Annotated in this window: 48 protein-coding genes and 1 CRISPR repeat array (1 of these 49 running past the window's edge); of the genes, 19 read left to right on the top strand and 29 right to left on the bottom strand. The window is 42.2% G+C overall.

Annotated elements, in window-relative coordinates:
- From RMX98_RS26340 to RMX98_RS26320, 5 genes are all read right to left on the bottom strand, one after another.
- Positions 1–1,022 carry the beginning of a tetratricopeptide repeat protein gene (locus RMX98_RS26340; RefSeq protein WP_322678537.1) on the bottom strand. Its footprint begins 1,186 nt before the window's first position, so only the first 1,022 of its 2,208 coding nucleotides appear in the window; the start codon lies at positions 1,020–1,022; its stop codon lies off the left edge, out of view.
- 307 nt (positions 1,023–1,329) lie between these two features.
- Complete coding sequence (psb34, locus tag RMX98_RS26335; RefSeq protein WP_322678536.1) at positions 1,330–1,509, bottom strand: photosystem II assembly protein Psb34; 180 nt, start codon at positions 1,507–1,509, stop codon at positions 1,330–1,332.
- Between the two features lie 162 nt (positions 1,510–1,671).
- Positions 1,672–3,699, bottom strand: a complete 2,028-nt coding sequence (thiO, locus tag RMX98_RS26330) for a glycine oxidase ThiO (protein ID WP_322678535.1) — start codon at positions 3,697–3,699, stop codon at positions 1,672–1,674.
- Positions 3,700–4,104: 405 nt separating this feature from the next.
- A complete protein-coding gene (locus RMX98_RS26325) occupies positions 4,105–4,500 on the bottom strand; it encodes a hypothetical protein (RefSeq protein ID WP_322678534.1) in 396 nt (131 codons plus the stop codon).
- Positions 4,501–4,517: 17 nt separating this feature from the next.
- A complete protein-coding gene (locus RMX98_RS26320; RefSeq protein WP_322678533.1) occupies positions 4,518–4,856 on the bottom strand; it encodes a 2Fe-2S iron-sulfur cluster-binding protein in 339 nt (112 codons plus the stop codon).
- Between the two features lie 75 nt (positions 4,857–4,931).
- Between RMX98_RS26320 and cimA the strand changes: the two genes are divergently transcribed.
- Complete coding sequence (gene cimA, locus RMX98_RS26315) at positions 4,932–6,593, top strand: citramalate synthase (protein ID WP_322678532.1); 1,662 nt, start codon at positions 4,932–4,934, stop codon at positions 6,591–6,593.
- Between the two features lie 334 nt (positions 6,594–6,927).
- Here cimA and RMX98_RS26310 read toward each other — a convergent pair whose 3' ends face one another.
- Entirely contained in the window at positions 6,928–7,161 is a 234-nt protein-coding gene (locus tag RMX98_RS26310) for a hypothetical protein (protein WP_322678531.1), read from the bottom strand.
- Between the two features lie 160 nt (positions 7,162–7,321).
- On the opposite strand from RMX98_RS26310, the gene RMX98_RS26305 reads away from it, so the two are divergent.
- Positions 7,322–9,445 carry a flavin-dependent dehydrogenase gene (locus RMX98_RS26305; RefSeq protein WP_322678530.1) on the top strand — a complete coding sequence of 708 codons (2,124 nt, stop codon included), beginning with the start codon at positions 7,322–7,324 and terminating at the stop codon, positions 9,443–9,445.
- A gap of 151 nt (positions 9,446–9,596) precedes the next feature.
- Here the strand turns inward: RMX98_RS26305 and RMX98_RS26300 are convergent, their stop codons facing one another.
- Positions 9,597–11,135, bottom strand: a complete 1,539-nt coding sequence (locus RMX98_RS26300; protein ID WP_322678529.1) for a hypothetical protein — start codon at positions 11,133–11,135, stop codon at positions 9,597–9,599.
- Between the two features lie 1,119 nt (positions 11,136–12,254).
- On the opposite strand from RMX98_RS26300, the gene RMX98_RS26295 reads away from it, so the two are divergent.
- On the top strand, positions 12,255–13,040 hold the full coding sequence (locus RMX98_RS26295) for a cupin domain-containing protein (protein ID WP_322678528.1): 786 nt from the start codon (positions 12,255–12,257) through the stop codon (positions 13,038–13,040).
- Between the two features lie 280 nt (positions 13,041–13,320).
- Complete coding sequence (locus RMX98_RS26290; protein ID WP_322678527.1) at positions 13,321–14,379, top strand: threonine aldolase family protein; 1,059 nt, start codon at positions 13,321–13,323, stop codon at positions 14,377–14,379.
- Positions 14,380–14,705: 326 nt separating this feature from the next.
- Here RMX98_RS26290 and RMX98_RS26285 read toward each other — a convergent pair whose 3' ends face one another.
- The 6 genes from RMX98_RS26285 to RMX98_RS26260 form a co-directional block, all read right to left on the bottom strand.
- Positions 14,706–16,202 carry an Ig-like domain-containing protein gene (locus RMX98_RS26285; RefSeq protein ID WP_322678526.1) on the bottom strand — a complete coding sequence of 499 codons (1,497 nt, stop codon included), beginning with the start codon at positions 16,200–16,202 and terminating at the stop codon, positions 14,706–14,708.
- 176 nt (positions 16,203–16,378) lie between these two features.
- Positions 16,379–17,152, bottom strand: coding sequence for a TIGR03943 family putative permease subunit (locus tag RMX98_RS26280; protein ID WP_322678525.1), 774 nt, complete (start codon positions 17,150–17,152; stop codon positions 16,379–16,381).
- Between the two features lie 392 nt (positions 17,153–17,544).
- Positions 17,545–18,597: a permease gene (locus RMX98_RS26275; RefSeq protein WP_322678524.1), complete on the bottom strand. Its 1,053-nt coding sequence runs from the start codon at positions 18,595–18,597 to the stop codon at positions 17,545–17,547.
- Between the two features lie 603 nt (positions 18,598–19,200).
- The gene (locus tag RMX98_RS26270; RefSeq protein ID WP_322678523.1) at positions 19,201–20,265 is read right to left on the bottom strand and encodes a WD40 repeat domain-containing protein; all 1,065 of its coding nucleotides are present in this window, start codon (positions 20,263–20,265) and stop codon (positions 19,201–19,203) included.
- A 77-nt stretch (positions 20,266–20,342) separates the two neighbouring features.
- Positions 20,343–20,636 (bottom strand): hypothetical protein, encoded by a 294-nt coding sequence (locus RMX98_RS26265; RefSeq protein ID WP_322678522.1) that lies wholly within the window; start codon positions 20,634–20,636, stop codon positions 20,343–20,345.
- A 463-nt stretch (positions 20,637–21,099) separates the two neighbouring features.
- Positions 21,100–21,270 (bottom strand): chlorophyll a/b-binding protein, encoded by a 171-nt coding sequence (locus RMX98_RS26260; RefSeq protein WP_322678521.1) that lies wholly within the window; start codon positions 21,268–21,270, stop codon positions 21,100–21,102.
- A gap of 419 nt (positions 21,271–21,689) precedes the next feature.
- Here RMX98_RS26260 and ald point away from each other — a divergent pair, with 419 nt between their 5' ends.
- The gene (gene ald, locus RMX98_RS26255; RefSeq protein ID WP_322678520.1) at positions 21,690–22,781 is read left to right on the top strand and encodes an alanine dehydrogenase; all 1,092 of its coding nucleotides are present in this window, start codon (positions 21,690–21,692) and stop codon (positions 22,779–22,781) included.
- 301 nt (positions 22,782–23,082) lie between these two features.
- A CRISPR array of direct repeats spans positions 23,083–25,295; the repeat unit is 37 nt; unit sequence ATTGCAATTCAATAAAATCCCTATTAGGGATTGAAAC.
- 64 nt (positions 25,296–25,359) lie between these two features.
- Here the strand turns inward: ald and dusB are convergent.
- The 3 genes from dusB to RMX98_RS26240 all read right to left on the bottom strand — a co-directional run bounded on the left by dusB (position 25,360) and on the right by RMX98_RS26240 (position 28,389).
- Positions 25,360–26,415 carry a tRNA dihydrouridine synthase DusB gene (dusB, locus tag RMX98_RS26250; RefSeq protein ID WP_322676865.1) on the bottom strand — a complete coding sequence of 352 codons (1,056 nt, stop codon included), beginning with the start codon at positions 26,413–26,415 and terminating at the stop codon, positions 25,360–25,362.
- Positions 26,416–26,588: 173 nt separating this feature from the next.
- Complete coding sequence (locus RMX98_RS26245; protein ID WP_322676866.1) at positions 26,589–27,410, bottom strand: Rpn family recombination-promoting nuclease/putative transposase; 822 nt, start codon at positions 27,408–27,410, stop codon at positions 26,589–26,591.
- Between the two features lie 121 nt (positions 27,411–27,531).
- Positions 27,532–28,389, bottom strand: coding sequence for an acyl-CoA desaturase (locus RMX98_RS26240; protein WP_322676867.1), 858 nt, complete (start codon positions 28,387–28,389; stop codon positions 27,532–27,534).
- Positions 28,390–28,560: 171 nt separating this feature from the next.
- On the opposite strand from RMX98_RS26240, the gene RMX98_RS26235 reads away from it, so the two are divergent.
- Positions 28,561–29,790, top strand: a complete 1,230-nt coding sequence (locus RMX98_RS26235) for a TetR family transcriptional regulator (RefSeq protein ID WP_322676868.1) — start codon at positions 28,561–28,563, stop codon at positions 29,788–29,790.
- 149 nt (positions 29,791–29,939) lie between these two features.
- On the opposite strand, the gene RMX98_RS26230 is transcribed toward RMX98_RS26235, so the two are convergent.
- The 4 genes from RMX98_RS26230 to RMX98_RS26215 all read right to left on the bottom strand — a co-directional run bounded on the left by RMX98_RS26230 (position 29,940) and on the right by RMX98_RS26215 (position 33,988).
- Positions 29,940–30,353 (bottom strand): hypothetical protein, encoded by a 414-nt coding sequence (locus RMX98_RS26230; RefSeq protein ID WP_322676869.1) that lies wholly within the window; start codon positions 30,351–30,353, stop codon positions 29,940–29,942.
- 918 nt (positions 30,354–31,271) lie between these two features.
- On the bottom strand, positions 31,272–31,622 hold the full coding sequence (locus RMX98_RS26225) for a DUF5615 family PIN-like protein (protein WP_322676870.1): 351 nt from the start codon (positions 31,620–31,622) through the stop codon (positions 31,272–31,274).
- A 3-nt stretch (positions 31,623–31,625) separates the two neighbouring features.
- Entirely contained in the window at positions 31,626–31,970 is a 345-nt protein-coding gene (locus RMX98_RS26220; protein WP_322676871.1) for a DUF433 domain-containing protein, read from the bottom strand.
- 149 nt (positions 31,971–32,119) lie between these two features.
- Positions 32,120–33,988 carry a DUF1565 domain-containing protein gene (locus RMX98_RS26215; protein WP_409881562.1) on the bottom strand — a complete coding sequence of 623 codons (1,869 nt, stop codon included), beginning with the start codon at positions 33,986–33,988 and terminating at the stop codon, positions 32,120–32,122.
- Positions 33,989–34,625: 637 nt separating this feature from the next.
- Here RMX98_RS26215 and RMX98_RS26210 point away from each other — a divergent pair.
- Positions 34,626–35,741: a thiamine phosphate synthase gene (locus RMX98_RS26210; RefSeq protein WP_322676873.1), complete on the top strand. Its 1,116-nt coding sequence runs from the start codon at positions 34,626–34,628 to the stop codon at positions 35,739–35,741.
- An 86-nt stretch (positions 35,742–35,827) separates the two neighbouring features.
- On the top strand, positions 35,828–36,040 hold the full coding sequence (thiS, locus tag RMX98_RS26205; protein WP_322676874.1) for a sulfur carrier protein ThiS: 213 nt from the start codon (positions 35,828–35,830) through the stop codon (positions 36,038–36,040).
- On the opposite strand, the gene blaOXA is transcribed toward thiS, so the two are convergent.
- Positions 36,037–37,053, bottom strand: a complete 1,017-nt coding sequence (gene blaOXA, locus RMX98_RS26200; protein WP_322676875.1) for a class D beta-lactamase — start codon at positions 37,051–37,053, stop codon at positions 36,037–36,039. The two genes, thiS and blaOXA, sit on opposite strands and share 4 nt — an antisense overlap.
- Positions 37,054–37,109: 56 nt before the next feature.
- Positions 37,110–38,342, bottom strand: a complete 1,233-nt coding sequence (locus tag RMX98_RS26195) for a glycosyltransferase family 4 protein (protein ID WP_322676876.1) — start codon at positions 38,340–38,342, stop codon at positions 37,110–37,112.
- A 563-nt stretch (positions 38,343–38,905) separates the two neighbouring features.
- Here RMX98_RS26195 and RMX98_RS26190 point away from each other — a divergent pair.
- On the top strand, positions 38,906–39,910 hold the full coding sequence (locus tag RMX98_RS26190) for a DUF1517 domain-containing protein (RefSeq protein WP_322676877.1): 1,005 nt from the start codon (positions 38,906–38,908) through the stop codon (positions 39,908–39,910).
- Between the two features lie 208 nt (positions 39,911–40,118).
- Entirely contained in the window at positions 40,119–40,499 is a 381-nt protein-coding gene (locus RMX98_RS26185; protein WP_322676878.1) for a calcium-binding protein, read from the top strand.
- A 3-nt stretch (positions 40,500–40,502) separates the two neighbouring features.
- On the opposite strand, the gene RMX98_RS26180 is transcribed toward RMX98_RS26185, so the two are convergent.
- From RMX98_RS26180 to folB, 3 genes are all read right to left on the bottom strand, one after another.
- Complete coding sequence (locus tag RMX98_RS26180; RefSeq protein WP_322676879.1) at positions 40,503–41,063, bottom strand: sugar O-acetyltransferase; 561 nt, start codon at positions 41,061–41,063, stop codon at positions 40,503–40,505.
- Between the two features lie 69 nt (positions 41,064–41,132).
- Positions 41,133–42,416 carry a diguanylate cyclase domain-containing protein gene (locus RMX98_RS26175; protein WP_322676880.1) on the bottom strand — a complete coding sequence of 428 codons (1,284 nt, stop codon included), beginning with the start codon at positions 42,414–42,416 and terminating at the stop codon, positions 41,133–41,135.
- An 856-nt stretch (positions 42,417–43,272) separates the two neighbouring features.
- Complete coding sequence (gene folB / locus RMX98_RS26170) at positions 43,273–43,641, bottom strand: dihydroneopterin aldolase (protein WP_322676881.1); 369 nt, start codon at positions 43,639–43,641, stop codon at positions 43,273–43,275.
- A 167-nt stretch (positions 43,642–43,808) separates the two neighbouring features.
- Between folB and menD the strand changes: the two genes are divergently transcribed.
- The 3 genes from menD (at position 43,809) to RMX98_RS26155 (ending at position 47,277) form a co-directional block, all read left to right on the top strand.
- Positions 43,809–45,563 carry a 2-succinyl-5-enolpyruvyl-6-hydroxy-3-cyclohexene-1-carboxylic-acid synthase gene (gene menD, locus RMX98_RS26165; protein WP_322676882.1) on the top strand — a complete coding sequence of 585 codons (1,755 nt, stop codon included), beginning with the start codon at positions 43,809–43,811 and terminating at the stop codon, positions 45,561–45,563.
- 159 nt (positions 45,564–45,722) lie between these two features.
- A complete protein-coding gene (locus RMX98_RS26160) occupies positions 45,723–45,941 on the top strand; it encodes a helix-turn-helix domain-containing protein (protein ID WP_322676883.1) in 219 nt (72 codons plus the stop codon).
- Positions 45,907–47,277 carry a site-specific DNA-methyltransferase gene (locus RMX98_RS26155; RefSeq protein WP_322676884.1) on the top strand — a complete coding sequence of 457 codons (1,371 nt, stop codon included), beginning with the start codon at positions 45,907–45,909 and terminating at the stop codon, positions 47,275–47,277. Before RMX98_RS26160 ends, RMX98_RS26155 begins: the two co-directional genes overlap by 35 nt.
- On the opposite strand, the gene RMX98_RS26150 is transcribed toward RMX98_RS26155, so the two are convergent.
- Positions 47,252–48,112 (bottom strand): hypothetical protein, encoded by an 861-nt coding sequence (locus tag RMX98_RS26150; protein WP_322676885.1) that lies wholly within the window; start codon positions 48,110–48,112, stop codon positions 47,252–47,254. The genes RMX98_RS26155 and RMX98_RS26150 overlap by 26 nt on opposite strands.
- A 288-nt stretch (positions 48,113–48,400) precedes the next feature.
- Positions 48,401–49,237 (bottom strand): Rpn family recombination-promoting nuclease/putative transposase, encoded by an 837-nt coding sequence (locus RMX98_RS26145; RefSeq protein ID WP_322676886.1) that lies wholly within the window; start codon positions 49,235–49,237, stop codon positions 48,401–48,403.
- 206 nt (positions 49,238–49,443) lie between these two features.
- Here RMX98_RS26145 and menB point away from each other — a divergent pair, with 206 nt between their 5' ends.
- Complete coding sequence (gene menB / locus RMX98_RS26140) at positions 49,444–50,277, top strand: 1,4-dihydroxy-2-naphthoyl-CoA synthase (RefSeq protein ID WP_322663420.1); 834 nt, start codon at positions 49,444–49,446, stop codon at positions 50,275–50,277.
- A 127-nt stretch (positions 50,278–50,404) separates the two neighbouring features.
- Here the strand turns inward: menB and RMX98_RS26135 are convergent, their stop codons facing one another.
- Complete coding sequence (locus RMX98_RS26135) at positions 50,405–50,716, bottom strand: hypothetical protein (RefSeq protein WP_322676887.1); 312 nt, start codon at positions 50,714–50,716, stop codon at positions 50,405–50,407.
- Between the two features lie 429 nt (positions 50,717–51,145).
- Positions 51,146–51,700 (bottom strand): DUF721 domain-containing protein, encoded by a 555-nt coding sequence (locus tag RMX98_RS26130; RefSeq protein ID WP_322676892.1) that lies wholly within the window; start codon positions 51,698–51,700, stop codon positions 51,146–51,148.
- A gap of 245 nt (positions 51,701–51,945) precedes the next feature.
- On the opposite strand from RMX98_RS26130, the gene RMX98_RS26125 reads away from it, so the two are divergent.
- The 5 genes from RMX98_RS26125 (at position 51,946) to RMX98_RS26105 (ending at position 57,497) form a co-directional block, all read left to right on the top strand.
- Positions 51,946–53,310, top strand: a complete 1,365-nt coding sequence (locus RMX98_RS26125) for a hypothetical protein (protein WP_322676888.1) — start codon at positions 51,946–51,948, stop codon at positions 53,308–53,310.
- A 289-nt stretch (positions 53,311–53,599) separates the two neighbouring features.
- On the top strand, positions 53,600–54,352 hold the full coding sequence (locus RMX98_RS26120; protein ID WP_322676889.1) for a PspA/IM30 family protein: 753 nt from the start codon (positions 53,600–53,602) through the stop codon (positions 54,350–54,352).
- A 430-nt stretch (positions 54,353–54,782) separates the two neighbouring features.
- Positions 54,783–55,559 (top strand): PspA/IM30 family protein, encoded by a 777-nt coding sequence (locus RMX98_RS26115; protein ID WP_322676890.1) that lies wholly within the window; start codon positions 54,783–54,785, stop codon positions 55,557–55,559.
- 174 nt (positions 55,560–55,733) lie between these two features.
- Entirely contained in the window at positions 55,734–56,069 is a 336-nt protein-coding gene (locus tag RMX98_RS26110; protein WP_322676893.1) for a thioredoxin family protein, read from the top strand.
- Between the two features lie 189 nt (positions 56,070–56,258).
- Positions 56,259–57,497, top strand: coding sequence for an LL-diaminopimelate aminotransferase (locus tag RMX98_RS26105; protein ID WP_322676891.1), 1,239 nt, complete (start codon positions 56,259–56,261; stop codon positions 57,495–57,497).
- Positions 57,498–57,671 lie beyond the last annotated feature (174 nt).

Genomic DNA, 57,671 nt, shown 5'->3' with positions numbered 1-57,671 from the left:
TCGTGTAATTCTTCAATCTCTAACAAAATCTGCTGTGGTTGTAAGGAACCCTCAGGATTTTGAGCAATATTTGTGTTGATTGTTGCTATTACTAGCTCCGTTAACTCGCTGCTAATATAAGATAAAGACGACAAAGATTGATTATTACTACCAGACCTATTAGTGGATTCCTGATGTTGTGGCGCAGCCTTCAATAAATCCGCAGTTAACGGCAAACCTTCCTGGATTTTATCTACGCCTTTCCCTTGTATCTCTGGTGGAAAATCGGAATTATTCTCAAACTTTAACTCGGTGGCTGCGGTTCTGAGTTCTACTTGGTTAACTGATTCATCTAGAATCGACTGCTCAATATTCCCTAATTCCAAGCTTCTAGAACGTGAAAAACTTTCTGGATAGCCTGAATTCTGAATTGCTGGTGTGGGTTCTCCAGCAAACACAAATACGCCAGTACGGGAATGCCAAAACTGTGGTGCTGATTGCTTGATAGCAGATAACCAAGGACGGGGTATCCACAATAGCAAGTTAGATTCGAGGAATCGGCTGGATTCTTTTGTAGAGAAATATTGTTCACTTAAGCGGAGATAGTGCAAAAATAAGCGTTGTGTTGCCACTGGTTGCTTAGTGAGATGCTCCACACCGACAATCTGAAATGCTGGTACTGGAAAAGGTCTTCCAGGGGTATCTTTTGATGCTCCAACAATTGGCGGTGGATAATTAGCCAACCATTGATTAATTTGGATTATGGGATTGGGATCGTTTAAATTCAAACGTAACGTTACCAATCGCGGATAAGCTGGAGTGCTATTTTCCTGAGCATTTGATGACTGGTATAGCACTTGTCCAACAGGATAAGCCAATGTAGAATGCAAACGGGCTGCTACCTGATTTCTCAAGTGTAAATCATCACATACCGCTAAAAAGAGTTGTCGTCGTAAGCCAAGACTTAGGGCAAGTTTTAGGCGGTGGTATACTTGCCGATTCCAAGTAGAATTATTGTTGTGTGCAGTATCATTCACGCTCATAGCGGCTAAAGAGCCAAAACGCAGTATGTATCACCTTTCTGGATGCATCTAAGTTGGCTAAACTCATAATAAAAATGATTTTTAAGTAGATGTTGCACAGATCAGGATAACTAGAGCTTTTAGGTTTAGTACAATGTCCAAGCTAGTTTTGAACAAAATCCTGTCCAGAATAAAAAGTATATAATTATACATTAAATTGCTAATTCAATTTTAACAAAAAATAAAAAAGCAGGCTCCTCTTAAAATCGGAACCTGAAAAACTATAAAGATGAAATTTTATTAAAATGTATTATGCCCAACAGAAAGATCAGCTGGCAGTAGAAACAAAGAAGGCTACTAAAATCAAGCCACCAATCAAAGCTGTAGCACCGATTCCCAAGAAAATATAGGTTCGCTTTTGCCCTTCTGTGGGAGGTTCTGCTTGATAAATCTTTGGTTCGCGGGCAAAATTATTTAGAAGACCGCCTTCTTCATTTGTATAGGGCATGAATTAATTCCTTTATCTTTATCGTTCATTTAATGTTACATAAATGCTAAATCCGCTCTTAAACTGCTAGACAAATCGTTACATTGGGGATTGGGAATTGGTTATTTTGCTTGTCTGCCTTGTCTGTCTATTCTCCATGCCCCATTCCCCATGCCCCATTCCCTAACTAGTAATCGTCCCAGTTAGAGGAGAACTGGGACTGGCGTAATCTTTGATAGGCATCCTGCCAGCAAGGTATGCGAGACGACCGGCAACTGCTGCTAAATTCATGGCACGAGCCATTGCTGCTGGGTTTGGAGAAAGAGCGATCGCACTATTAATTAACAAAGCATCTGCTCCCAATTCCATTGCTTGGGCGGCTTCTGAGGGTGAACCAATCCCGGCATCTACCACGACTGGCACACCCGCATTTTCGATGATAATTTGGATGTTGGCGGTTGTTTTTAGCCCTTGTCCAGAACCAATCGGCGATGCTAAAGGCATTACCGTTGCACAGCCTACTTCTTCTAAACGCTTGGCTAACATGGGGTCAGCGTTAATATAAGGCAATACTGCAAAGCCTTCTTTAACTAATTGTTCTGCGGCTTGCAACGTCCCAATCGGATCTGGGAGTAAATACTTAAGATCAGGTATTACTTCTAACTTTACAAAATTGTTATCTTCCTGCCCTAACAACTTTGCCATTTCTCGCCCCAAACGCGCCACCCGAATCGCTTCTTCAGCAGTTTGGCAACCTGCGGTATTGGGCAACATCCAGATTTTTGTCCAATCCAAGGCTTCAGCTAAACCTTCATGTCCGGGAGCCTTGGTTTGTACCCGTCGTACTGCCACAGTAACAATCTGGCAATCACTAGCGGCGATGCTTTGCTGCATTTCCTCAATGCTGCGATACTTCCCGGTTCCTGTCATCAAACGGGATTGAAAAGTTTTGCCAGCAATAATTAGTGGTGAGTCTTGAATGGGAAGTGGTGGCTGCTGTGGCGATATGGCAGGGCGATGCCCGTTGGAGAAATTGGCAGAGTGAGTCAGCATTGGGGTGGAGGTAGATGGCTGGGACTGGAAGCGCGAATAATGGAAATCAGCAAGTAGCGGGTCAGATTTTTGTTCCAAGATTAAATCGGCAATTAAGGCGGCGGTTACGGGCGCAAGTAAAATCCCGTTACGGTAATGACCAGTAGCAAAGGTTAAATTTTGACAGTGGCTAGTGCCAAGGATGGGCAACTCATCAGGGGTAGCTGGGCGAAATCCCCACCAAAACTCCTGGATGGGATAATGCTTTAGTTGGGGATACAAGCGGATGGCAGCTTGTAGTAATTTTTGAATCCCTTCTGGGGTGTTGTTGGGGATAAAACCAACGTCTTCGCTTGTTGCCCCAATAACGAGGCGATCGCGTCTCGGTACGATGTAAATATCCTGCCCAAACAAAACCCGTTTTAAAGGCAATTCTGGCGCAAATTCCGGTATCCGCACACTCAGCATTTGTCCTTTTCTGGGTAGCACGGGTAGTGGTAACAATTCATTTGACCAAGCACCTGAAGCTAAAACATAGTGCGCGGCGCGAATTATTCCTGCATTGGTTTGCACGCCAATCACTTGCCCTTGTTGCTGTAAAAATGCTTCTACTGTAATACCATCTTTGAGTTCAACACCAATAGACTCAGCCGCCGTCCACAATACGCGAGCTAGAGCCTTATTATCAACTTGTGCGTCTTCAGGATACCACCAACCACCAACTACCTCTGCTCCCAATCCTGGCTGATATTGATGAATTGCCTCTTTGTTTAACCAGTAAGACGGGGAAGAGGCAGAGGGGCAGAGGGGCAGAGGGGCAGAGGAGGAAAAATCCTCTTTTTTGCCTGCTCCCTTGCTCCCTTGCTCCCCTGTTCCCCTGCCTTCTTCAAACACTGGTGCAAGGATGCCACAGGGACGGTAGCCAGTATTTAAGCTGGTCAGTTCTTCTAATTTGCGCGTCCAGTCGGGATATAAAGCACGCGATCGCCAACATAAGGAACGCATTGCCCCATTAGCGATGTTTTCCGCATCTGGTGCCAGCATTCCGGCGGCGGCATGGGTAGCGGCAGCTTGGAAGTCACGACAAAGCACGGTGACGTTTGTCCCGCGCAGTTTTAGTTCAATAGCGATCGCTAAACCAATAACGCCGCCACCAATAATTACAGTCTCACTAGTCATTAGTCATTAGTTATTAGTCATCTATCATTAGCCATTTATCATTAGTACATAACTAATAACTTATAACTAATAACTCATAACTTATAACTTATAACTCGTAACTAAAGACGAATCTATCTTTAGGAGTGCTGTTAGCGGAAGCGGGGCGTTTAGCCCGTGTTGTTAGCGGTAGCGCCGCGTTGAGCCAGTGCTGAGTTACTCAGAGAGCGAAATGAGGGAATTGAAGTAAGGACGCATTATTTCTTGTCTGCTTAAGACTCGAAATAAATATGTATTTCTTTTTCCATGTCGCCGATGCTCTTAATTCTCTTCGAGACACCCAAGGGACAAACTAATTTTATGCCTAGTCGGTCTAATTTTACTTTTTACTCAGCACTGGTTACTCAAAACTTAGCAATGTTTGAGTTACCACAAAGCGCGAATCGGTTCGCTGCTTTGATTTGTATCGCTGGATGGTGTGTTTTGGGAAGAATCTGTATTGCCGTCTGTTGTAGTGTCAGAAGGTGATGTTGAGTCATCAGCAGAATTCTGGGCAACGTTACTCCTGTTGTCAGGTCTTGGGGCTACAATGCCGCGCCTGTTTTCGTTTGTTTGAGTTGTTTCATTTCCTTCAGTTGCAGTCTCATCATTCTTACTGCCTGCACTGCTATTAACATTGATATTAGCTGGGAGGACTTTTGCTGCTTTGCCACCGGGAGCGTTAGCGGTTTGCACGCCCATAGGAAAGTTGATGCCTAGTAATGTACCAAGCAGAATGGCTAAACCTCCAGCCATCAAAATTAAGGGTGTCCATCTACCCATTTTGTCTTACTCCTTTTTTAACCTTTTGGTGTCCACACTATTCGAGAACCCTGTCCCCAAAATCCATCAAACTTTGTCACTTTCACATCGCCTAAAACCTGAGTTTGACAGGCTAAACGCAAGTCTGTTGTAGGAGAATGGGGAGGAAGCGAACGCCGCGCAGGGTCGCGCCAATTCGCTGCTGATACTTTGCCCTCTACCTTAACCGCGCAGGTACCACAACTGCCAATGCCCCGACAGTTTATTACCTTAGCACCGTCATTGTAGAGGTTAATACCATTTTGCAGCAAAATCTTGCGGAGATTGCTTCCTTGCTCGCAATCAATTGTTTTACCTTCAGCTAGTACTTTAGGCATTTTTAAATTGCCAAACTGGCTTTTTGTTGTATATTGACACATTGCCTTGAAAGTTGTCTCGTCGGTCCCAGTTTTATGACCACAAATTCTTCACCTCAACTTTGGCTCTATGACACTACATTACGCGATGGCACTCAGCGCGAGGGGCTATCAGTATCGATAGAAGATAAGTTACGCATTGCCCGTAGACTCGATCAACTGGGAATTCCCTTTATTGAAGGCGGCTGGCCTGGTGCCAATCCCAAGGATGTCCAATTTTTCTGGCAACTCCAAGAAGATCCGCTCAAACAAGCTGAAATTGTCGCTTTTTGTTCGACTCGCCGCCCTAATTCCACAGCCGCAACCGAACCGATGCTACAGGATATTTTGGCTGCGGGAACTCGCTGGGTAACGATTTTTGGCAAGTCTTGGGATTTACATGTGACAACCGGACTCAAGACGACATTAGAAGAAAATTTGGCGATGATTCGCGACACCATTGAGTACCTCCGTTCTCAAGGTCGTCGCATTATCTACGATGCCGAACATTGGTTTGATGGCTATAAGCACAATCGAGATTATGCTTTACAGACATTAGAGGTTGCGATCGCCTCTGGTGCGGAATGGCTAGTCCTCTGTGATACCAATGGCGGCACTTTACCCCACGAAATTAGCCAAATTGTTCAAGATGTCATTAGTCATTTGTCATTGGTCATTTGTCAAAATCCAATGACGAAGGACAAAGGACAAAGGACAATTCCTCAAATTGGAATTCATACTCATAACGATTCGGAAATGGCGGTTGCTAACGCAATAGCCGCCGTGATGGCAGGGGCAAAGATGGTACAGGGCACAATTAATGGTTATGGTGAACGTTGCGGTAATGCTAACCTTTGTTCTTTAATTCCCAATTTACAACTGAAGGCAGGTTACAGTTGTATCACAGAAGACCAGCTCACAGAACTTACAGAAGCGAGTCGTTTTGTGAGTGAGGTCGTCAACCTTGCGCCAGATGAACACGCTCCCTTTGTGGGACGTTCGGCTTTTGCACACAAGGGTGGTATTCATGTATCAGCTGTAGAACGTAATCCCCTAACTTACGAACACGTTCAACCGGAACAAGTCGGAAATCGTCGCCGCATTGTAATTTCTGAACAGTCGGGACTGAGCAATGTTTTAGCCAAAGCCCGCAGTTTTGGTATTGAACTCGATCAGCAAAAGGCAGAGGCGAGAGAAATTCTCCAGCGTCTCAAAGATTTGGAGAGCGAAGGATTTCAATTTGAAGCAGCAGAAGCCAGTTTCGTGTTGCTGATGCACGAAGCTTTGGGAGACCGTCAGAAATTTTTTGAAGTCAAAGGTTTTCAAGTCCACTGCGACTTGATTGAAGGGAAAGAAACTAGTAATGCCCTAGCTACAGTCAAAGTTGCTGTTGACGGCAAAAATATTTTGGAGGCGGCGGAAGGTAACGGCCCCGTGGCAGCTTTGGATGCAGCTTTACGCAAGGCTTTGGTGAACTTTTATCCCCAAATTGCAACTTTTGATTTGACAGATTACAAAGTGCGGATTCTCAACGGACATACGGGCACTGCGGCAAAAACCCGTGTGTTGGTAGAATCAGGCAATGGTCGTCAACGCTGGACGACGGTAGGCGTTTCCACCAATATTTTGGCGGCTTCCTATCAAGCCGTGGTGGAGGGCTTAGAATATGGTTTGTTATTGCACTCCCAAGCGGAAAAGGCTTTGAAAGCTTCTGGTTGACGAAAGTCGCTATGTAGTGTGAGCAGATTTTGAGTTTTTTGATGAGGGCCCTGATCGTTGATCCACAAAAAAGACCTCTGGTGCAAACCAGAGGTCTTTCCGTTGGAGAACGTTATAAAATTCATTAGCAACGTAAAACGCTGATATGGTTAATTTAGTGGCTTCTGTGCCATGAATGCAAAAACACCAACCCAATTGCAATTCCATCCTGACAATTATTGTTACTCCTATACCTAAAATGCGTAGGCGCAGCCCGCCGCAGGCATCGCCAATATTTAGGTACAGACCAAAAAATCTAATGCTGCGACCAAAACTTCATCATACTTACAAGGTTTTAGGAGAACTTTTCCCAACATTGGGCAACTAATTGGCTCAACCAGCGACGCTGTTGCTGATCCAGCAGTGGGTCATCTGCTAGCAATTGAGCGGTTAATTCTTCCAAAGATTGACCCTGAGCGCGGACAATTTTAATTACTCCAGCGATCGCACTGGCAACTAGTTCTTCATCAATCGGCTGTTGTCGCAGGGCAACAATTTCTTGGGTACTGTCTGGAATGGGATAATTCATGGGGTGGGTTTACACTTTTACAAAATGAACAATAAATTTGACAAAATCTTAAAATTTCTTCACTGAATCTTTACGAAACTAATAGGGCGGAGTTTACCTTACTTTGTGCCTTCATAAAATCTGTCTTAGTGAATAGATTGAACGGAGATGTCAGGAAACGATGAAAGAAATCCTTTATTTAGAAGTTCCAACTGCGGATATAGCAACTGTGCGTAACTGGTTACAAACAGACTTTGAACCAGGAAATGGAGAAAAAGTGCTTACATCGGAAGGCTTTCGCCTCAAAATACCCACTGCAACTACAAATGCTGGGATGGCTATTTCCGAAAACTTGCCTGCGGAACTTTCGGTATTTGTCTGGTCAGTGCAACGAACTACTTATCTGAAAGTGTTTCGTTGGGCAGAAAACCCCTTTCCCAGTGAGAAAGATATCCTGCAACACTTGACCAAGGAAATCAGAAGCCGTTTTCCGCATCATTACCCAGAACCGCCAGCAATTGATTTATCCCAGCAATCGATTTTTGCCGCGCTAGGCTCTGATTACCCCCTCACCGTCAAGTATTTTCAGAAAATGCCCAACGGTGAATATGACCTCACGCGTGCCTACTGGTGGGAACAACGATGGCGCGAAGGAGTACGAAATCCGCAGCAACCCCGGCAGGTGGTGTTTTCCAGTCAAGGGAACTGGGGAAAAGGTAATCCCAATACCCAATCCCTAATCCCTAATCCCCAGTACGACATCATCTACATCGGTGGCGCATTAGGCGCTATTCATGCAGCACTGATGGCAAAACTAGGATATAAAGTCCTGGTGGTGGAACGAATGCCCTTTGGGCGGATGAACCGAGAATGGAATATTTCGCGCGATGAGATTCAAAGCTTGGTTAACCTGGGTTTAGTCACCCCCACTGAGTTAGAAACCATCATTGCCAGGGAATACAAAGACGGATTCAATAAGTTTTTTGATGCTAATAATCCATCCAAACTGCGATCGCCTGTCCTCCACACACCCACAGTCCTAAATTTAGGCTTAGATTCCGAAAAATGGCTCCAAATGTGTGGGCAAAAACTGCAAGCGGCAGGCGGTGATATCTGGGATGAAACAGAGTTTATCCGTGCAGATATTGATATATCACAAGTCATTTTGAAAGTCAAGCACTTACCTAGTCAGATTGAAAAAGAAGTAAGTGGACGACTGCTAATCGATGCAATGGGAACTGCATCCCCCATCGCTTGGCAATTGAATGGTGGTCGTGCTTTCGATAGTGTATGTCCGACAGTGGGAGCGGCAATTGAGAGCGGATTTGAACCGGGCGTGTGGGATTCCCAGTATGGAGACGTTCTTTACAGTCATGGGGATATTTCGCGGGGAAGGCAGTTAATTTGGGAACTGTTTCCGGGAGCAGGTGATGAACTAACGATTTATTTATTTCATTACCACGAAGTCAACGCTGAAAATCCTGGTTCCTTGCTAGAGATGTACGAGGACTTTTTCACGATTTTGCCAGAGTATCGCAGGTGCGATATGGACAAATTGGTGTGGAAGAAGCCGACATTTGGGTATATACCAGGGCATTTTAGTGTCGGAAGTAGCGATCGCACAGTTGCCTTTGATCGATTGATTGCGATTGGTGATGCGGCATCACTCCAGTCTCCCCTCGTCTTCACCGGTTTTGGTTCTCTAGTTCGCAACTTAGAACGCTTAACAACACTGTTGGATACTGCCCTCAAACATGACTTGTTGAGTTTCCGACACTTGAACCAAATTCGCGCCTACCAAAGCAACGTTTCTGTGACTTGGCTATTTTCCAAGGGCATGATGGTGCCCACAGGAAAATTTTTACCACCAGAACGGATTAACGCCATGCTTAATACCTTTTTTGGGCTGTTAGCAGACGAACCTCTAGAGGTAGCAGATAACTTCATCAAAGATAAGTGTGATTGGTTAACCTTTAACCGCCTAGCACTGAAAGCAGCTAGGAAAAATCCTGCCTTACTTTTATGGATTTGGGAACTTGCTGGCCCTAGAGATTTAATGCGATGGCTTGGTAGTTATTTAAACTTCGGTCGTCATGCCCTAGTTAGCGCTTTACTAAGTTCGTGGTTCGGGCGCTTCTTGAATCGGGTGAATTTTTGGCTAGAACCCCGGAATCCGGGACTGTGGCTATGGCTGTTAGCGATTAATTATGCGATCGCCACAGGCAAACCGCGATCGCGCGCTCAAGTAGCAAAAGCCAGTTCAGAAGCCATAATTCCCAAGTCAGAAGCAAGAATTCTGAATTAGTTCATCGGGCATGGGGCAATACGCTTGGGTTAAGCAAATTTATCTGTTAAGGCAGGCAGGGGGAGCAGGGGGAGAGAAAAAAGCTTAACTGAACTGTATTGGGGCATGGGGCACTAATCACTTGTACAGACGCGATTAATCTACGTCTCTCCTAACTCTTGGGACGAAAATTCGGCAATTCTACAGATGCCAATGACTTACGCCCCTTGGGTGGACGCTGGGGATAAACCACTGGTGAAGGTGAACTGGCATCATTAGTGTTATCACCTGACAACTCTGGAGATAAATCAGTTGCTGACAATTCCAACTGCGTCAATTGTGAAACTTCTGACCAGTAGTCTTCAGTTTCTCCAACAGGCGTTTCGGTATGAGGTTGAGTAGAGGAAACCATGAAATTATTGGCTGGTGAAACCACAGAATCCGTCGTCCAAGAAATGGAGGTAGTTGCAGGAGGATTAATTTCTGCTTCCAATTGCTCCTCCTGTGGATTTTCTAGTTCCTCATCCTCTTCTAAGATTGTTGCCAAAGTTTCCCAAATAGGCGCATCACTTTCATCCGTTTTCGCAGCAGATGGTGGTGATGTAGATGCTGGCTGGGAGGTGAAAAACATTTGGATTAGACTATCTAATTGCTGATCTAAATTTGATGAACCCGAAGGTAAAACCGCTTCAGTTGTATCTGGGGAATCGTCAACTTGTGCAGATGGTGCTGGTTGCGTTGGTATTGGCGTGTCTTTCTTAACTGTCCAGTTCCAAGGAGATGATGGCGTGGGAGGGGCTTCATTTCTTTGGAATGGGATTGGTGCTGAAGGTTCGCCCCAAGAATTATCTACATCGTCACTCAAGGATTCTGGTTCACCTGACCAAGGTTTAATTGGCTGTGCATTAGGAAACAAAGACCGAGCTTTTCTAGAGAATCTTCCTTGGCTACTAGTTATGTCTTTAGGGTGTTTTGCAGCATCGTCTAAGGAGTCATAGCTAGGAACAGATGTATCTAGACATTTTTCCAAAGCTGCTTTGAATTGCAGTGTCTGGCGTTGTTGTCGCATAAGTCTAGTACGTAACTCCCGACAAGCATTTTCTGATTGCAATAACTGCTGAGACTGTTCGTTATTGTTAGTGTGTAGCAACGTACATTCTCGTTCTAACTGGGCAAGACGTTGTTGGCTAATTTGGAGTTGTGCTTTATAAGTATCAATGAAAAGTTCTTGGCGTTGAACAGTTTGGACAGCAGTTTCTAATTTTTGAAATAGGGATTTTATCTGTTCTTGAGCAGCAGCGAGTTCCTGAGTATGTTGGTTAAGCATCGACTCACTAACACTAGAACGCGTTTTCTGCCACTGCAAAACCTTTTCTGACTCAGCTAGGTTGTCTTTTAGCTGCTCCACTTGCTCGTACAAGTTATTATTAGCCGCACGTAATTCTTGGTTCAATGCCAGCAGGTTCTGAAATTCCGAGTCAATAAGTGCCTGTTTGCCGCTTTCAGGCTCTGCAACCCAGTCTTGCTGGGTGGTATCTTGTGAAAATTGTGTATCTTCAGCTGGCATCAGGAGTGGCAGTTTTTTAACTGTCATACTGTCATTAGGCACAACTGAGTAAAAGGGACAACTCGCCTGTTCTGATTGTGGCGAATTAGCAGAATTTAGGGATTCCATCACAGCCCCCTTGTTTGAGGTGTCAGCTTCATTCATCACTCTTGACTCACCTGCTTAAAAATATTTAGCAGTGCTGGCATTAGCATTGCTTATCAACCTTGTCTGATCAGGGTTTGCTCTAGAAGCTAAGTTTAACTCTCTCTAAGCACCAGCAATTAATTATCAATTGGTGTTCCCCATTTGTATCTAGACTGATGCCGTTATAACACTACGATGATGTTGCCCGTCAAGAAGAGACGGAAGGGGAATTCAAGCCGCCTTTGGGGATAGGCGGCAGAGAAGAGGAACCCGATGCTTAAAAACTAAACTGTATTGGCTGATGAAGTTTTTCTACATCGAAAAACTGCTTCACTACATAAATTATTGTCTATAATCGCATCCCCCTTAATATCTAAATTAAAAATGTATTCCTCAATACTTTTTCCGCTAACTTTTTTATTACTTAGGATAGATGTCAGTACAAGTATTTATTATAAAAGACTAATTTTATAGTCCTTACGCATTGGCAAAGACAATTAACCGTTAGTTACCTTTAGTTAAAAGGCAGAGCTTTGTAATCTCTTGTAAGAGTTAGAGCCTCCCGGTCAACTAGGAGGTAACGCCTGTAAACGAGGCAGAGTAAGACTTTTAACTTAAAAAACTTATATTTCAGATGATGGTCAATATGTAAAGTACTTAAGTATTCTTCTATTATTTTGGGCGATCGCTACTCTATCTCAGCAAACAACTAAGAGCTTCTGCTAGAACTAAAATATCAGGAAACCATGATAATTAAGTATTAATACGTATAAAACTATCTTGAAGAGGTAGTAATTTACTTAAGTAATATAATTAAATTTTTTTAAAGAATAATCTTAACTTGATAAAGGGTTTTTCTGAGTAGATACAGTCCTAGCAAGCAATTTCAAGCTTAGTTAGCGAGAGTCTTTCTTTAACAACTTACCTTCAATGTATCAAGCTTGTTTAATAACTACAAGAAAATTGTTTAAAGTATACTTTACTACTTATATTAGAAAATACATTGTATCTTATTTTAGTGTTACTAAAAAATACTTAAGTAATAAAACGGATACAGTTTTTAATTCATTTAATAAATAATAATTGCAATAACCGAGTTTTCCACTAGGCAAATAACATAAATAACACATATAAATTATGCAACACTTAGCCAAAACGCTATTACAAAAACAAGCCCAAAATATTTGTCTTGAATCTGAACTATTTAGCATTCCTATGGAAGACCGCCAGAAGTTCTACTGTCAGCGATTCCTAGAGGTGACAAAACTTGACTACACGATGACGGGTCATCCATCGAGTGCTTGTTGGGTTATCAATTCTATCAAAGTTAATGAGAGTGAAAAAGATACACACTTTATATTTGTTTCAGAGGGCGAAGTTACCCTCAATAGCAGTAACGGAGAGTTCTTATTGCGAAAAAACTGCTTTGCCGCAGTTCCAGGGAACTTTTCTTTGGATGGTATAGGAAAAGTGTTAGTTGCAACACGACTCAACTACACTGGACTTTTCACAATTGGGGGGCCTATTGAACCATTAGGGCGATTGAATTATATTGATGGCTGCTCTTCAACAGTTCTGATTAATCCTTTAAGACGTGGAGAACCCTGCTTGAATTTCCTCTACGTTCCTCCAGGTGTATCGCAAACTCCCCATACTCATCCCTCATTGCGGATCGGGCTTGTCGCTGCGGGTAGTGGAACTTGCCAGGTGGACGAAGGAACGTTCAAAATGGAGCCGGGAACGGTCTTCTGTCTTCCAGAAAACAAGTTACATAGCTTCAGTGCGATTGATGATTCCTTAAGAATTATTATCTATCATCCAGATTCTGATGTAGGCCCAACTGATGATTCCCATACGATGCTGAATAATACTTTTGTTGGAGAAAAGTCAGCCAAAGTTCTGGATGCGATTAGAACCAAATAACCACGCTCATCAGGTTTGCCTTTTCATTCGAGGATTGTAAAGGCAATCTTGTGTTAAGCTGCTACGCATTTAATTTGTATATTTAAACGCATAATTAATTTCTTTTGCAAGGCTGCTAGATCCCCGACAACTTCCGCGAAGTCGGGAATCTGAACAGTACAAAACTATTAAAACTTTTGCGATAGACCGCTAGTAGAGAAGGGGCTGTTCTTGTTAGGTCTGATTGCACTCAACCCAGAAGTACTATATAAACCACTACATACGTATTCTAGGAGTGCTGATGATTCTGCTGACAAGCGATACTGAAACAAAGCCGACACTGGCGATGCGACAAGCGATCGCCACGGCTGAAGTTGGAGATGAGCAAAAAGGAGAAGATCCGACCGTTAATCAATTGCAAGAACGGGTTGCAGATTTACTAGGCAAAGAAGCCGCTCTTTTCTTTGCCTGTGGAACCATTTGCAACTTTGTAGCAATCAAGACCCATACTCGCCCTGCTGATGTAGTGCTAGTAGAGCAGATGGCACATATTATTCGAGCTGAATCGGGCGGTGCGGCGATGACTTCTGGTGTGCTGATGGAACCGATCGCCAGCGATCGAGGAATTTTTACAATCAATGCTCTGGCTCAATCACTTGAAAGAGTTGCGACTGCCCCTTACCTTTACTCTGCAATTCCCCGCTTATTGTGTGTAGAGCAAACTCACAATTTTGGAGGGGGTTCGGTTTGGCGGCTCAATGAATTACGTGAGGTTTGCGAGTTCTCCCGTCAAAAAGGTTTAGCTACCCACATGGACGGGGCACGGCTTTTAAATGCAGTTGTTGCATCTCAAATTCCAGCCAAGGATTTTGCTGCCTGTGTTGATTCTGTGTGGATTGACTTTACTAAAGGATTGGGTGCACCAATCGGTGCTGTTCTTGCAGGTACACGGGAGTTCATCGCAGAATCACGTCGATATAAACACATTTTTGGTGGCGCAATGCGTCAAGCTGGCATTGTTGCAGCAGGTTGTCTCTATGCGCTTGACCATCATGTTGAACGTCTACAAGAAGACCACGATAACGCAACTTATCTGGCTCAACGACTGAGTGAAATCGAAGGAATTACAGTTCAAGATCCAAAACCTGAGACAAACATTGTATTTTTTGATGTTTCAAGATTAGGACTCGACAAAGCCATATTTCTCACTCTGTTACAGGAGCATAATGTGAAAATGGGAGCGGTTGGTCATTCTATTCGAGCAGTCACTCATTTAGATGTTTCGCGGGCTGATATCGATTTGGCGGTTGATGCTATTTCCAAAGTTGCGAAATCCTCGTGGCACAAGATAAGGGAGTAGGATTCCCCTACTAAAAATTCGGCGTTGCTGATTCCATGTATGAAAACGATTTTGCATAATACCAAAATCCTTGTAGAGACGTAGCACTGCTACGTCTCTACATCTAGATTCATACTTCAATTCAGCAACGCCAAAAATTCTTAACCATTCTGTTTTATCTCCCTTGCTCCTGTTCGACTATGCTACCTCGGCTTTGGCTCCATCGAGCGACTTGAACTGAGTTTCGACTACGCGGTAATCGAGCGAAGTCGAGATTCAACTACCGCGTAGTCGAAGTAAGTCGAGATGCTCGGCACAAGTCACGGCTCTGCTTCCTTGCCGCTTTTTCAAGGTAGCCACCGGGGACGAAATCCGGCTAAGGGGAGTTGTTCTGGTCTAATTTCAACTGTCGCAGCATCAGCGATGGGTAACAAAGGCATTAACCACAGGCTACTGGTAGCGATCGTATCTCCATCATCCGTTTTCAAAGTGTTTGTGGGTAACGATCCTGTCGTGTTTGTCTGCGGTACTACTTGGTCAAATAACAAACCCAAACCGTCGGCAGATAAACTCATTTGCACATTCCTTTGAGCGGGAGGCAGTACTAGCAGTGGTTTCTGTTGCCCGGTTTTCAGATCAATTGCCACCACATAAGGCTGTTCTATGTATTGTTCCTTGGATACTAGCTGTGTCAACAAGCAGTAGAGGGTGGGTGAAGCGATGTCAAATTGGCAACTGAGAATTGAGCCTGTTGTTTTTAATAGTTGTTTCTGCACACCTTGATTTGTCACTAAAAATAAATCTCGTGTGTAATCTGTATTAAACTTTACCATCGCGGCTTGAGAGCCATCTTTGGAGAAAGCTTGTACCAAACCAAACTGTGGCAGAAAATCTAGGGGTTTACTGGCATCACCTTGCAGTGGTAAAATTGCTGCTCCTTGTCCTTGGGCAACTGCAACGGCTTTACTATCTGGCGTGATCATAAAGTCTCCCCCCGGTTGGCTTTTTAGACGTTTCGGGGCGGGTTTTTCTGCTGAACCGTCACTGGTTGCTGGCATAAACCATAGTCCAAAGTCGCCGGGATTAGTTTTGTTTCCGCGCTGGATGACAATAGTTTGCCCATCGGGTGATAAATCAAATTTTAGGTTTTGATAATCTTTACTATCTAAAGTTAGGTCAACTTTGCCTTCTGGTTCTGCTTTTTGTCCAGATTTAGCAGAAACGCCTGTTGTCACTGTATACAGTTGGGCGGAAAGTAAGTCTTGGTTGTTGGCGGCGCGAGCAGAAAATAAAATTTTCTCTCCATCAGGAAATGACTCAAAGTCCAATACTATCAGGTCTTTGGGGGTCAGTACTCTTTTTTGCTCTTGGGTCAAGTTGTAAAGAACTAACCGTCCCAGTTCTTCTCGATCGGTGCCGATGTAAAGGATGACGCGATCGCGGGTGCGGAAGCTACCAACAAAGGGCTGGATCAGCCGATTTTTACCTTCTTGCTCGGCAAACTTATCTTTGGCTCCCTCTAAATGCACTTTATAATTTGTGCCATAAGGTGCTGGTGTTAGCAGTGTATAAACCATCCGCCGCCCAGCCCAACTGAATTTACCTGCTAGGGGTGGCTCGATTTTTAAGTTATCTTCTACACTTTTTACTTCCATTGGGCGGCTGAAGGTGAGGGTGAAAGAGTTATCTTCTGCCCCAATTTGTTGATTTTGCCAGGTAAAATCGCGGACACGAGCAGTTACCACATCACCTTGCAATATAATTAACCCAATCAGCACACTCAGCAGTAACATTAGTGCGATCGCTATCCGATCTAGTGGTTGGAATGTTTTAGATTTAGTCATTGGTTATAGGGCATTGGGCATGGGGTACTTGTACTGAGTTTCGACACTTCGGCTACGCTCAGTGCATCGCTACGCGGTAATCGAGCGACTTGCACTGAGCGGCGTCGAAGTGAGTCGAGATTTAACTACCGCGTAGTCGAAGTATTGGGCATTGGTCGTTAGTTATCTACAAATGACTAATAACTATAAGGATTTTGGGGTTGAGGAATCTTTTTGAGAGAGGTAGCGGCAATGGTAAGTTGGCGTTTACCTGCCAAATTTTCTGTCACCATTTGTCCTTCTACTTCCAGCCATGTGTCAGGGGAATAAGCTTCTTGATTATTTGGGAGTTTTACGGGCAATCCCACGGGATAAGCATCTGCTGCACAGCAAGTTAAGACAAATCGTGCTAAAAACAAATATTCTTTTCCTATATCTGGCGGGTGAATGACAAATCCCTGTACTTTGACTTTTTGCCCTGTATATGTATCTGGTTCTGGATAGACATTGACGGTACGCACCCAATCTACAAGCGATCGCTCCTCTGGACGAACAGTAGCCCGAAAGGCTTGGGGCTTAACACGTGTGCTTCCCAATAAATCAGCCGTCACTCCCCTTTGGAGTGCTTTATCACTAGCAAAAACTTGCGGTGTAATGATAAAACCTAGAATCGCTGTAGTCAACAACAAAGCACTGCCCCAACCAGGGGGAAATAAACTAATATGCTCGGTGTTTGGCGTAACATCACTGCGACGCCGTTGCCAAAGTTCCTGCATCTTGAAGAAACCAATAATGATGAAGCTGATACCAGTCACAACTACGAACCAAATGTAATTTGGGTGAATCAACAGGTTCAGCTTGTTAGTTAACCAATATCTCAACATCAAAATGCCCCAAGCTGTAATTGCTAGAGCATCCAGCCAAGGGATTAACAGATTTGGGATTTTAGATTTGCGATTTTTGTTAGTCATTGATCATTAATCATTGGTCATTAGTCATTGGTCATTTGTACTGAGTTTCGACACTTCGGCTCCCTTCGGCTTCGCTCAGGGCAAGCCGCTCAGGGCAAGCCGCTCAGTGCATCGCTGCGCGGTAATCGAGCTACTTGCACTGAGTTTCGACACTTCGACTACGCAGTAGTTGAGCGTAGTCGAAACTCAGTGCATCGCTTGGCGGTAATCGAGCGACTTGCAGTGAGCGCAGTCGTTGTGAGTCGAGATTCAACTATCGCAGCGTCGAAGTGAGTCGAGATTTAACTACCGCTTTGTCGTAAAGCCTTCGGCATAGCTACGCTTCGGTGCAGACTTTCCAAGAGTTGTATTAATCATTAACAAAGGACAAATGACAAATGACAAATATTTTTTTAAAAGACGTGCAAGTTAAGGAAAAGGGTGAATACAAATGTCAATTGTGCTGCTAAAGCAAATAAGTAAAAGATAGTTTTGGGTTTAAAAATAGATAACATCAAACCAACACTTTTGATGTCAATCATTGGCCCAAATACTAGAAATGCCAACAATGAACCACTGCTAAAGGTTGAGGCAAAAGATAGAGCGAAGAATGAATCGACTGTAGAACAAATTGATACCACTACTGCTAATATCAGCATGACCACAATTGAGGTAATGGGGCCAGCGCCTAAACTGAGAATCAATTCACGCGGAGCTAGGACTTGAATAGCAGCAGCGATCGCACTTCCTACAATCATCACTCCGCCCAATTCTCGCAATTCTTGGATACTATTATCCATAACTAGGCGTAGTTTAGCTGCAAGCGGTTTATCGGCAGTAGATATTGAGGTAGGCGGTACTAAATTAGCATCTATCCGCAGAGGTATACCTGCTTTTCCTCCTAAAATATAAGTCCCGGATTGCAACAGATTCGGTACTGTTTCTTGCTCTTCTACTTGGTAACGTTTTCCACGGCGTTTGGTTTGAGTCCGTGCGGGTGGATTAAATTTCATATAACGAGCGATCGCAGGTTGGATTATGGGATTTAAGTCCTTTTGAAAACTGAAAACAAAACCGATAATCGTGGCAATTGCTAGAGAAAATACGACTCTTAAGACTACTATTTCTGGCTGATCTCGAAATGCTGTCCAAGTTGACCAAATTACAACTGGGTTAATTGTTGGTGCTGCTAGCAAAAAACCAATTGCGACTGGTGTGGGTACTCCTTGAATCAGGAATCGCCGCGCTACCGGTACATTCCCGCACTCACACACCGGAAATAAAAACCCGATCATGCTGCCAACTAAAGCACCTAGCAGTGGATTTTTGGGCATTTTTTCTACTAGTTTGCGCTCATCAACAAAAAATAGCAGCAAACTGGAGAATAAAACCCCAAGAAGCAAAAAAGGCATCGCCTCGACTAGCAGACTTAGAAATAGCGTAAAACCATTATTCAGTTGATTCATGGGCGTCGCAGTCAAAAGCGGTTTTTAGTTTTAGGGTTCTGCTTAGTCATTCTATCGAAATGGGGATCAAAAGCAGTTCGGAAAAATTAAACATCATTTAAGTAGCAAGTTATCCTACGTTTTAAATAGCGCTTAAACGCTACAAACCTTTGCTTCAGCCAAGATAGTGATTTTTACCTGAGTGCATTTACTGACAATGACCATTTCTAAGATTGTCTAAGTTCAGAAATTGTTCCGTTATAGAGGGCAAGTAGCTGCATAGGTGATTTGAAATTACCTATGTTTATACTTACAGTAATTTGCTGGATAAGATATTAGCTCGGCTGTATTTTCATCAAGTATTCACAGTTCTTCAATATTTCGGGATTGCTCTTGGTTGCTGGCATCATTAATTTTGGCTAGTTATAGCAAAATTTGATCTGAGCTTTAGTTGACTTTTTACTATAACAACTCTAAAAAGGCAAGATCAAATTTTAGCAAATGTGGTAAATGCTGAAGTTTCCATTCCCCTTTCGGTCAAAATCTAAGAAAATTTAGATCCCCAACTTCTTAAAGCTTAAAGAAGTCGGGGATCTAGTTCACGATTATTTTGTAACATCGCTGTTAATTACGTTTTGGTGGAGTTCCCCAAATCTTGATTTGTCGGTCGAATCCACCACTGGCAAGAATTTTACCATTTGGACTAAAAGCGATCGCGCTGACCCAATCTTTATGTCCACTCAGTGTATTTATTAACTCACCTGTAGTTAAATTCCACAATTTAATTCCATCTCTGCCGGCACTTGCAAGGGTTTGTCCATCGGGATTAATGGCGATCGCATTCACCCAGTTATTATGTCCTGTGAGGGTGCGGACTAGTTCTCCAGTATTAATATTCCATAGTTTTATGGTGCGATCGTGGCTAGCACTAACTAATGTTTCTCCATCTGGTGTAAAGATGACAGCGCTAACAGCATTAGAATGAGCTGCCAATTCACTGATTAATTTACCAGTACTCAAATTCCACAGCTTGATTACACCTTTATTATCACCACTAGCCAAGGTCTGTCCATCAGGACTAATGGCTAAAGTATAAATCAAGTTATCAAAGCGGACTAAAGTACCTAGAGGGCGCTGCTGTAACAAATCCCAGAGACGAATCCCATCCAAAGCTCCACTAATTAGAACTTTACTATCAGGAGAGACCGCTAAAGATAATACGTTACTGGTATGTCCGACAAAAGAGCGGCTAAATTTAAAATTTTTCAGGCTCCAAAGGTTAATTGTATTGTCATCACTACAACTAGCGAGGGTTTGGCCATCTGGCGAAATCACTAAAGATTCTATAGCTGCTTTGTGTGCTTTATTAATATTCCCTAGCTTTTTGCCGTTTGTTGCATTCCACAGGCGAATTATCCCCTCGTTTTCTGCACCTCCACTCACCAAAATCCTGCTATCTGGACTGAAAGCGAGGGATTTAACGGTTCCGTTATGTCCTCTAAGTGTGTAAAGTAGTTGGGCATTAGCAAAGCTACTGTTCGCTTGGAAGCTTGGGGTTACTTCAATGGCAGCATGAGCTTGATGAATGTAAAACCCTTCCCAGGTAATTACTGGAAGGGCAACTGCCATAAATGCCAGCATAAAATACGGTCGCAGAAAATTACCGCCACCTCTTCCCTCACTACTCACTCTTTTTCCTCACTTTTATAGATACAGTTACACCCAACCAATTTTGCAGAGTTATTAAGTCATAACTCTGCACATCCTTAAAGAGGTGGTTTTTTCTTAGAAACGCTTAAGATTGGCAAAGGCGCAGTAGAAGAACGAGAGGGCAAATAATGTTGCACTACGGGTTCCTCTGGTAGAGGACGACGCTGCTGGAAACGCCACAACTTAAAGCCTAGCGCTATCCCTGCCGTTCCTAAACCAAAAGCGAACAACGACCAGCTATCATTCAATCCGCCAATCAGGGCATCCATAACACCCATCGTCATCAATACACTGATTAGTGGCTCTTTTCGGTAGGTTGACTTCAAAAAACGAGGTAATACAGCATTCATCACAGCTTGGTTGGTTCCTGTTCACCTTTTGTGTATATTTACCAAGAATACCTCACCCGTAATTTGCCTTTCTCATCGAAGGCAGACACTAATTATAATTTTATTTAGTAGGGGAGGAAGTTTACTCATTAATCGCCTTGCATATCTTAGTTGCAAGTCTATGATATTTCAATCAATAATAGGTATTTCGATTTGTCTCTTGCTTACATTCTAGGGCATTAATTTATGAATAAGTTTAATTAAAGTATGTAGGACAAAGTACTCTGCTATCAATTGTTGAAGTCAAAACCAACTGGTTGTTCCAGTTGGTTGGAACTCTTTTAACTACTAGCTTGCGGCTAACAGCATCAAATCAGTTCCGAGTAGTGAGTGCCTCGGCTTTAAGTAGGAAGATTTACAAGTACTAGTTTTTATTCATAACTCAGCACTCCTAAAAACTTTCACCTTGTGCTTGTTGGTGATACTACTTCAGACCCAGCCATGATAGCACCCCTTGATTGCTTGTATATTCAATCACTAGCATCAAAGCGAAGCCAATCATGGCAGCTCGACCATTCAAGCGTTCAGCATATTCGTTAAAGCCAAACTTAGGCTCTTCTAGTTTAGGTGTAATCGTTGGTTGTGTTTGTGTCATTTTTAAGAAACCTTTTTTTGCAAACGGGACTTGATATGAGACTTATGGCAGAAGTCGGCGAAAGTGGGGGTAAAGGTTAAAGGAATCGACTCGTTCTTTTACCCTACATTTGGTAGCTGATAAGGCTGATTGCAGTGCTTGAATGCCAAAATAACTTGAGAAATTCAGCAAAAGCTTCCTAGTAGGGAGCTATACAATCGTCCTTTTAATAAATTGTTACTATTCTTTATATATTGTATAAATACTGGGGCAATAGTCAAGGGTAAGAGTTTGGGGCTACTCAGATTAAATTGAGAAACTTAGAACACAGATTAACTATCTCTAATACAGCTATCTGTAATAGGTCAGTAGCAAGACGAAAGTAGCAAGCTGGAAATTGGCAGGCTAGAGTTAAACAAAAAAATTATCAGAGGCGATATATGGAAATTGGCGTTCCCAAGGAAAATAAAGATCAAGAGTTTCGGGTAGGTTTAAGTCCTTCTAGTGTGCGGGTGCTGCGAGAAAATGGTCATAGCATCTTCGTCGAGACGCAAGCAGGTAATGGTGCTGGATTCTCAGATGACGACTACAGAAGTGCTGGAGCCGAGATTGTCCCTACATCAGAAACGGCTTGGAATCGGGAATTGGTTGTGAAAGTCAAAGAGCCACTGGCATCTGAGTATAAATTTTTGCAGAAAGGGCAGATATTATTTACTTATTTACATTTAGCAGCCGATCGCAAGTTGACAGAGAATTTAATTGATTGTGGCACAACTGCGATCGCTTACGAAACTGTAGAACAACCTGGTGCTAACAGATTACCCTTGCTCACCCCCATGAGCGTAATTGCCGGTCGGCTAGCAGTACAATTTGGGGCGAGATTCCTAGAACGTCAGCAAGGTGGTAGAGGTGTGCTTTTGGGTGGTGTACCTGGAGTTAAACCAGGCAAAGTAGTAATTTTAGGTGGCGGTGTTGTCGGCACAGAAGCAGCTAAAATTGCCGTAGGCATGGGTGCTAGCGTACAGATTTTAGATGTGAGTGTCGAGCGCTTATCTTACTTAGAAACACTGTTTGGCTCTAGAGTCGAATTCCTTTACAGCAACTCTGCTCATATTGAAGCCGCAGTCATTGAAGCCGATTTGCTCATCGGTGCAGTTTTAGTGTTAGGACGTAGAGCGCCAATACTAGTATCCCGCGAATTGGTCAAACAAATGCGTCCTGGTTCGGTAATAGTTGATGTTGCGGTTGACCAAGGCGGTTGCATAGAGACTTTACACGCCACATCCCACACAAATCCGGTATACCTTGAAGAGGGTGTAGTGCATTATGGCGTTCCCAATATGCCAGGAGCAGTACCTTGGACAGCAACTCAGGCACTTAATAACAGTACATTACCTTATGTTGTCCAGTTGGCGAATTTCGGAATTATGGCACTGGAAATTAACCCAGCCTTAGCTAAGGGTGTGAATGTGCAGAATCATCGCTTAGTGCATCCTGCTGTACAAGAGGTATTTCCTGATTTGGTAAATTAAGGTGTGCAAGGATTAGGCGATCGCTTATTTTAATCGGGATAGCGATCGCTAATTAGACTAATTTTCTTGCCAAATGCGCGGATGGGTAGGTGTACAAAATGAGAAGGAGTAAAAAAGGCTGTACACTCCATCTATACAAGACTTTCAGGGCAACAGTACTTTCAAACCATCCGCGCACCTTGTGGGAACTGGGTTTCAGCGATTTGCATATTGTTGTATAACTATTCCCTGTGCTATGATTCATTCATTCGCGCAACTGCACCTTGAAAACCAAATACAACAAGGCTTTCAGACTCCCGCCATTGCAATTCAATAAAATCCCTATTAGGGATTGAAACGTAGCATAGCCTGACAAAGCACTTGTGTTAACTTTATTGCAATTCAATAAAATCCCTATTAGGGATTGAAACAGGGGTAGATGCTAGCACAGCTACAAAACTGCTAAATTGCAATTCAATAAAATCCCTATTAGGGATTGAAACTGAGAAACGTTTATTTGGATTATCGGCTTAGGTATTTGGATTGCAATTCAATAAAATCCCTATTAGGGATTGAAACAAATCTACCAGCCAGCATCGGCGATCATATCATCCAATTGCAATTCAATAAAATCCCTATTAGGGATTGAAACATGTATTCATAGGTGCTGACGTGGACGGTCAGGAAGATTGCAATTCAATAAAATCCCTATTAGGGATTGAAACCAGTGTATTGATGCCAGCAAGGGGGGTAAAAGTATTGCAATTCAATAAAATCCCTATTAGGGATTGAAACCAGGGGTAGTTAGCTTTAACTTAAAAGTCTCTTGAATTGCAATTCAATAAAATCCCTATTAGGGATTGAAACTCCAGCAACCTTTGGTAGTGACGACCTCAGGCTATTGCAATTCAATAAAATCCCTATTAGGGATTGAAACTGGTTGCCCCGATGCCAGCCCCGGTGAGTAACCAGATTGCAATTCAATAAAATCCCTATTAGGGATTGAAACTTCTACCCCTTTGATGGTGTAGATACTTCTAGAGAATTGCAATTCAATAAAATCCCTATTAGGGATTGAAACTGGTATTGGGATACTGAACTTCGGACACTTACAATTGCAATTCAATAAAATCCCTATTAGGGATTGAAACAACAAATTGCAGTGCATATTCGCACAAAGCCAGTATTGCAATTCAATAAAATCCCTATTAGGGATTGAAACATCGAGGATGTATGGCGATCGCCATACATCTAGAATTGCAATTCAATAAAATCCCTATTAGGGATTGAAACTTCCCGCGTAAAACAAACTGCCTCAGCTTTCTGCGATTGCAATTCAATAAAATCCCTATTAGGGATTGAAACGAGTGACGATACTATATTCAACGATGAAAAATATACATTGCAATTCAATAAAATCCCTATTAGGGATTGAAACCCAAATAATTTAGGATCTCGGTGGCGATCGCCTCATCCAATTGCAATTCAATAAAATCCCTATTAGGGATTGAAACGGGGTAGCAGCATGACTAACCTTGTTGCAATACTCGAATTGCAATTCAATAAAATCCCTATTAGGGATTGAAACAATCCAAGTACCATTTCTGCTTGAATTACCACTAAAAATTGCAATTCAATAAAATCCCTATTAGGGATTGAAACATTCTTGCAAGAGTTGCTATTCGAGGTTTATTTGATTGCAATTCAATAAAATCCCTATTAGGGATTGAAACGATTGTCGATCAACTTATAAGCTCACAATTGATAAATTGCAATTCAATAAAATCCCTATTAGGGATTGAAACACAACACCATTACTTAAACTAACTTGGTGGTTTGATTGCAATTCAATAAAATCCCTATTAGGGATTGAAACTTAAGTTATGCGAGATATATCACAATCTAACTTATTGCAATTCAATAAAATCCCTATTAGGGATTGAAACTCTATAAAATACACGATATCCAACACCTACACCTAAATTGCAATTCAATAAAATCCCTATTAGGGATTGAAACCTGGATTAGTCGCCGGATTAAGCGAAAACTATACATTGCAATTCAATAAAATCCCTATTAGGGATTGAAACTTCTTTTCTACCTTGTGACTGGCGCTAATATTTGTATTGCAATTCAATAAAATCCCTATTAGGGATTGAAACAAGATATCTCATATTTTGAATTTAGAAAAACCCTGATTGCAATTCAATAAAATCCCTATTAGGGATTGAAACCCCGCAAATGAATCCACATATTTTGTGTTGGTGGAATTGCAATTCAATAAAATCCCTATTAGGGATTGAAACCACATGCTTTCATTGATAGGTGGTAATTCGAGAAATTGCAATTCAATAAAATCCCTACTAGGGATTGAAACATTGCTATCAGCCTCTATGTGGAGTTCTAATGCAAAAAGTATTGCAATTCAATAAAATCCCTATTAGGGATTGAAACGCCTCTTCCCCTACGGTGGGGCAATCTATGCAGGGTTGATGATTATTGCAATTCAATAAAATCCCTATTAGGGACAGTGCCCAAACGATCGCACCACTTTTAGCAACCAACTATATCACTTTAAGCTAATGATAAAATCAGCTTTTTAAAGCATTACCAAACTACCTTGTGCTTCTTCTTCTAGTTCATAACCATTAGCCAATTTTTCAATTGCTTGATCAAGCATTGCCAAACCCTGATCTACTTTTTCAACCAAACTTAGCTGTCCTCGGAGTTCGGCAGCACCAACGAAACCTTTAGCATACCAAGTCATGTGCTTACGGGCTTGACGAACGCCGCGATCGCCTTTATATTCCCACAAGGCTTGTAAATGATCTCTTGCACATTCCAAGCGCTGAATCGGAGTTGGTGACGGTAATATCTCTCCAGTTTTCAGGAAATGATCAATTTCTCCCACCAAAAACGGATAACCCAAAGTTCCACGGGAACACATAACGCCATCTGCACCAGTTTGTTCTAAACATTTCACCGCCGCTTCAACGGAAAAAATATCTCCGTTCCCAATAACTGGGATAGAAAGCACTTCTTTTACACGAGCAATCCATTCCCAACGGGCATTGCCATTGTACCCTTGAGCGCGGGTACGCCCATGCACTGTAATCATTTTTGCCCCAGCATCTTCCATCCGCTTGGCAAAGTCGAGAATAGTAATTTCATTGTCATTCCACCCAATACGGGTTTTTACTGTCACAGGTACATCAACAGCTTTTACCACTTCCCGCACAATTGCCTCTGCTACTTCTGGTTGCCGTAATAGCGAAGAACCCCCACCATTTTTAGTGATTTTATTTACCGGACAACCCATATTAATATCAACAGTATCAGCACCTTCTGCAACTGCCTTGATTGCTGCTTCTGCCAAAAAATCGGGACGGCAATCAAATAATTGAACGCTAATTGGGCGTTCATTGGGATCTACCTCCATAATTTTGGGTAACTGCTTGACATAATGCAACCCCGTAGCATTTACCATTTCGGTATACATCATCGAATCTGGCGCATAACGACGCACGAGACGGCGAAACACCATATCTGTCACCCCAGATAGAGGCGACTGGAGAACGCGACTTTTTACCTCTAACGATCCGATTTTGAGGGGTTGGGAAAGTCTAGCTTGGAGAATGGGAGAGAGGGAAATCATAGAAAAAATTAAAAATTATGGGAATGGTAAATAGTAAGAATATGTAGATAAATTCGTGATACAGGATACAGCGAATTTTAAGTTAGTGAGGTACGCAAGCTAAGTCTCAAAGCCAGGTATAAAGCCTGTTTTACTTCTGACTTCTGATTTTTGAATTCTGCTGTAATTGTAGGTTACGTATCCTGACTTGGAGGCTGTTTTTCAATTTCTTCCTGAATCTCTTCTAGGCTCAAACCTAACTCTTTCGCTGTGTCTTCAAAACTCAATCCCAATCTCAACAACAAAGGTATCATTCTAAATTTTTCTTCACGCGCTCCTTCTTGCTTGCCTTCTTGTTTACCTTCTTGCTTGCCTTCTTGATAAACTCGTGTTTGTTTCAAATCACTTAACCCAAACATACCTTCAATCTCCTCTCGACTCATCGTCGGAAACTTATAAACTAATATTGTCTCTATCAATTCTAGTAACTGCCGTCGTTGTGGTTCGATGTTGATTTCTTGCTGGGTTCTCTCTATTAACTGCCTAGCAGCTATGATAGCTGTCTCCTCTTCATCGACCACTAATTTCATCGTAGCAATTCCAACTGGCAATGATGCAGTTTCACCTAATTCATTAAGATAAATGCGACTGATGCGCTGGCTAGCGAAAAATTCACTGTAATTCTTGATATCTGCTGTATCTAAACTGCGATTGGGATAGATAACTACTCCTCGCCAAGGATTTTTCGGTTTATTTTGGCGTAAGTATAAAGAAATTTCTGAAAATAAGCGTGAATAAATTTCTGTGTCGGTTTGAAACTGGACTTCAACAAAGTAAATCGGATTTTCTTCTCCTTGTATTGGGAGAAAAACACTATCTATACGGAATGCAGTTTGCTTGATTTCAATTGAGGAGAATTGATAAGTCTCTGCTGTTTGGGGAAGATTGCCAATTAATTCAAAAAAGATGCCAGGAAGTTCTTGAAAAAGGCGATAAAAAATGCTGTCAGTTTTCACGCTTGATGTATTGCGGTGATTTAAACCGTTAGATTTTACCGTGAAATACTACTGATAAAAATTATTAAGCCGACTGCGACAAGCAATCGGCTAACAAATTCGTGATAATTTTAGTTGCAATTTAGCTGTGAGTTGCACCTTGAGGGGGACGCGAGACAACTTTTTTGGCTAAACCCAAAGTCTGCAAAACTAGAATGCTCCACCAAGTAATATCAATCTCCCACCAAGACAATCCAGATTTCGCCATGTGGGGATAAGTATGATGGTTGTTGTGCCATCCTTCTCCATAAGTGACGATGGATACCCACCAAAGATTACGAGCGCCATCATCAGCATCAAAGGTGCGATAACCCCATAGGTGTGATGCTGAGTTCACAAACCAGGTTGAGTGCCAAAGCAAGACACATCTGAGAAATACTCCGTAGAACACAAAAGACCATCCTCCTAATGCATATAGGAGTAGTGCAAAGGGTATTTGCAACAGCAAAAAGTAACGATCCAGCCAGCAATAATAGGGTTGTCTTGCTAGATCGGGGGCGTATTTTTTATAGGTTTCATAGTCAAAAAATTCTGGACGCGGGCGGAAAATCCATAATATATGACTCCACCAAAACCCTCTTTGGGCAGAGTAGGGGTCTAAATTGATATCTTCTGTGTGGGCGTGATGCTGGCGGTGTCCACCTACCCAAAAAATTGGCCCACCTTGCATAGCCAGCGCTCCAATAAGAGCGATCGCATACTCTAACCACTTAGGAACTTGGAAACTCCTATGGCTCAGTAGTCGGTGATATCCCAAGCAAATACCAATGCTCCCGAATAACCAATGCAGAAATACTAGCAAACCTAATGCTGACCAGGAGAAAAACCAAGGAGACAGAAGTGCTAAGGCATGAAATGTAGCAAAAAATACTACATTCGTCCAACTGAGTCGAGGTGAGTTGCCTCTCTCAGGGGCGATCGCCCCAAAATTTGCGGTCATAAAAATTCCTGTTGATGGATGAGAAAGCGATTTGCTTTTTCTTGGGCATATCCCACAGAGATTTACCCGCCCTGTATACTAGTTCGCTACAGTAGAGTAAAGCAAGTATCACTTACATTTGTTATGCTAGCAGAACTCTAATTCCCGTGCAAGTGCCACTTGCATTTCTCTATGTCGTCTCAACTTGTTTCAACTCGTCAACGCCTGATTCAAGCTGCACTTGAGTTGTTTTCTGCTCACGGAGTCAGCGCTACCACAACCCGCCAAATTGCTGAAAAAGCCGAAGTCAATGAAGTGACTTTATTTCGGAATTTTGGCAATAAGCATGGACTGCTTTTGGCTGTGCTGGAAGAGTCCGCAGCTTTCAAGGATTTAGGTGAGTCGCTGGTGCGGCGGGCAACGCCTCCCGGCAATGTCTACCAAGCTCTTAAAGATTATGCAAGTGACACTTTACATGCATTAGAACGCGTGCCGGAGTTTGTCCGGTCTGTGGTGGGTGAAGCCGACCAATTCCCGGCAGAAAATCGCCGCGCACTAGGCAGGGGAGTAACAGAAGCAAACCGCTATGTAGCTCAGTATTTAGCTACTGTAATCCAGCAAGGACACCTAAATACCTATTTACCAGCAGAAAAATTAGCCAGTTTGCTAAATGGGATGATTTTGGGATATGCCGTAATTGAGTTCACCAGCGAATTTCATGAACTTTGGGAAGATCGCGATGATTTTCTGGAAAACTTGGTGGAATTGTTTCTACATGGAGCCATGTCATCTTCAGCAGAATCGGCAACAAACTGCTTACAAGGAGGGTTTAGCACCACAGAAGTAGCTGATTTACCAGCTAGTTTAGTTCACGAAATTTTGCAACAAGCCAGAAAATTCGGAATCCGAGATTATGCCTTGGCTTACGTGTTATTTGGGGCTGGGTTATCCGGCACAGAAATAATTAGCTTGGAGCGATCGCACCAAATCTACGATAGTCAAGGGCACTTCTTGCAAATCACAATCCCCGGATTTGTCCGTCAAGTACCTGTGAATCAGTGGATTTTGGGCAAACGCTACGGTTCCTTTACTAATAATCCCTTACTCAAATGGCTGAAAAGTCGTAAAGATACTCAAACAGCGATGTTTCTGAATGATACAGGCACACCGATCTCAGAATCAGAACTTGAGACACGTTGGCAAGCATGGAGTGAAGGATTGTTAACTCCCCAAGGACAAACGCCAGCGATCGCCCAAGCACAACAAACCTGGCGCGTAGAAATGTTGATGCGGGGAATTACCTTGGAAAACCTGAGTATTTTTACAGCTTGCGATCGCGCTCAATTACAACCCTACGTCCGCCGAGCCAAAGAAAAAGCCGCCCTAGAGCAAGCTACCCGATTGGATCATAAGCCAGGATAGGGAGTGGAGAGATAAGGGACTTGTAAATAAAAATAATCAATCGCTTTGGAGAGGAAGGGGAGCAGGGGAGGCAGGGGGAGCAGGGGGAGAAGAAATCTAATAGTCGTATGGAGAGCGATCGTCAGCATGATGCAGTTAAACAATTAAAATCAAACAATAGAGGTTTTTTTACCATTGTTTGCACCATTCAAGGTTGTAGCTGTACTCTCAGATGGGGATTGGATGTTGCTCGAACGGCGTGATAATTTCTTGCGTGGCTTGCCTCCCGCCTGGATATATTGCAAACTGTCTTTGCCATAATCGGTTGCCACACTCATTAACATCTTTTCAGAGTAGCCGCGCAATTCTTCTTCAATTAGAGAGAGGCGACCTGCCATTTCATCTAGGGTAGAGAGTAAAGTGTTGTATGTAGATAGCTGGGTTTGCAAGTTTTGGATGCGGCTGTCGTAGTCTGTCAAATTTAATCCGTTGCCAAATTCTAGCGTCGGGCTAATCGATCGCATTCCTGCAATTCGACGGAGAGCGTTTTCGAGAGTGCGTGAACTGCGTTTTAGTCGTGCCATAAAATGCGCTCCTGAAGTAAGTTATAGGATTACTGCATGTACTCTAGCCAATGCAACAATAAACTTCTCTGAGAGATAATTCGGAAAAATTAAAGCAAACTAAGAGCGACCTAATTATTTTTAGTTGATTGTACCGAGGCTTTTATTAAACTTGTCAAAAAAGTAACATTAAATAAGCAATAGATACCTGAAAGTCGTTTTGAGGTACTCCAAAGTCGTTTTGAGGTACCTGAAAGTCGTTTCAAGGTACTTAAAAGTCGTTTCGAGGTACCTGAAAGTCGTTTCAAGGTACTTAAAAGTCGTTTCGAGGTACTCCAAAGTCGTTTCAAGGTACTTAAAAGTCGTTTTGAGGTACTCCAAAGTCGTTTCGAGGTACTCCAAAGTCGTTTTGAGGTACTTGAAAGTCGTTTTGAGGTACTTCAAAGTCGTGTTGAGGTATTAGATGATGAGTTTTCTTGCCTTAACCCGATTTACGGCGAAGGCGATCGCGCACAAAAGTATCATAAATATAATTCCACTATTTGATCCAGTCAGAACTCAAATTCCAACTTATGATCCTAAGTTGGGAAAATACTCAAGGTTAGTGACGCTGCTCACAACCACGAGAAAATAATACTTTTTGCCCCCCATTACACGTAATCGCTCATTCGTGTAACCCATACCTCAAAGTCTTCTAAATTTATTGATGTCTAGAGCGATCGCCTAACACTACCTCAGAGATAATGTTAGGTCTAGCGAACTGCAAACACCCAGCGATAAAACTTCAAACAAGGCGATGAGCGAAACCACATTAAAGGTTCTTGGTAACTTTTGGCGATCTTAGTCGGGGGAAGGCAAAAGGCAGACGTGATGATTTACCCATGTTGTCAACCTCTCAAGTCGATTGATTTCATTTTGACCCGCGATCGCCCATTACAATCAAGAAAAAGGAATGAAAAGGATCTGACCTTCATATTCACCAAACTTACTGCAACGAACGAATAAATATAAGTCGTCAACAACCTGTCCGATCGGAGCCGTTGCAATAACTTCAACAACTCCGGGCATAGACAAACCTTTGTTGATTCGCTCATAAGCATAAACAGTAATCGTTGCTACATCATGGGTAAGCAAGATGCGTTCTTCATTGGCTGCCCATTCTAAGATAGTAGAATCATCAGTATGGATTAGACCGACATCTTGGACACGAACAATATCCAATCCAGGTAAACGTCTGATCAAGCCCCGCAATATCGAGCCATTGAAGTTCTCATCAGTCAATAGACGCACTGCCTAGAATTCTCCTTGGGGCTGATAGCGATCGCGCAAGCGCTGCCTAAGATTAACTAAATTATGCTGCTGGACAAATTGATTTCGCTGTTGTTGAGCTTTTTTGCGACGCTGCTCTAGGTAATTGTCGATTTCTTGGCGATGGGTGAGATAATATGCGATCGCTGCGTATATCTCCCCTAAACAGAGAACAGGATACTGAACAGCAATTTCTTCAGGTGTAGAGCCGTTATGGTATGTTGCTAGCAAGCTATCGAGAGTAACGCGGCTCTGACCGATGCGAATACCTCCAGCTTCATCCCAACGAAATGGTGGAGCGGTAAGCTGAAATTCGATTTTAACGCTCATGGGGGCAATTCTTGGATTTGTGGGATTTCTGTCTTCAGTTTACTTTACCCGTTAAAGAGCAATCGCCCTGACATCAAAATTCAAAATTGAGGAAAAAGACTGGAGGGGATGTAAGTCTTTCCCCTCAACCCCTTTTGCCCAATATCTAATTAATTCAACGGCTCCATAATGGCTCTTAAACCTTTATTAGAGAGTGTTTTTAGCATTTCTTTAGCGTTATATTCACTGCTAAATACTCCTGCTTGCATAACTCTTTGACCATCCCAAACTGTGAGAAACGCACCAGGAGCAAGCGATCGCACTAAATCTCGATCTCTATCAGTAAAGAGTGGAACTACTACGCGATAACGTATACCAAATTGTCTTGCAGAGTTACCACTATAAGGAATACTTGCAGAACTGGTTTGCAGATTGCGAGTATTAGCAATGGGGATATTGGGATTGGGAAGTGGTAAAAGTTCTGAAGCACCAGGAGCAGCAGTTTCTAGTATTGGTAATGGCTGTGTTTGATTCCTCATATTTGAAACTGGTGGCTGTGCAACTGAATTGGATGGGGACTCAGGGGCAGCAAACTCAATGGTATTAGGATCAATCCGCACGTAATTTAACTGTGGCGTATCAGGTGGCTGTGCGTTAATTGGTATTTGTCTACCTGACAAGCTGCTAGGAGTAGGAAATCCGGCGACTTTAGAAGTCGGTGGTTGTTTGGATATAGGCAAGGAAGGCGGTACATTATTGGCTGGCATTAATGGCAGCAGTTGACTGTTTAATTGTCTAGGAGCAGGATTATTTGCTGAAATACTGTTGCTGGTTTGCCCATTAGGAGTTTCAGGGATTTCGGGAGCTGAGAAGGTAATTTCCCCACTTGGTGGTATTTGTCGTAATACGTTGTTGGGAACTGGTTGAGAATTTTGGGTTGCTACTGCTGTTGTTCCGTTAATATCTACTTTGCCAGTGATGCGATCGCTCACAAGGTTGTTACCAGCAGCAGAAATCATTTGTTTAGCAGCGCTGGCGTTAATGTCGTAGCGAGCATTATTTTGAAATTGATTACCCCCAGGTTCCGATGCACTACCCAAATCTGGCATTGCTTGAGCGATCGCAACTAAACCATCTTCTTTATTATCTTGAATAGAATTATTCCGTAAAATCGGGCGGGCATTTGCCTGTACCACAATTCCCGATCTATTGTTCTGAATTTGATTACCTATAATTATAGGAGCAGCATTTTGAGCAATATTAATTCCAAAACCCGTTTGGTGAAAGACATTTTCCTTCACTTGCGGACTAGAGTTACCAGCAATTGTGATGCCATTAGCTCCATTGCGATCGAAGTAATTCTTGCTAATGGTGGGTGCAGCATTACCACTAACAGAAATGCCATCTTGAGTACTGCCAGTAAATGTATTTTCTGAGACTACCGGATTGCTAGATTCAATCCATAAACCGTAACCACGACGATTAGGATTCGTCACCGTTACTCCAGTCAGCAAAGCTTGATTTGCCCCCACAATTGTGACATTTTGACCGGCAAAGCTCCGACTCAAGTAATCACCGCCTCCCTGAATGATAATTTCCTTACCTTGATTGCTAGGGTTGCCTTGAATTGAGATACCCGGTTTCAGCATTAAGGGAAATTCCTCTCCTGTCTCGGCGCTATAAGTGCCGGGGGAAAGCATAATTACAGTATTAGCGTTAGCTAATCGCAACGCATGGGTAATAGTTTTTACCGGAGCGGATTCGCTGCCATTGCCTGCTTTGTCATCTCCAACACTAGGGTTGACAAACAGCACGTTAACTTGAGACGGTGTTTTCTCATTTAGAGGTGCTGAATCTGATGTCGATGGCATCTGAGCGATCGCGCTATCTAGGAACGTCATATTTGCCGCTCCCAGACCTACAGTCAAAGATAATACTGAAAAACTAAAAAATAAAAGCCTTGCAGATTCCAAAAACTTCAGCTTTGCAAGCATAACATCTACTTTATGGTACTTAGGAAACACACGAAGGAGAATCATATTTAACACAACTCCTTAGAAGTAATAACAAATTCTTATATCTTAAAAAGTATTATCTCGATAATATTACTCATATATTGAACAATTGGCGATATTTAATACATAGTAATAAATGATATTAAACATCTCCAGAAATTAATTATGCGTTGCCCAAAATCCTTGGTAGGCACAATTTATCAATTGTGCCTATATCATTTTCACTTCGATGTTTCAATAGACCTAGAAGTGAAATTAAATATGCGTTATCCAAAACCCTCGTAGAGAGGCGAAATTGGACTAGTACAGAGCGGCATAAACCACCCTTTCCAAATCAATGAAACGCTTACGCTGTATAAATTTTTAATTTTTAATTCCGCCTTGCGGTACTAGGCTTCGCCCCGCGACACTAATGCGTCTCTATATTCTTTTCTACTCCTATGTCCAATTGTGGATTTTCTGGTGTATCCCCTCTTCTGGGTTCTTTGTAAGCTTGTCGTTTACCGTAAAATACTTGACTAAGCTTAGTGCGAAACTGTAGCCTCAAACTACCCTTATTACTGTCTATAGGAACATGGGATAATTTACCGTAACCCTTACTAATACGTTATTTTGCGTAGGTTCGGCAAAAATCTAGTAAAAAAAAGCAAATTATTTAACTATGGTTACTAGGACTTATGATAATTCACACTTCGATGAAAGCACTAATGGGGTTGTTGTAATGGTCGAGCCATACAGCCAAAAAGAGCAAATCCAGCAAGTTGTTTACCGCATTTTAGATGCCAATTTAGACCGCGCTCGTGAGGGCTTGCGAATTATTGAGGAATGGTGTCGGTTTGGGTTGAATAATGCTCAGTTGGCTCTTGAATGCAAGCGCTTGCGACAAGAGGTAGCTAAGTGGCATACCTCCGAATTGCGGGCGGCGCGAGATACACCAGGCGATCTGGGGACTGAGTTAACCCATCCTCAAGAAGAACAACGAGCTAGTATCAAATCGGTATTGCAAGCTAACTTTTGCCGGATAGAAGAAGCATTACGGGTGTTGGAAGAATACAGCAAGCTCTACCAGCCAAATATGGCTAAAGCTTGTAAGCAGATGCGCTATCAGGTTTATACCTTAGAAAGCAGTTTAATGGGTCATCAACGCCATCAATTGTTGTGGCGATCGCGTTTGTATCTTGTTACTTCCCCTAGTGAAAATTTGTTGAGCAACGTCGAAGCTGCACTCAAAGGAGGATTAACACTTTTACAGTACCGCGACAAAACCGCCGATGATTCTTTGCGTCTGGAACAAGCGAGAAAATTACGGCAGTTGTGCCATATCTACGGTGCTTTGTTCATCGTTAACGATCGCGTGGATCTAGCTTTAGCGATCGATGCCGATGGGGTGCATCTGGGACAACAAGATATGCCTATTGCCATCGCTCGGCAATTACTGGGTTCGCAACGTCTGATAGGTCTTTCTACCACAAATAAAGAAGAAATGCAAGCAGCAATTGCTGAAGGTGTAGATTATATTGGCGTGGGGCCAGTTTATGAAACTCCCACAAAAGTAGGTAAGGCAGCAACAGGGCTAGAATATGTCAGCTATGCTGCCAAAAATTGCTCAATTCCCTGGTTTGCGATTGGGGGAATAGATGCCAATAATATCAATGATGTAATCGATGCGGGAGCCGAACGTGTAGCGGTGGTGCGATCGCTCATGCAAGCCGAACAGCCTACCCTAGTAACACAATATTTGCTCTCCCAACTCAATCGCATTAAACCAGAACTTTAAAAGAGTCATTTGTCATTAGTCATTTGTCATTTGTCCAAAGTAAGTAACCAAATACCCCAATCCCCAGTCCCCAGTTCCTACATATTATGTCTAATGAGATTACGATTCAGATAAATGGGGAAACCCGTAGCTGTTCGTTTCAAACTTCTTTACCCGACTTACTCCAACAGTTGGGTTTTAACCCCCGCTTGGTGGTTGTGGAGTATAACGGCGAAATTTTACACCGCCAATTTTGGCCACAAACAAAAGTGCAACCAGGCGATCGCTTAGAAGTGGTAACTATTGTCGGGGGTGGTTAGTTGATTTGAGCCAGCAAACCCAAATCCTTAAGGCTGCGTCGTGTAATCTCGATGCGGATGGGTGCATCTTCTGATTTTTGCATATCAAGGGTTGTGGCGAAAAAGTAGACGTTTTTGTTTTGTTCTAAATAACCCACAAACCAACCAATGTTTGGTTTAGTAGTCGTTAACCATCCTGTCTTTCCTCGCAGTGTGTAATCTGGAGTTTGTTCGCGTATCATAATGTCTTTAACAAGATTCATTGTCCGTTGTGAGAAAGGCAAATCGCCTTGATACAACCGTTGCAAAAACTTAATTTGCTCTTTGGGTGTGATTTGCAATAACTGCGGTTGTAGCCAAAAACGATCGATGTCTGCGGCAGTGCCAATCTGACGGTTCCCGTAACCTACTTTATTGATAAATTGCTGCATCCGTTCATATCCAGCCCTACGTGCCAGTACTTGATAGAACCAAACAGTTGAATCTTTAAAGGCTTGACGCAAATTTGTATCATGATTCCAGGCATCAAAATCTCGGTGAATTCCATCCCAAGTGAGAACCGCCACATCATCAGGAATTACACCTGTTTCTAATGCCACTAACGCGTTAAAAATTTTGAATGTCGAAGCTGGAGCGATGGCAGTTGCATTACGTTGAGGATTGTGTTCATAGATGCGGTTGTTTTTTGAGTCGTAAATCAAGATTGAGCCTTCGCGCCCGAATTCTTGAAAGTGTCGCCCAAAATTTGGCGCTTTCATCGCGGGACGTTCAGATGAGGTTGAAGCAGGTTGAGCCACAACATACATTAGACCTCTTGCAAAAGTGCTTTTTGCAAGAGGTGGGGAAAGGGAAAATACCAAACCTTTCCCCCTTTCTCCTTCCCCTTTTCCCGACTTCTGCAAGAAGTCTATTGTCCCAGATGTAATCACACTCAATACAGCAAGACATCCAATGATTGTAAATATAAAAGATTGCTTTCGACGCTTTGAATAACGCCGAACAAATCGCTCTATGCGAAACCAGATATTTTTCATTGCATATTTAATCGCATCACAAGCGAAATTTTACACTGCAATCTTGCTTATTTAGATCATAAAATCGCGTTTTTTTCCTCTGATTTATAAAGCGATCGATGAAGAGTTCTACGCTTGGCTAATTCTTTACCTTTGCGACCGAGTTGCTCACGTAGTTGTTGGTCTTTGCACAACCGATTGAAAGCTTGAAAAACTTCATAGCCAGAATTAGGATTAACTAGTATCCCATTTTCTTCATGCTGAACTGTATCTAGAACACCGCCTAAACGAGGGGCAATTATCGGCTTACCGAAGTAACTTGCTTCTAAATAAACCATACCAAAACCTTCTATATTATTAGGTTTAGTATCCAATAAAGTCAGCATAGCAAAGATATCGCAAGCTGCATAATGACCCGCTAATTCTCGCTCTGCGACATATCCGGCAAAGTGTACACGCTGATCTACTCGTAAACGATGCGCCAACGATTTCAGTTCCAATTCACTTGGCCCTTGACCGCAGATTATATAGTGGACATCGACTCCAAAAGTTAGCAATAGTGGGATGTTATCAATTACTCGGTCGAAACCTTTATGTTTTACTAGTCTACCGATAGAGAGAATAACTATTGCTGATTCAGGAATATTGTAGGTTTGACGCACGCGAACACGTAAATCATCCAGGCTACTCGGACTCGCAACATTATTACCAAATTTTTCTGGTCTGATGACTGGGTTAATGACGTGGGTAGGAGTATCTAATCGCAAAGCAGTTCTGAGGTAGTCTCTTGTATAAGAACTGTTACAAACAATGCCTTCGGCGCGTTTGAGTGTTAATTTAAATAGCGATCGCAGCACGGGATTGTGTAAAGTACAAAGAAGATCGTTGCCGTGCAGATAGATAAAAAAGCGAATAGGTAACAAATAACTCAATAGCAACAGTGAAGGAAAATCATAGCCGTGGCCCCACTCTATATAACGGTAGTGATAGCGAAAATAAAGTTTAATTGCTAGAACAAATGAGCAGACGATATTGAGCAAAGGCTTCAGGATATTTCCCACACAGCCATTACGCCAGTATCTGGGATAATACCAGCGATACACAGGAAATTGTTGACTTCGATCAAATACTTGATCTCCTGAACAACTAGCCGCCAGTACAATAACTCGTTCAGGATCTTGGAGACAGCGATTGTAGATATATTCCCCAATTACAGCTTCTTTTGGCAGGAAAATCCGGGATATGACTAGGATATCTGGGTATGCAGCTTTGTCTCTGATTTCGGCTGTTAGTTGAGAAATATGTTCCATAATAAAGTTGGTGACTATATTTCAAATAATTTTTAATTTATTTACAATTAGGATTATTTTCAAAGCCATAATTATCATTTTATTTCTTTTAAAACGAATTTGGTAGACAAATTGCAAGCCGATCTTAGAAGATTAGCCAGAAAGATTGTTTTTTATTGTGTTGATTTTATTTTTGCTGCAAATTTCTCACTACTTGAGAATTTCTGTACATGATGAACAATAAATAAAAGCTAGCAGTTATAGCCAAATTTTAAAATCGTCTGTATAATCCAAGACTGTATTCTGAAAGTTATAGTCACTAGGCATAGCCTATGGTAGACATTGCAACTTTCTGTAATTGTGAACATATCTTAAGGTACGGTTCCCCAGTCGAGAAATCCCCCCTGCGATCGCTACCTAGCCAAGATAAGACGCGGTAAATTGAATATGTAGCCTTTAAAAGTGAATGCTACGTGAATGCTACAAAGCTTGCTGATTACGGGCTGGCGTTAACGAAAGATCGCAACACTCCTACCAGCATAGGGAGAAATCATAAATAATTCTGTTTTCCAAGCGATTGTATTATGCGTAAAAAACTACAACAAACCATCAAACCTCTGTTAAAAACCTTCCTAGCTCTAAGCCTGGTGTTAACTTTGGTGCTTAGTCACGCTGATGGAGCATTAGCGGCCCGCAGTGGGGGGCGCATCGGTGGCGGCTCCTTTAGAGCGCCTTCTAGCCGCACCTATACACCACGCACTTATGCACCTCCTGGTGGTGGCGGATACTATCCTGGTGGAGGCGGATACTATCCTGGTGGTGGTTTTGGTGGTGGTTTTGGCTTTCCCTTCCTACTTCCCTTCTGGGGTATTGGGGGAGGATTTGGTGGTCTATTTGGCATCTTAATCTTCTTTGCGATCGCTAATTTCTTATTGCAAACTTTCCGCCGCGTCTCTAGTGGTGAAACTTCAGAAGCAGATTACACCAGTAACTCTCCTGTTTCTGTAACCCGTTTGCAAGTAGGTTTGTTAGCTCAAGCGCGTGAATTGCAAAATGAACTCAACCATATTGCTGAAACGGCTGATACTAACACCCCAGAAGGCAGAGCAGAAATTCTCCAAGAAGCCAGCCTAGCTTTACTCCGTCATCCTGAATACTTTGTATATGCAGGCGGTGGCACTCAACAAGCCAGTTTGAATTCAGCTGAAAGTCAGTTTAATCGGTTATCACTGGCAGAACGCAGCAAGTTTAGCGAAGAAACTCTTTCTAATGTCAACAACCAGCTAAAAGCAGCCCTTGCTAAAGATGCTTTACCTCCGGCTGGTGAACTCGACAACCCCACCCGCCTATTTACCGAAGGCCCTGGTGAATACATTGTTGTCACCTTGCTGGCGGCGACACTAGGTAAGTTTGAAATCCCCACAGCGATTAATAGTGCTGATGATTTGCGTCAAGCTTTGCGGCAAATTGGTAGTATCCCTAGCGAAAAGCTTCTGGCAATTGAAGTTCTTTGGACTCCGCAAGCTGAAAATGATACCCTGACATCTGATGATGTGTTAGCAAATTATCCTGATTTGAGACTTGTTTAATATTTCGCGTTTTAGTGTTAAGAAAGACCTTAGCATCTAAGTACAACCAATAAGTTCCCCTTTGAGAGGAATAACTAGAAAACCGTTTGTCAATGACAAGCGGTTTTTTCTAGAGCTTAGATATACTTAACTATATTTTAGAAAAATTATTCTTAAATATTGACTTTGGTAGTATTATCAAAATGCATTATACGCAAAGTGTTATCTTATGCCTAGTGTTGAAGCCGACGAAAACCGAGAGCATCGCATTAAAACAGAGATCATTGTAGATGCTGAAGACAAAGAAGACCGGGCTATGGGTTGGTACTATTACCTCGAAGAGACCCTGAATTTTCCCTTTATGGCTAAATGGACTAAGAAGGGACGCAAATCAGGTTCTACCGAGGAGAAACAAGTGGAAGTACTGGGAATGGCCCCAGATGATGAGTGCTTGAAAGATATGCTTGTAGAAGTGGCTTACATTAATGGTAAGGATGATGATGTATATTCTGCAAAATTATCTGAAATAGCAGCCATTGATGCTGACAGTGAAACTCAAGAAGCGATCGCAGACTGGCTCTATTGGATTGCTAGAGGTTATAAATTTTAAATTCTACGACAAATACCGAATGACGCGGCAGGGATTGCCAGCAGCGACAACATTTTCAGGTATATCTTTGACAACTACACTACCAGCACCAATGGTTGTGTTATCACCAATAGTTACACCTGGACAAATAATTGCATTGCCACCAATCCAGACATTATTACCGATTTTAATTGGGGTAGCTAATTCTCTACCAGAAAGACGAATTTCTGGCTCTGTCGGATGATAAGCAGTATAAATTTGCACATAAGGAGCGCACAAGACATTTTCACCAATATGAACTGTATTGCAGTCTAAAATTACACAGCCATAGTTCATATAAAATCTATCGCCAGCGAAAATATTACTGCCATAGTCGCAGTGAAAGGGTGGCACTATTAATGCTTTGTCACCGATTTTTCCAAATAATTCTTGTAAAATTTGCTGCCGTTGCTCTTGCTGTTCTTCGGTTGTAGAATTGTAACTTCGCAATAGACGACTAGCTCGCTTCATGCCGGCAGCCAATTCTGGATCTTCCGCCAGATATAATTCGCCTGCGAGCATTTTCTGTTTTTCGGTTTTTTCCATAACTGACTTATAGGACTTCTCGGTTGTATACCATAACCTTAGTAGCGGCTAGAGTAGCATATTCCATTGTTAACTAAATATGGCATAAGTAGCTTTTCCCTGCCGTTTAGCTTGGTACATCGCAATATCAGCATCTCGGAGCAAAGTTGCAGGCTCCTCATAATTACTAAAATTCCAAGTAATCCCAATGCTAGCTGTAGCAGATAATTCATATCCATTCAGGTTAACTGGCAATCGTAAAGAATCTTGAATACGTTTGGCAACATTGGTAGCGTCGGTAATGTCTTTAATATCCTCCAAAAGAACAGTAAATTCGTCACCACCAAATCGTGCTACAGTATCGCCACTACGTAAGCATGACTCTAAACGTCTAGCGATCGCCACTAAAAAATCATCTCCTATTCCATGCCCAAAGCGATCGTTAATCTCTTTGAAGCCATCTAAATCCAAAAATAAAACTGCAAAATAATAATCACTTCTGCGTTTGCTACGTTCAATGGTTTGTCTAAGCCGATCTAAAAATAAAACACGATTCGGTAATTCTGTTAGCCCATCATAAAACGCATTACGCACCAGTTGCGCCTCTGTCTGCTTACGTTTGGTGATGTCTTGAAAAACTAAAACCGCGCCAGTAATATTACCATTTTGATCGTGGATCGGTGCAACATTATCCCCAATTGCTATTTCTTGGCCATCTTTGGTAATCAGTGTACAGTTTTCTGGTAAATCGAAAACTTCGCCTGCTTCGATTACATAAGTGGCTAAATTTTCAATTGTTTCTCCTACATCTTTGTCAACTAAATTAACAACTTCTACTAAATCTTTACCAAAGGCTTCACTTTGCTTCCAACCAGTGATTAGTTCTGCTCTGGGATTCATCATTTGAATACAACCATTCGCGTATGTCACAATCACTGCACAGCCCATACTATTAATAATTGCCGTTAACCTCTGTTTTTCTTCATATAATATCTTTTTGCTCTGATGTTTATACAGCGCCATTTCAATCGTAAAATGTAAATCACTTTCAATAAATGGCTTGACTATGTAACCAAAAGGCTCACTTAACTGATTTTTGTGTAATGTTTTATATTCCGAACATTCTGTTAGATATACTACAGGCACATGGAAGTGATTCTGGATAATATCCGCTACTTGTAGACCGTCTATTTCTCCAGCTAGGCAGATATCAATTAATACTAAATTTGGATGAGTTTCTGCTACTTTTTTAATCGCCTCTTTACCAGATTTAGTTATTTCTGAAACGGAATAACCTAATTTTTGTAAGCTTTTTCTAATATTTGAGGCTAGAATTTTTTCATCCTCAACAACTAGGATTTTACGGGCGAACATCTTATGACAACCTGTTTGCTAAGGTTCAGATTTTTATTGTCAGTGTCAACTCGATTAAAAAATAATCATTTTATCATAAACAATCTCCAACTACCTTTGTCTTCTTACTTGATTTCAATATTGACTAATTAATTGTCTCCTTGAAGTCAGAGCATAATAGCCTCCACCATATTGCTAAGAGCAATTTGTGGGTAGTTTACGTTATTAACCTCAGATAATTTTTGTGCTTGTCAAAACTAACTTCTCATTAGTACATACAGCTAATATCATGTCATTAACATCAATCCAAATTACCATATAATTACAAACACTCAAAAAATGATTTTAGAACGTATACAATAATTTTTCTTCTGAAAAGTATAAATACTCAGTATAGTATCTATGTAAAAATTAATCAAGAAGAAAACTTCATAAAATCACAGTATATTACTTTGATACAAATTAAAAAAATCTAATAGTGTATTATATGCAATATAGTATATACTTACTAAAATACTAATAAAAATTAATTGTTATCTGGAATTGAACAGTTTAATACTGTTTATCGACAAATAGGTTTTGTCTCAGGCGAGGTCTAAATTACCGCCTGAAACTGTCTGAAATCTTGAATTATGAGTAAAATGTATTATTTGTAACTATTTATTGCTTCTGGTGAATACTAATCACAAATCCTGTGATCTGAAAACACACAAGTTAATACTCATCAGCAGATCACAGGATTTTTTAGTTTTTTGAGAATGAGCGGGTGCTGGGGGTAATGGCAAGAAAGATTCTCTTTATGAGATACTTCCACACTCCATATAAACCCCATTTTTTTGCTAACTAATAGATATTGAAAAAAAACAAGTTTTATGCTTTAAAGATTAGACTTACTTTTAGTCAATTCAATACTAATTTTGCCACCAAAGTCTGGAATAGGTGCAGCAGGTTTGCTGAGAGTGACTTGGACTTTTGTTACATGATCGCACTCTTGGAGAATAGAATCTGCGATCGTTGTTACCAATTTTTCCACCAAAGCGAATTTAGACGTTTTGATCAGATGTTGTATCAAGCTAATGACGCTGCGATAATCTAAAGTGTCTTCGATCGCGTCAGTCTTGGCCGCTGTGGAGATATCCAACCATAACCTTACATCCACCTCAAACCATTGTCCTAGCACCTGTTCTTCTGGTAGATACCCAGTGTAGCCATAGCCGCGAATTCCCGTTAAATGAATGCAGTCCATAAAAGTTTGAGAGCAAATTGTGCATTTTGTAGAAAGTAGAGCAAGTTTGCTTGGAGATTTTCTTTCCTCCAAACTCGCGCTACGGTGATGGAACTCAACACCGCATTGATGGATTTTAAATTGAATTTCCCTAGACAAAATCTAAAATTTAAGATTGTTTTATAGCTATGTTTGATTTAATGCCGATCGCTTATAAAAATGTTAATCAACTTTGGGCTTATATTTTAACAGAGACGCTAAAGCGGTTGGGATTAACTTGTGCTATCATTTGTCCGGGATCGCGCTCTACACCCTTAGCGATCGCCTTTGCTCAACAAGCACCTGAGATTGAAGCGATTTCCATTCTCGATGAACGTTCCGCCGCCTTTTTTGCTTTGGGACAAGCTAAAGCAACCGGACTACCTGTGGTGCTAGTTTGTACCTCTGGTACAGCAGGGGCAAATTTTTATCCCGCAGTCATAGAAGCCTCATATAATCGCGTCCCACTATTGATATTAACTACCGATAGACCGCCAGAACTGCGAGATTGTCACTCTGGGCAAACCATAGATCAATTGAGATTATATGGAAACTACCCAAATTGGCAAACAGAGTTAGCCTTACCCTGTGCCGAGATGGGAATGCTAGCTTATCTGCGACAAACGGTAATTCATAGCTGGGAAAGGGCGCAAAATCCGACAAAGGGGCCAGTACATTTGAATATTCCCTTTCGCGATCCCTTAGCGCCTGTTCCTGATGGAACGGACTTGAGTTATTTGCGATCGCACTTGGAATCAGAAGACTTCTTCGCAGCAATAGCAAACTCATCCCCCATTTCCCATTCCCCATTCCCCATTCCCCAAGAATGGAAAGAATGCGATCGCAGTATCATCATCGCAGGTGTTGCTCAACCGTCGCAACCAGAGGAATATTGTAGAGCGATCGCGCAACTTTCCCAAACTCTCAAATGGCCTGTACTAGCTGAGGGACTCTCCCCAGTGAGAAATTATGCCGAACTCAACCCCTATTTAATTTCTACCTATGACCTAATTTTGCGAAATCAGCAGCTAGCAAAACAGCTAGCACCCGAAATGGTGATTCAGGTGGGTGAAATGCCTACAAGTAAAGAACTGCGTAGCTGGATAGATGCAACCCAGCCGCGACGCTGGGTAATTGATCCTAGTGACCAAAACCTCGACCCTTTGCACGGGAGAACGACGCATTTACGGATATCTGTAGAAGACATAAAAATAGAGGAGATAAATTTATCTTTCTCCTCAGACTATGGAAAGCAATGGTGTGATGCGGAAACTAAGGTTCGGTTACTTGTTGACCAGACTATGGGGAAAATAGATGAAATAATCGAGAGTAAAGCAGCTTGGTTAATTTCTCAGATTTTACCGCCAGGAACGCCTCTATTTATTGCTAATAGTATGCCTGTGCGGGATGTGGAATATTTCTGGAAACCAAATAATTTAGGAGTGCGATCGTACTTTAACCGGGGTGCAAATGGTATCGATGGCACATTATCCACAGCATTAGGAATTGCCCATCGCCAGCAAAGTAGTGTGATGTTAACGGGAGATTTAGCACTGTTGCATGATACCAATGGTTTTTTAATCCGCAATAAATTTGTCGGACATCTCACGATTGTATTAATCAACAACAATGGCGGTGGAATTTTTGAAATGTTACCCATAGCCAAATTTGAGCCACCATTTGAAGAGTTTTTTGGCACTCCTCAAGATATTGATTTTGCTCAGTTGTGCGCTACTTATAATGTGCCACATGAATTGATTACTTCTTGGCAGCAGTTGCAGCAAAAGTTAAACCCGCTTCCAGCTAAGGGAATTCGGGTTTTTGAGGTGCGGACAAATCGTAAAAAAGATGCTAAGTGGCGACAGGATAATTTAAGGAAGTTTGCAGCAGATATTACGATTTAACTATTCTGTTAGGTGTTGGTGAATAACAGTAAAAAATAGCGTTTGTAATATCAAAATTAAAAGTACTCTACTACAAACGTTTTAAGTATTGGCACTCCTGACCCTTGCAAAGTATTAAAATTAGTAGTATAATAACGAATCTAGCGATTCTAGCGACAAATGCGACAAGATGCGGAACATAACAATAATGAGAGTGAAAAAGATATTTCATTTTTGACAACTATTGAAGTAGCTAAACTTCTTCGTGTTCACCAAAGAACTGTACAAAGATGGATATCATCAAATAATCTTAAAGCTACAAAAGTAGGGTCAAGAATTTGGCGTATCAGAAAAAAAGACTTAGATGAGTTCCTACAAATCAATAACACTAAAAAATAAGCATAATAAAATATTAACTCAAATGGCAACGGGAATATCTACTGGAAATAGCCGTAAAAATAAAAAACAAAATGTAATTCCTTTTCGTCTGGAATATGAAGGAAAAATTGCTTTAGAAGATATATTAAAAACTCCGGTAGCCAAGTTACGCCGGATAATAAGTGTAGATGAACATCCAAAGAACAGACTAATATATGGAGAAAATTTAAGAGTTCTTAGTTCATTATTAAACGATGATACTGTCGCTGGTAAAGTTAGTTTAGTTTATATTGATCCTCCCTATGCAACAGGGAGTAGTTTTGAATCTCGTCAAAGAGATCATGCTTACCATGACCTAATGGAAGGTGCAGAATACTTAGAGTTGTTACGTCAACGACTGGTTTTACTAAGAGAGCTTTTATCAGAGGAAGGTTCTATTTATCTGCATTTAGATGAGAAGATGGCTTGTGCTGTCAAAATTCTAATGGATGAAATTTTTGGTTCTAAAAACTTTCGTAATTGGATTACCAGGAAAAAATGTAACCCAAAAAACTATACACGTAAACAGTACGGTAATACCGCAGACTACATTTTATTTTACACAAAAACAGATAATTATATATGGAATCAGCCTTTTAACCCTTGGACTGAAACTACTGCAAAGAAAGAATATCAATATGTTGAAAAAGAGACTGGAAGAGTTTATAAGAAAGTTCCTGTTCATGCACCAGGTGTAAGAAAAGGTGCAACAGGTCAACCCTGGAGAGGAATGCTACCTCCTCCAGGTAAACACTGGCAATATACTCCAGAGACTTTAGACCAAATGGATGCACGCGGAGAGATTTACTGGTCGCCAACAGGAAACCCAAGAAGAAAAGTTTATTTAGACAATAGTCAGGGAATTTCAGTTCAAGATATTTGGCTTGATTGCAAGGATGCTCACAATCAAAATATTAAAATTACTGGCTATCCAACAGAAAAAAATCCAGATATGATTAAACGAATAATTCTAGCCTCATCTAATGAGGAAGATATTGTGTTAGATGCCTTCGCTGGAAGTGGAACTACTGCTGCTATAGCTGAAGAGCTAGGTAGAAAATGGATAGCGATTGATAATTCACAACTTGCTATAGCTACAATAGTTCAGCGTTTAGTCAAAGGAACAGAAGTAATGGGTGACTTCATTAACGGAAATAGTTCTGCTAAATATGAACAAAAATGCTTAATAGGTACAAATAGAGTTTTACGAAGCGGTCTAGATTTGTATATTGAAGAAACACCAGAATTAGAGTTTCTCTCTGAAAGTGTAATACATGATTGGGATAGCAAACTCAACTTTCAAGCCAATCTAGTGTAAATCTATCATCAAGCATTTTCAGAGTGCATACCATTATTTTGCAACTACCATAGCTTTCTAAACGAGCGTAATCATTCCACATAGATCCTAGTAGTAATCCTGGGCCATCATTCAAAAAAAATACTTTTAAATCAACTTTATAGGTCTCAGCATATCTAAGAATATCAGTTGCTTTATCTCGATTTCCACCAGTTCGATCATCTTCTTGAGAACCACCTCTATCAGAATCATAACGAGCAAATCCAACTATCAATGGAGTTCCATCTAATCGAGATATAAAAATATCTGCTGGAGTTTTAGCTTCCCAATTATCTAAAACCTTGTCAAGCATTACATCTTTTCCAGCACGGGCTGGCCCCTGAATTATATAGTTTTTACCAAATACTCTGTCAAACCATAAGAAAAATGCTTCTGTCAAGTCATAGCCTTTTTGTCCACGTTTACTCTGTTCTAAAAGAAGAGCCATCAGAGTTTCATCAGGTACAGGACGACTTTGCAAATTTCTTCTAACTTCTTCTAAGCTACGAAATCTATCACCAAAATCGTTAATTATGTTGGGAATATCACGTTTTTTCTTGGTCATTTCTACTGTCGTATCTGGTGATACATATCTCCGAAATACTCTAAGAAGTTGAATACGTAAAGGATCTGGCTCTTTTGTAATAATTTCTAGCAAATTTGCAGAGTTTGTTGCTTCGTATACCAATTCTATAAAACGCTCCAAAACTTTCTCGTAGAGCATTTTCGCTTCATCTAAAGAATCTGGGTAGAATGGTGAGTCAAATATGGTAATCCACTTAGATGCAGTTACTTTGTAGCTACTGAATGAAGTCAAAGGACAATCTCCATTGCCATAATCAATACAATTTTTTAAGTATAAAACAGAGAACTCTATAAAAAAATGCCAAAGCTAACGCTTCCAACTATTCCAGCGATAATGCCTGAATTTTGCCTAAAAATTACTCAGTAATTTAACTACATAATAGTCGTTTTAACAGTCGCAGGATAAGCGATCGCACTCTTCCTTCCACGATTTCCTGATATACCCGCGTGTCTTCCAGTCTCAGATTTGTAGCTTTGAGAATTTTAACGGGTGCGATCGCCTTTCTGCTGTGCGTGAAACTTACCCGCTTACTTCACCTTGTAACCACCCTTCCAAATCAGCAAGAGTAGAGAAATCCAACAAAGCATCACCTAAAGCTTCCAACTGTTCCACCGATAACCCTTGAATCTGGCGCTGAAGCGACTCAGGAAACTCACCCACCCGTCGGTTTAATAGTCTTAAGATGAGCGATCGCGCTTCTTCCTCTCGTCCTTCTTCCTTTGCTTCCCGAATCGCCCGTGGTTCTTCCAAATTCAGTCCCAACATCGTTGCAATCTCCTCTCGACTAAGGTTAGAAAACTTGTAGACAAGAATTGTCGTCACCAAATCAATTATCGCTTGTTCCGACTGTTGCTGTGCTTGTTCCAGCAAAAACCGCGCCCCTTCCACTGCTTCGGTTTCAGAAGTAACATTTGTCAGCAACATCAAACCTAATCCCAAAGGTTGTTGTCGCAAATCACCCAACTCATCCAGATAAACCCGCCTGACTTGACCACTTTCCAACAAAGCGCGGTGAATCATTGAGTTGGAAGGTTCCAGACTGCGAGAAGGAAAAATTATTACTCCAAACCAGTCATCGTAACGAATAGAGTTGCGGTAGAGAAACAAAAACAATTCGCTGAAGAAGCGGTGATATAAGTCTTCGTCCTTCTGAAACTGGACTTCTGCAAAAAAGACGGTTTTAGAAACTGCATTCGCGGGAGGTAAAAACACTCCATCAATCCGAAACGCCGTTTCTTTCACTTCAACCGATTCAAATTGGTAGTTTTGCGCTTCTGCGGGTGGTTCATCTACTAATTCAAACAGCAAACCGGGAAATTGCTTAAATAATTTGTAGAAGATGGTGTCACGTCGCATTTTTATTCCTCAGCACCCAGACAATTACCAGATTGTAAAGGCTTGAGATACCAATTTTAGCGTCGGCGTAGCCCACACTTCTCTACGAGACGCTCCGCGTAGCTTGCTTCCCCGGAGGGGTACGACTTAGCTCAGTGACCACCGCAGGTATCGTATGTCCCTACGTCCGCGATAAAATTCTTGAAGCAACAGCGCACTCCATACCAATGCAAATTAACTGGCAAACTGCCAAAACCTACGAAGATATTCTGTATCAAAAAACTGATGGCATTGCGAAAATCACCATCAATCGTCCCCATAAACGCAATGCTTTCCGTCCTGAAACAGTCTTTGAACTGTACGATGCTTTCTGTAATGCTCGTGAAGATACCACTATTGGTGTTGTTCTATTTACTGGCTATGGTCCACACACTGATGGCAAATATGCCTTCTGTTCTGGTGGCGATCAAAGCGTGCGGGGACATGCGGGTTATGTGGATGATACTGGCATCCCCCGCTTGAATGTGCTCGACTTACAACGCCTGATACGTTCGATGCCGAAAGTGGTGATTGCTTTAGTGGCTGGATATGCGATCGGTGGTGGACACGTCCTACACTTAATTTGCGACCTTACCATCGCTGCCGATAATGCCATTTTCGGACAGACGGGCCCGAAAGTCGGCAGTTTTGACGGTGGTTTTGGAGCCAGCTATCTTGCCCGCATCGTGGGACAAAAAAAAGCTAGAGAAATTTGGTTTCTCTGCCGCCAATATGATGCACAACAAGCTTTAGAAATGGGCTTAATTAATTGCGTCGTCCCAGTCGAACAACTAGAAGCCGAAGGTATTCAATGGGCACAGGAGATTTTAGAAAAAAGTCCGATCGCAATTCGATGTCTCAAAGCCGCCTTCAACGCTGATTGTGACGGACAAGCTGGTTTACAAGAACTCGCTGGCAATGCCACCCTACTTTATTACATGACAGAAGAGGGAGCCGAGGGCAAACAAGCCTTTCTCGAAAAGCGTCCACCAGATTTTCGCTCTTTTCCTTGGTTGCCTTAGAATAGCAAAAATCGCGCCTCACTAAAAGGTGCGATTTTTGGAGATATAAACTTTTACAGCACTAAAAATCTTAAAAACAAATCTTATTTTAAGCAGACTAAAAACTTAGTCCAGTAATAATGGATCACTAAATAACCACTGCTTTAGTCTTTACTTGTTCAGATATAGAGGCAGTTATTTCCTCAAGAGGGGCAACAGCATTGTCTAAATCTGAGCCTAGAGATTGACAAGATGTTAAAACTGGGGCTGCATCTGGCAAAACCCAAGCATCTTCCAAGGTTTCCCAAGAAGGCGCAAAAGGTGGGAGCGCCAAAGAGCAAGCCTTCCAAGCTGCTTGAACTGGTGCGCCTAATTGCTGGCAGGTTCCGCCACGGCGGCCTTCTGGCTGGTAATGACGGCAATATTTACAGGCAGATGCTAAAACTTTAATGGGTTTCATTTGGATTCATCTTTAGTGCCGTTTCTGGCTGAATTTCATCTTTATATTTTGCTTCTATATATAAAGATAGATAAAAGCCAAAAAGTCATTATTTTCTATAGGTTTCAGCGATCCCAAGGAAAAAATAAACTTCAGGATATTTTTATAATCTTGTTATATATTTAAATAATTCCTAGAGCGGTTACATATAGATATCGCCTAAAACTTATTAGGGATCAAGACTAAATTTGAAGCTTTTGATTTCTCTAGCCTTTTAAATTCTTCCTTAAGGATGGGTTAAGGCATATAATTTTAGATAAATAGTCTGTTTGACGTATCACATTAGACAGATTTTAGCAGTAAAATATATTTTTTCTAAAGAATCAGAAATACTTTTGATGTAGTAGCAGCAAGTTACTTCAGGATAAAATCTGCTCAACGAATAGTCTCTTAACTATTTTGTTTTGAAAACTGTTTAGCAGCACAAACAGAACAGACTTCCCAGCGCTGGAGTTCACCGGGTGGCGTGGGAGATTGACACTGGGGACAAAGGGGTAAGCCATGCGATCGCGATCGCATAATCTTCGTCCAATGTCCAAAAGCCCCATTCACATCCTTGGTGGGTGTATCATCAGGGCGACTAATCTCATCACCAAGATAACTGGGATGTTCATGGGGCGAAATCGATGGTTGCTGTTTTCTCTCCACCGATGCATTCTGCCAGCCAGCAGTAGAGAAGCGAATATCAACCAAAGGCGTCGGCAGCTTTTTATTCAACTTTAAAAGTAGAGATGTGCGACCAAAAGTCAGGTTTTGTGCCCAAGCAGCACTAGAAGTTGCTACCGACAAAACATCACGCTGAATCGACAATGGTCGAGTATTTGCGGCAACCACTGGGCCAACAACTTCTAACCAACACTTGAGTAGAAGTTGAAATGGTTGCTCTTGCCATTTAGCCTGCTTTTCCAGAACGTCCAAAATATCATTAATTGATTTCAACGACATCATTAAAAGTGGGGAGTAGGTAGGAGATGAGAGAGCAGGGCAAGCAGGGGAAGCAGAGGAAGCAGGGGAAGCAGGGGAAGCAGGGGAAGAATAACTATTAAAATTTACCAATCCCCATTACCCCTTATCCCCACAGGGGCCCCACCTTCCCCAATCCCCAAGTCTATTTAAATAATTTCCGCTACTATTGTCACAAATATATCTAAAAGTTGATTCCAGCAATCTACGTTTGAGGCACAGAGGCAATGACTCAAAACCCCCTGAACCATTCCGATACTCATCTATCTTCTAAAACACCTGGGTTAAAACCAGCACTAGCAGCAGCACTAGCGAGTTTAGAAGTGCCACTAGATCAAGAGTTAGCTCGATATCGACGCACACGAACTGGTTTAGCATCAAACCAGTCTCGTGTTGCAAGTTACATGAGCAATCAATCCCAGGCTTTGACTGCTATTCCAACAACGTCGGGTACAACTCAGTCATCAGTAACAGAAATTAAAGCCAACGTGCCGCCTGTATCTATACCCGTGAATCATCAGGGAACCCCAGCGTCAGTTACAGCAAAAATTGACTTACCAGCAGCATCTTCTGTCGCTGTGAATCCTGAGATAAACCCAGCGCCAACTAAGGCAAAAACGGAGGAACTAAATAATCTTAATGTGCCCTCCACCTCCAATTCTGTTAAAAGACAAACTCAACTTCCACCACCACCGCCCAACTTTAGTAGCAGCATCGTGCCAGCAGTCGTTAAAGATACTAAAAGCGAAAATCTCTTGCAGGCAGATGATACCCCTAAACACCCAAATGACTATTTAGAATCTAGTGAAGCACTGCTGCGAAGTCTGACAGAAGAACAACCAGAAATCAAGAAACCAAGCAATTCTAGCGACAGTCTCCTATCACCTTTGGGTATCGGCTCCATGTTGTTGCTATTGGTGGCGAGTCTTACCTTGGGTTATGTAGTGTTCAATCCCAAAAGCTTGCCACAATGGAATTTAGGCAAGTTGTTTAACGGTAACTCGTCTCCCGCACCAGAAAATACTGAGGAAGTTGGGAGCAATGTTCAACCTCAAATCCAGCCACCAAGCACATCTATACCTAAATATCCCAATCTCGCCGCCCAAGAGTTTCCTGAGGTGAGAGATCCCAATGATGTAGTTGGCTTAAAACCCAAAGCCCAACCAACCCTCTCAGTAGTGCCTAATCCGGTTGTTCCCCAAAACCCCGCAAATCCTCAAGCGGCATTACCTGCCCCCAATACAGCCCTCAAACCGACAAATCCGATCGCATTAGCACCAGTACCGACGCTACAAACCTTGCCCCCCCTGAATTTGCCTCCCACTTCAACGGCAAAAACCTCGCCTAAGCCAATCGCAAATTCAGCAAAGCCGAATGCAGAAATCAAACCAGGAACGGATGGATTTTATCATGTAGTCATAGACAATAAAGGGGCGGCTTTTGCCTCAGCACGGCAAGTAGTTCCTGATGCTTATTTATCACCCAACAAAGAATTGATTTATCTGGGTGCTTTTAAGACTAAAGAACAAGTAAGACAACAGATGCAACTGTTACAGGCAAGGGGAATCAAGGCACGGGTTCAGCAGCCATAAGTTGCAATAATCTGCGATACCATGAGATAACAGTCATGAGTGCTGTTAGCGGATAGCTAGGGTTTAGCCCGTGCTGAGTGCCCAGTAGTAGAGACAAAATCTTGCTTTTTGACAACCCGACGACAAAATTCTTATACTCAGGACTCTAGCTGGGCATTTATTACTCCATAACTACCTGACGACAAAAATTCTTATACTCAAGACTTTAGACAGGCACTCAGCACTCCATAACTCATTCATTACTCAGCACTCAGCACTCATTACAGAGTTTCGTGAATGGAGAGCCGATATGGAATTAATCAAGCGTATCCTGCGGGTGATTCGCGCTAATCTCAATAGTTTGATCGGTGGTGCAGAAGATCCAGAAAAGATTTTGGAGCAAGCTGTTTTGGAGATGCAGGAAAATCTGGTGCAGTTGCGGCAGGGAGTAGCACAAGCGATCGCTACCCAAAAACGCACCGAACGACAGGCAGCTGCTGCCCAGTCTCAAACAGAAGAATGGTATCGCCGCGCTCAATTGGCACTGCAACAAGGCAACGAACCTTTAGCACGGGAAGCCTTGACTAAGCGCCAAGCCTATAAAGAAACCACTACAGCCCTCTTTTCTCAGATAGAGCAGCAAAACGATATAGTAGCTAGGCTAAAAAAGGATATGCGATCGCTAGAGTTAAAAATTTCCGAGGCGAAAACAAAAAAAGATATGTATATTGCTCGCGCCCGTTCTGCCGAAGCATCTTATCGTCTCCAAGAAATGCTTGGCACAGTTTCTGCCACCAGCAGTCTGAGTGCCTTTGAGCGCATGGAAGAAAAAGTTTTGCAAATAGAAGCCCAATCAGAAGCGATCGCTCAACTTAGCAGCGACGACTTGGAAACACAATTTACTTCTTTGGAATCTAATGATGTAGATACCGAATTAGCAGCAATGAAGGTGCAGGTTTTCAACAAGTCAGAAAACACACAGCATGAAAGTCTCCTCACTCAGGAGAACCAAAAAATAGCCCAGGCTCCCCAACAGCAGTTACCCAAAACTCAAGACTCTTGAAAAAGAGGCAAGGGGGCAGGGTGCAGGGGGAAATGATCCCATCAAGAACTGTCGTGGAATGAGGGAGAGAACATTGGTCTGAATCTCCCACTCAAGCAAGTGTGGTTATCGTCAAGAGCGGGAAGCTAACGTAACAGGTGGAGGCGAATCCCAATTCTTTTCTATCTCCCCTGCTCCCTGCCCCCGGTCACTGAGCGTAGCCGAAGTGCTGCCCCCTGCTCCCGGTCACTGAGCGTAGCCGAAGTGCTGCCCCCTTTCTCTTCGTTGAAGTTCAGCTAATTACCCCACTTTGGAGATATCTTAACAATTAAGAGCTGTTAGAAGGTACTGATTCAAACTGGAAAGATTACATTGAAATAGGTAGCTATAAAAAAGTGAAAAAGCTAACTGTCCAACAAAAAGCGTAAATCACACAAGGAAAAACAAAGTTATGGGATTATTCGATCGCATTAAGCGAGTAGTTAGTTCTAACCTCAACGACCTGGTTAACAAAGCCGAAGACCCCGAAAAAATGCTAGAGCAAGCCATCCTGGAAATGCAGGAAGACTTGGTTCAGCTGCGTCAGGGAGTAGCCCAAGCGATCGCCTCCCAAAAACGCAGTGAAAAACAGTACAATGATGCCCAAAATGAAATCAATAAATGGCAACGCAATGCCCAACTGGCGCTGCAAAAAGGTGATGAAAACTTAGCACGACAAGCTCTAGAGCGCAAAAAAACTTATACTGACACCAGTGCTGCCCTCAAAGCGAGTTTAGATACCCAAAGCACTCAAGTTGAAACCCTCAAACGTAACTTAATCCAGCTAGAAAGCAAGATTTCTGAGGCTAAAACCAAGAAAGAAATGCTCAAAGCTAGAATCACCACTGCCAAAGCCCAAGAACAACTTCAAGGCATGGTGCGGGGGATGAATACCAGCAGTGCAATGTCTGCCTTCGAGCGGATGGAAGAAAAGGTCTTGATGCAAGAATCCCGGGCCCAGGCAGCAGGAGAGTTAGCAGGAGCAGATTTAGAAAGCCAATTTGCTCAGTTGGAGGGTAGTAGCGATGTTGATGATGAATTGGCAGCTTTGAAAGCGCAAATGCTACCACCTGCTGCTCCACAAAATCAAGCCCAACTGCCACCGCAACAAGAAACCACTGCTCCTAAGTCTAATGAGGTAGTTGATGCCGAGTTAGATTCCCTACGCAAGCAATTGGATCAATTGTAAAATTGGCAGAAAACTTATTTGAGCTAGTCCCACACCTGTTGGCTGTGGGATTTTACGTCATTAGTCAATAGTTAATATTCCTAATAACTATTGACTAATGACTATGGACTAATGACGACTTTGGGATAAAGTATTGTGTGTGCCAACTTTGATCGCCACCTGATGGAGACTGCAATGAGTAAGGCTGTAATCACCATAACTGATGCTGACTTTGAAACCGAAGTTTTAAAATCCGAGCAGCCTGTATTAGTTTACTTTTGGGCTTCCTGGTGTGGGCCTTGTCAATTGATGTCGCCCTTAATTAACTCAGCTGCTACTAAATATAGCGATCGCCTCAAAGTCGTTAAAATGGAAATTGACCCCAACCCACTCACTGTTAAGCAGTACCAAGTAGAAGGTGTACCCGCCCTCAGACTGTTTCAAGACCAAGAAGTTTTGATATCGACTGAGGGAGTCATCGGCAAAGATAAATTACTCGAACTCTTAGATACGCACTTAAATAGTAATTAGTCATTGGTCACTGGTCACTTGTACTGAGTTTCGACTACGCTCAACTACCGCGTTGCCCTTGGCGCAGCCTTTGGTAGAGAGGTATTGGTCATTTGACAAAGGACAAATGACAAAAGACAAAAGACAAATACTTCGGCTTACCTCGACTTCGCTCGGCACAAGTCACTCAGTACAAGTGACATAGGAAAAATGACTAACATATACTTTGCAAAACGCTTACAACCCATACAATCCAATGTATTTGCTGATATGGACAGAGCCAAGGCAGTCGCTTTGGCAGCTGGACGACAGGTAATTGATTTGTCGTTGGGGTCTTCTGATTTACCAGCCGAAGCCCATGTGATTGAGGCGATCGCTCAGTCTCTCCACGATCGCAGTACCCACGGCTATCTATTGTTTAACGGAACTCTTGGATTCCGCGAAGCCGCAGCCAACTGGTACCAAAAAAAATTTGGCATCAAAGTCGATCCCCAAACTGAGGTACTACCTCTAATTGGTTCTCAAGAAGGCACAGCCCATTTACCCCTAGCAATACTCAATCCAGGAGATTTTGCCCTGTTGCTCGATCCAGGTTATCCTTCCCATGCTGGGGGAGTCTACCTAGCCAGTGGTCAAATCTACCCGATGCCACTACGAGCAGAAAACGCTTTTTTACCAGTGTTTGCTGATATTCCTGCCCCAGTGTTGGCTCAATCGCGGATGATGGTATTAAGTTATCCTCATAATCCCACTGCTGCGATCGCACCTTTATCTTTCTTCCAAGAAGCTGTCGCCTTCTGTCAAAAACACAATCTTGCCCTAGTTCATGATTTCCCCTACGTAGATTTGGTATTTAGGGAAACTGGGGAGTGGGTAGATTCTTCTTCCAATCCCAAATCCCAAATTCAAAATCCAAAATCCCTAGCCCCTTCAATTCTGCAAGCTGATCCAGAGAAAAGCGTCTCGATTGAATTTTTTACCCTTTCCAAGTCCTACAATATGGGCGGCTTCCGTATTGGCTACGCCATCGGTAATGCCGAATTAATTAACGCCTTACGCCAAGTAAAAGCCGCCGTTGATTTTAATCAGTATCGGGGAATTTTAAATGGTGCGATCGCTGCTCTAACTGGCCCTCAAGCTGGCGTAAAATCTGCTGTCACTACCTTTCAGGGACGGCGTGATGCTTTTATCAGTGCTTTACACCGCATTGGCTGGAATGTTCCTACTCCCCAAGCCACAATGTACATCTGGGCAAAGTTGCCCTCACGTTGGAGTCAAAACTCCATCGAATTTTGTACCCAACTAGTCAAACAAACTGGTGTAGCCGTTTCCCCAGGTGCTGGCTTTGGCAAATCTGGAGAAGGGTATGTGCGTTTTGCTTTGGTGCATGAGCCACCTTTGTTAGAAACTGCTGTAGAAAGAATTGCCGAATTTCTTCAGTCAAACTAAATGCCAAAGGTTTTTAATTGCAAAGTCTAGAAATAGAACGTGCAGTTACCCATATCTACAAATGTGCATTTTTGTCAAATTCAGCTAAAAGCCAGTCTATCCCTCTTCTGTCACTCTCCGAAAACATTTGCCATTTCTGGATTCTAGAGCTTTTGTATAGCAAGCGATTGCGCG

Source organism: Nostoc sp. DedQUE02, from assembly GCF_034531035.1.
GTDB lineage: Bacteria > Cyanobacteriota > Cyanobacteriia > Cyanobacteriales > Nostocaceae > Nostoc.
The sequence above is the reverse complement of the archived record's forward strand: the minus strand, read 5'-3'. Positions and strand labels throughout refer to the sequence as shown.

What these genes read in the sequence shown, in the direction of transcription:
- RMX98_RS26235 (WP_322676868.1), top strand. Translation starts at nt 28,561, where the DNA reads ATGTCGTCTCAACTTGTTTCAACTCGTCAACGCCTGATTCAAGCTGCA.
- RMX98_RS26285 (WP_322678526.1), bottom strand. Translation starts at nt 16,202, where the DNA reads ATGACTAAATCTAAAACATTCCAACCACTAGATCGGATAGCGATCGCA.
- psb34 (WP_322678536.1), bottom strand. Translation starts at nt 1,509, where the DNA reads ATGCCCTATACAAATGAAGAAGGCGGTCTTCTAAATAATTTTGCCCGC.
- RMX98_RS26120 (WP_322676889.1), top strand. Translation starts at nt 53,600, where the DNA reads ATGGAATTAATCAAGCGTATCCTGCGGGTGATTCGCGCTAATCTCAAT.
- RMX98_RS26260 (WP_322678521.1), bottom strand. Translation starts at nt 21,270, where the DNA reads ATGACACAAACACAACCAACGATTACACCTAAACTAGAAGAGCCTAAG.
- RMX98_RS26115 (WP_322676890.1), top strand. Translation starts at nt 54,783, where the DNA reads ATGGGATTATTCGATCGCATTAAGCGAGTAGTTAGTTCTAACCTCAAC.
- RMX98_RS26145 (WP_322676886.1), bottom strand. Translation starts at nt 49,237, where the DNA reads ATGCGACGTGACACCATCTTCTACAAATTATTTAAGCAATTTCCCGGT.
- RMX98_RS26280 (WP_322678525.1), bottom strand. Translation starts at nt 17,152, where the DNA reads ATGACTAACAAAAATCGCAAATCTAAAATCCCAAATCTGTTAATCCCT.
- RMX98_RS26185 (WP_322676878.1), top strand. Translation starts at nt 40,119, where the DNA reads ATGCCTAGTGTTGAAGCCGACGAAAACCGAGAGCATCGCATTAAAACA.
- RMX98_RS26230 (WP_322676869.1), bottom strand. Translation starts at nt 30,353, where the DNA reads ATGGCACGACTAAAACGCAGTTCACGCACTCTCGAAAACGCTCTCCGT.
- RMX98_RS26125 (WP_322676888.1), top strand. Translation starts at nt 51,946, where the DNA reads ATGACTCAAAACCCCCTGAACCATTCCGATACTCATCTATCTTCTAAA.
- RMX98_RS26180 (WP_322676879.1), bottom strand. Translation starts at nt 41,063, where the DNA reads ATGGAAAAAACCGAAAAACAGAAAATGCTCGCAGGCGAATTATATCTG.
- RMX98_RS26265 (WP_322678522.1), bottom strand. Translation starts at nt 20,636, where the DNA reads ATGAATGCTGTATTACCTCGTTTTTTGAAGTCAACCTACCGAAAAGAG.
- RMX98_RS26175 (WP_322676880.1), bottom strand. Translation starts at nt 42,416, where the DNA reads ATGTTCGCCCGTAAAATCCTAGTTGTTGAGGATGAAAAAATTCTAGCC.
- RMX98_RS26195 (WP_322676876.1), bottom strand. Translation starts at nt 38,342, where the DNA reads ATGGAACATATTTCTCAACTAACAGCCGAAATCAGAGACAAAGCTGCA.
- RMX98_RS26190 (WP_322676877.1), top strand. Translation starts at nt 38,906, where the DNA reads ATGCGTAAAAAACTACAACAAACCATCAAACCTCTGTTAAAAACCTTC.
- menB (WP_322663420.1), top strand. Translation starts at nt 49,444, where the DNA reads ATGCAAATTAACTGGCAAACTGCCAAAACCTACGAAGATATTCTGTAT.
- RMX98_RS26320 (WP_322678533.1), bottom strand. Translation starts at nt 4,856, where the DNA reads ATGCCTAAAGTACTAGCTGAAGGTAAAACAATTGATTGCGAGCAAGGA.
- folB (WP_322676881.1), bottom strand. Translation starts at nt 43,641, where the DNA reads ATGGACTGCATTCATTTAACGGGAATTCGCGGCTATGGCTACACTGGG.
- RMX98_RS26275 (WP_322678524.1), bottom strand. Translation starts at nt 18,597, where the DNA reads ATGAATCAACTGAATAATGGTTTTACGCTATTTCTAAGTCTGCTAGTC.
- RMX98_RS26325 (WP_322678534.1), bottom strand. Translation starts at nt 4,500, where the DNA reads ATGGGTAGATGGACACCCTTAATTTTGATGGCTGGAGGTTTAGCCATT.
- RMX98_RS26155 (WP_322676884.1), top strand. Translation starts at nt 45,907, where the DNA reads ATGAGTTCCTACAAATCAATAACACTAAAAAATAAGCATAATAAAATA.
- RMX98_RS26220 (WP_322676871.1), bottom strand. Translation starts at nt 31,970, where the DNA reads ATGAGCGTTAAAATCGAATTTCAGCTTACCGCTCCACCATTTCGTTGG.
- blaOXA (WP_322676875.1), bottom strand. Translation starts at nt 37,053, where the DNA reads ATGAAAAATATCTGGTTTCGCATAGAGCGATTTGTTCGGCGTTATTCA.
- RMX98_RS26310 (WP_322678531.1), bottom strand. Translation starts at nt 7,161, where the DNA reads ATGAATTATCCCATTCCAGACAGTACCCAAGAAATTGTTGCCCTGCGA.
- RMX98_RS26135 (WP_322676887.1), bottom strand. Translation starts at nt 50,716, where the DNA reads ATGAAACCCATTAAAGTTTTAGCATCTGCCTGTAAATATTGCCGTCAT.
- thiO (WP_322678535.1), bottom strand. Translation starts at nt 3,699, where the DNA reads ATGACTAGTGAGACTGTAATTATTGGTGGCGGCGTTATTGGTTTAGCG.
- RMX98_RS26160 (WP_322676883.1), top strand. Translation starts at nt 45,723, where the DNA reads ATGCGACAAGATGCGGAACATAACAATAATGAGAGTGAAAAAGATATT.
- menD (WP_322676882.1), top strand. Translation starts at nt 43,809, where the DNA reads ATGTTTGATTTAATGCCGATCGCTTATAAAAATGTTAATCAACTTTGG.
- RMX98_RS26210 (WP_322676873.1), top strand. Translation starts at nt 34,626, where the DNA reads ATGGTTACTAGGACTTATGATAATTCACACTTCGATGAAAGCACTAAT.
- RMX98_RS26290 (WP_322678527.1), top strand. Translation starts at nt 13,321, where the DNA reads ATGATTCTGCTGACAAGCGATACTGAAACAAAGCCGACACTGGCGATG.
- thiS (WP_322676874.1), top strand. Translation starts at nt 35,828, where the DNA reads ATGTCTAATGAGATTACGATTCAGATAAATGGGGAAACCCGTAGCTGT.
- RMX98_RS26305 (WP_322678530.1), top strand. Translation starts at nt 7,322, where the DNA reads ATGAAAGAAATCCTTTATTTAGAAGTTCCAACTGCGGATATAGCAACT.
- RMX98_RS26130 (WP_322676892.1), bottom strand. Translation starts at nt 51,700, where the DNA reads ATGTCGTTGAAATCAATTAATGATATTTTGGACGTTCTGGAAAAGCAG.
- cimA (WP_322678532.1), top strand. Translation starts at nt 4,932, where the DNA reads ATGACCACAAATTCTTCACCTCAACTTTGGCTCTATGACACTACATTA.
- RMX98_RS26240 (WP_322676867.1), bottom strand. Translation starts at nt 28,389, where the DNA reads ATGACCGCAAATTTTGGGGCGATCGCCCCTGAGAGAGGCAACTCACCT.
- ald (WP_322678520.1), top strand. Translation starts at nt 21,690, where the DNA reads ATGGAAATTGGCGTTCCCAAGGAAAATAAAGATCAAGAGTTTCGGGTA.
- dusB (WP_322676865.1), bottom strand. Translation starts at nt 26,415, where the DNA reads ATGATTTCCCTCTCTCCCATTCTCCAAGCTAGACTTTCCCAACCCCTC.
- RMX98_RS26105 (WP_322676891.1), top strand. Translation starts at nt 56,259, where the DNA reads ATGACTAACATATACTTTGCAAAACGCTTACAACCCATACAATCCAAT.
- RMX98_RS26110 (WP_322676893.1), top strand. Translation starts at nt 55,734, where the DNA reads ATGAGTAAGGCTGTAATCACCATAACTGATGCTGACTTTGAAACCGAA.
- RMX98_RS26295 (WP_322678528.1), top strand. Translation starts at nt 12,255, where the DNA reads ATGCAACACTTAGCCAAAACGCTATTACAAAAACAAGCCCAAAATATT.
- RMX98_RS26300 (WP_322678529.1), bottom strand. Translation starts at nt 11,135, where the DNA reads ATGAATGAAGCTGACACCTCAAACAAGGGGGCTGTGATGGAATCCCTA.
- RMX98_RS26215 (WP_409881562.1), bottom strand. Translation starts at nt 33,988, where the DNA reads ATGATTCTCCTTCGTGTGTTTCCTAAGTACCATAAAGTAGATGTTATG.